44 protein-coding genes are annotated in these 53242 nt (G+C 45.8%); 31 read left to right on the forward strand and 13 right to left on the reverse strand.

Features of this window, described 5'->3' with window-relative positions:
• Nucleotides 1–93 precede the first annotated feature (93 nt).
• A complete protein-coding gene (locus PPO43_RS16000) occupies nt 94–1005 on the forward strand; it encodes a glycoside hydrolase family 73 protein (RefSeq protein ID WP_272621369.1) in 912 nt (303 codons plus the stop codon).
• Between the two features lie 141 nt (nt 1006–1146).
• Here the strand turns inward: PPO43_RS16000 and PPO43_RS16005 are convergent, their stop codons facing one another.
• The gene (locus tag PPO43_RS16005) at nt 1147–1812 is read right to left on the reverse strand and encodes a recombinase family protein (RefSeq protein ID WP_272621389.1); all 666 of its coding nucleotides are present in this window, start codon (nt 1810–1812) and stop codon (nt 1147–1149) included.
• Between the two features lie 681 nt (nt 1813–2493).
• On the opposite strand from PPO43_RS16005, the gene PPO43_RS16010 reads away from it, so the two are divergent.
• Entirely contained in the window at nt 2494–3552 is a 1059-nt protein-coding gene (locus tag PPO43_RS16010) for a hypothetical protein (protein ID WP_272621370.1), read from the forward strand.
• Nucleotides 3553–3559: 7 nt separating this feature from the next.
• On the opposite strand, the gene PPO43_RS16015 is transcribed toward PPO43_RS16010, so the two are convergent.
• The 3 genes from PPO43_RS16015 to PPO43_RS16025 form a co-directional block, all read right to left on the reverse strand.
• Nucleotides 3560–4453 (reverse strand): KilA-N domain-containing protein, encoded by an 894-nt coding sequence (locus PPO43_RS16015; RefSeq protein ID WP_272621372.1) that lies wholly within the window; start codon nt 4451–4453, stop codon nt 3560–3562.
• A gap of 32 nt (nt 4454–4485) precedes the next feature.
• On the reverse strand, nt 4486–5889 hold the full coding sequence (pyrF, locus tag PPO43_RS16020; protein ID WP_272621373.1) for an orotidine-5'-phosphate decarboxylase: 1404 nt from the start codon (nt 5887–5889) through the stop codon (nt 4486–4488).
• 598 nt (nt 5890–6487) lie between these two features.
• Nucleotides 6488–7423, reverse strand: a complete 936-nt coding sequence (locus tag PPO43_RS16025) for a dihydroorotate oxidase (protein ID WP_272621374.1) — start codon at nt 7421–7423, stop codon at nt 6488–6490.
• Between the two features lie 45 nt (nt 7424–7468).
• Here PPO43_RS16025 and PPO43_RS16030 point away from each other — a divergent pair, with 45 nt between their 5' ends.
• Nucleotides 7469–7972, forward strand: coding sequence for a hypothetical protein (locus PPO43_RS16030; RefSeq protein WP_272621375.1), 504 nt, complete (start codon nt 7469–7471; stop codon nt 7970–7972).
• Between the two features lie 42 nt (nt 7973–8014).
• Here PPO43_RS16030 and guaA read toward each other — a convergent pair whose 3' ends face one another.
• Together guaA and guaB are read right to left on the reverse strand one after the other, a co-directional pair.
• The gene (gene guaA, locus PPO43_RS16035; RefSeq protein WP_272621376.1) at nt 8015–9547 is read right to left on the reverse strand and encodes a glutamine-hydrolyzing GMP synthase; all 1533 of its coding nucleotides are present in this window, start codon (nt 9545–9547) and stop codon (nt 8015–8017) included.
• 10 nt (nt 9548–9557) lie between these two features.
• Nucleotides 9558–11024 (reverse strand): IMP dehydrogenase, encoded by a 1467-nt coding sequence (gene guaB, locus PPO43_RS16040; protein ID WP_272621378.1) that lies wholly within the window; start codon nt 11022–11024, stop codon nt 9558–9560.
• 757 nt (nt 11025–11781) lie between these two features.
• On the opposite strand from guaB, the gene PPO43_RS16045 reads away from it, so the two are divergent.
• The 9 genes from PPO43_RS16045 to purF all read left to right on the forward strand — a co-directional run bounded on the left by PPO43_RS16045 (nt 11782) and on the right by purF (nt 24875).
• Nucleotides 11782–12861, forward strand: a complete 1080-nt coding sequence (locus PPO43_RS16045) for an AIR synthase-related protein (RefSeq protein ID WP_272621379.1) — start codon at nt 11782–11784, stop codon at nt 12859–12861.
• A gap of 60 nt (nt 12862–12921) precedes the next feature.
• On the forward strand, nt 12922–15933 hold the full coding sequence (locus tag PPO43_RS16050; RefSeq protein WP_272621380.1) for a phosphoribosylformylglycinamidine synthase subunit PurL: 3012 nt from the start codon (nt 12922–12924) through the stop codon (nt 15931–15933).
• 32 nt (nt 15934–15965) lie between these two features.
• Nucleotides 15966–16781: a phosphoribosylformylglycinamidine synthase subunit PurQ gene (locus PPO43_RS16055; protein WP_272621381.1), complete on the forward strand. Its 816-nt coding sequence runs from the start codon at nt 15966–15968 to the stop codon at nt 16779–16781.
• Nucleotides 16782–16912: 131 nt separating this feature from the next.
• The gene (gene purH / locus PPO43_RS16060; protein ID WP_272621382.1) at nt 16913–18580 is read left to right on the forward strand and encodes a bifunctional phosphoribosylaminoimidazolecarboxamide formyltransferase/IMP cyclohydrolase; all 1668 of its coding nucleotides are present in this window, start codon (nt 16913–16915) and stop codon (nt 18578–18580) included.
• Between the two features lie 176 nt (nt 18581–18756).
• Nucleotides 18757–19692: a phosphoribosylaminoimidazolesuccinocarboxamide synthase gene (locus PPO43_RS16065; RefSeq protein ID WP_272621383.1), complete on the forward strand. Its 936-nt coding sequence runs from the start codon at nt 18757–18759 to the stop codon at nt 19690–19692.
• A gap of 3 nt (nt 19693–19695) precedes the next feature.
• Nucleotides 19696–21060, forward strand: coding sequence for an adenylosuccinate lyase (gene purB / locus PPO43_RS16070; RefSeq protein WP_272621384.1), 1365 nt, complete (start codon nt 19696–19698; stop codon nt 21058–21060).
• Between the two features lie 378 nt (nt 21061–21438).
• On the forward strand, nt 21439–22704 hold the full coding sequence (gene purD, locus PPO43_RS16075; protein ID WP_272621385.1) for a phosphoribosylamine--glycine ligase: 1266 nt from the start codon (nt 21439–21441) through the stop codon (nt 22702–22704).
• 150 nt (nt 22705–22854) lie between these two features.
• Nucleotides 22855–23439, forward strand: a complete 585-nt coding sequence (purN, locus tag PPO43_RS16080; protein WP_272621386.1) for a phosphoribosylglycinamide formyltransferase — start codon at nt 22855–22857, stop codon at nt 23437–23439.
• 2 nt (nt 23440–23441) lie between these two features.
• Nucleotides 23442–24875: an amidophosphoribosyltransferase gene (gene purF / locus PPO43_RS16085; protein WP_272621387.1), complete on the forward strand. Its 1434-nt coding sequence runs from the start codon at nt 23442–23444 to the stop codon at nt 24873–24875.
• A 430-nt stretch (nt 24876–25305) separates the two neighbouring features.
• Here the strand turns inward: purF and PPO43_RS16090 are convergent, their stop codons facing one another.
• The 3 genes from PPO43_RS16090 to PPO43_RS16100 all read right to left on the reverse strand — a co-directional run bounded on the left by PPO43_RS16090 (nt 25306) and on the right by PPO43_RS16100 (nt 27832).
• A complete protein-coding gene (locus PPO43_RS16090) occupies nt 25306–26298 on the reverse strand; it encodes a hypothetical protein (protein WP_272621388.1) in 993 nt (330 codons plus the stop codon).
• Between the two features lie 344 nt (nt 26299–26642).
• Nucleotides 26643–26774 (reverse strand): hypothetical protein, encoded by a 132-nt coding sequence (locus tag PPO43_RS16095; protein ID WP_015695515.1) that lies wholly within the window; start codon nt 26772–26774, stop codon nt 26643–26645.
• A 101-nt stretch (nt 26775–26875) separates the two neighbouring features.
• Nucleotides 26876–27832 carry a glycosyltransferase gene (locus tag PPO43_RS16100; RefSeq protein WP_272621345.1) on the reverse strand — a complete coding sequence of 319 codons (957 nt, stop codon included), beginning with the start codon at nt 27830–27832 and terminating at the stop codon, nt 26876–26878.
• A gap of 90 nt (nt 27833–27922) precedes the next feature.
• On the opposite strand from PPO43_RS16100, the gene PPO43_RS16105 reads away from it, so the two are divergent.
• Nucleotides 27923–28822 (forward strand): OmpA family protein, encoded by a 900-nt coding sequence (locus PPO43_RS16105; RefSeq protein ID WP_272621347.1) that lies wholly within the window; start codon nt 27923–27925, stop codon nt 28820–28822.
• A 65-nt stretch (nt 28823–28887) separates the two neighbouring features.
• Here PPO43_RS16105 and PPO43_RS16110 read toward each other — a convergent pair whose 3' ends face one another.
• Complete coding sequence (locus PPO43_RS16110) at nt 28888–29946, reverse strand: tryptophan 2,3-dioxygenase family protein (RefSeq protein WP_272621349.1); 1059 nt, start codon at nt 29944–29946, stop codon at nt 28888–28890.
• Nucleotides 29947–30413: 467 nt separating this feature from the next.
• On the opposite strand from PPO43_RS16110, the gene PPO43_RS16115 reads away from it, so the two are divergent.
• The 3 genes from PPO43_RS16115 (at nt 30414) to PPO43_RS16125 (ending at nt 33730) form a co-directional block, all read left to right on the forward strand.
• Entirely contained in the window at nt 30414–31052 is a 639-nt protein-coding gene (locus PPO43_RS16115; RefSeq protein ID WP_272621350.1) for a ParA family protein, read from the forward strand.
• Between the two features lie 277 nt (nt 31053–31329).
• A complete protein-coding gene (locus PPO43_RS16120; RefSeq protein ID WP_272621351.1) occupies nt 31330–31560 on the forward strand; it encodes a hypothetical protein in 231 nt (76 codons plus the stop codon).
• A gap of 799 nt (nt 31561–32359) precedes the next feature.
• Complete coding sequence (locus PPO43_RS16125; RefSeq protein ID WP_272621352.1) at nt 32360–33730, forward strand: replication initiation protein; 1371 nt, start codon at nt 32360–32362, stop codon at nt 33728–33730.
• Nucleotides 33731–34594: 864 nt separating this feature from the next.
• Here the strand turns inward: PPO43_RS16125 and PPO43_RS16130 are convergent.
• Together PPO43_RS16130 and PPO43_RS16135 are read right to left on the reverse strand one after the other, a co-directional pair.
• Nucleotides 34595–34942 (reverse strand): Hpt domain-containing protein, encoded by a 348-nt coding sequence (locus PPO43_RS16130; protein WP_272621353.1) that lies wholly within the window; start codon nt 34940–34942, stop codon nt 34595–34597.
• Nucleotides 34939–36231, reverse strand: a complete 1293-nt coding sequence (locus PPO43_RS16135; RefSeq protein WP_272621354.1) for a sigma 54-interacting transcriptional regulator — start codon at nt 36229–36231, stop codon at nt 34939–34941. Before PPO43_RS16135 ends, PPO43_RS16130 begins: the two co-directional genes overlap by 4 nt.
• Nucleotides 36232–36514: 283 nt before the next feature.
• Here PPO43_RS16135 and PPO43_RS16140 point away from each other — a divergent pair, with 283 nt between their 5' ends.
• The 14 genes from PPO43_RS16140 (at nt 36515) to PPO43_RS16205 (ending at nt 51170) form a co-directional block, all read left to right on the forward strand.
• Nucleotides 36515–37096, forward strand: coding sequence for a TetR/AcrR family transcriptional regulator (locus PPO43_RS16140; RefSeq protein ID WP_272621355.1), 582 nt, complete (start codon nt 36515–36517; stop codon nt 37094–37096).
• Nucleotides 37097–37195: 99 nt separating this feature from the next.
• A complete protein-coding gene (locus PPO43_RS16145) occupies nt 37196–39274 on the forward strand; it encodes an alpha-ketoacid dehydrogenase subunit alpha/beta (RefSeq protein ID WP_272621356.1) in 2079 nt (692 codons plus the stop codon).
• A gap of 203 nt (nt 39275–39477) precedes the next feature.
• A complete protein-coding gene (gene paaE, locus PPO43_RS16150; protein ID WP_272621357.1) occupies nt 39478–40548 on the forward strand; it encodes a 1,2-phenylacetyl-CoA epoxidase subunit PaaE in 1071 nt (356 codons plus the stop codon).
• 91 nt (nt 40549–40639) lie between these two features.
• Nucleotides 40640–41602 carry a 1,2-phenylacetyl-CoA epoxidase subunit PaaA gene (gene paaA / locus PPO43_RS16155; RefSeq protein ID WP_272621358.1) on the forward strand — a complete coding sequence of 321 codons (963 nt, stop codon included), beginning with the start codon at nt 40640–40642 and terminating at the stop codon, nt 41600–41602.
• A gap of 155 nt (nt 41603–41757) precedes the next feature.
• Nucleotides 41758–42042 carry a 1,2-phenylacetyl-CoA epoxidase subunit PaaB gene (gene paaB / locus PPO43_RS16160; RefSeq protein WP_002656138.1) on the forward strand — a complete coding sequence of 95 codons (285 nt, stop codon included), beginning with the start codon at nt 41758–41760 and terminating at the stop codon, nt 42040–42042.
• Nucleotides 42043–42075: 33 nt separating this feature from the next.
• Nucleotides 42076–42834 carry a 1,2-phenylacetyl-CoA epoxidase subunit PaaC gene (paaC, locus tag PPO43_RS16165; protein ID WP_272621359.1) on the forward strand — a complete coding sequence of 253 codons (759 nt, stop codon included), beginning with the start codon at nt 42076–42078 and terminating at the stop codon, nt 42832–42834.
• Between the two features lie 212 nt (nt 42835–43046).
• The gene (paaD, locus tag PPO43_RS16170; RefSeq protein ID WP_272621360.1) at nt 43047–43538 is read left to right on the forward strand and encodes a 1,2-phenylacetyl-CoA epoxidase subunit PaaD; all 492 of its coding nucleotides are present in this window, start codon (nt 43047–43049) and stop codon (nt 43536–43538) included.
• 9 nt (nt 43539–43547) lie between these two features.
• Nucleotides 43548–44333 carry an enoyl-CoA hydratase-related protein gene (locus PPO43_RS16175; RefSeq protein WP_272621361.1) on the forward strand — a complete coding sequence of 262 codons (786 nt, stop codon included), beginning with the start codon at nt 43548–43550 and terminating at the stop codon, nt 44331–44333.
• Nucleotides 44334–44343: 10 nt separating this feature from the next.
• Nucleotides 44344–45501, forward strand: a complete 1158-nt coding sequence (locus PPO43_RS16180) for a 3-hydroxyacyl-CoA dehydrogenase NAD-binding domain-containing protein (RefSeq protein WP_272621362.1) — start codon at nt 44344–44346, stop codon at nt 45499–45501.
• Nucleotides 45494–45928 (forward strand): PaaI family thioesterase, encoded by a 435-nt coding sequence (locus PPO43_RS16185; protein ID WP_015695535.1) that lies wholly within the window; start codon nt 45494–45496, stop codon nt 45926–45928. Before PPO43_RS16180 ends, PPO43_RS16185 begins: the two co-directional genes overlap by 8 nt.
• 186 nt (nt 45929–46114) lie before the next feature.
• Nucleotides 46115–47332 (forward strand): acetyl-CoA C-acyltransferase, encoded by a 1218-nt coding sequence (locus PPO43_RS16190; protein WP_272621363.1) that lies wholly within the window; start codon nt 46115–46117, stop codon nt 47330–47332.
• 257 nt (nt 47333–47589) lie between these two features.
• Nucleotides 47590–49656 (forward strand): phenylacetic acid degradation bifunctional protein PaaZ, encoded by a 2067-nt coding sequence (paaZ, locus tag PPO43_RS16195; RefSeq protein WP_272621364.1) that lies wholly within the window; start codon nt 47590–47592, stop codon nt 49654–49656.
• A 122-nt stretch (nt 49657–49778) separates the two neighbouring features.
• Nucleotides 49779–50552 (forward strand): enoyl-CoA hydratase/isomerase family protein, encoded by a 774-nt coding sequence (locus tag PPO43_RS16200; protein ID WP_272621365.1) that lies wholly within the window; start codon nt 49779–49781, stop codon nt 50550–50552.
• Nucleotides 50553–50567: 15 nt separating this feature from the next.
• The gene (locus PPO43_RS16205; RefSeq protein WP_272621366.1) at nt 50568–51170 is read left to right on the forward strand and encodes an acyltransferase; all 603 of its coding nucleotides are present in this window, start codon (nt 50568–50570) and stop codon (nt 51168–51170) included.
• 619 nt (nt 51171–51789) lie between these two features.
• On the opposite strand, the gene PPO43_RS16210 is transcribed toward PPO43_RS16205, so the two are convergent.
• Nucleotides 51790–52446, reverse strand: coding sequence for a MarC family protein (locus tag PPO43_RS16210; protein WP_272621367.1), 657 nt, complete (start codon nt 52444–52446; stop codon nt 51790–51792).
• Nucleotides 52447–52659: 213 nt separating this feature from the next.
• Here PPO43_RS16210 and PPO43_RS16215 point away from each other — a divergent pair, with 213 nt between their 5' ends.
• Nucleotides 52660–53121: an Lrp/AsnC family transcriptional regulator gene (locus tag PPO43_RS16215; protein WP_272621368.1), complete on the forward strand. Its 462-nt coding sequence runs from the start codon at nt 52660–52662 to the stop codon at nt 53119–53121.
• Nucleotides 53122–53242 lie beyond the last annotated feature (121 nt).

The raw sequence follows: 53242 nt of genomic DNA on the forward strand, positions 1-53242 counted from the left end.
AAAAGTTGGAATTTTTTGCAGAATTGAAACAAATTGTTTTAAATTTGTGTAGGAAATGGCAACTCATCTTGCTCACCAATCAAAACAATCGCTATGCTTGAAAAAAATCTCAGCCTTTTGCGCCACAATATTGCTGTGGTCTGGAGAAACCCCAGAAGCCTGCTTGTCTATCCACGACAAATGAGCAGAAAAGCCAAATTTCAATGGGTCGTTTTAGGAAGTTTGGCCTTTTTACTTTCTCAAAGAGAATTGTCTTTTCAGTTATCTTTGTCGGTACCCGAAGTATTGGAAACTGGTCAAGCCGAATTGGCCCCAAAAGCTCGCCCACAACTTGCTGCTGTTCATACGGTTGCGGGACCTTGGTGGGAACAGATTAAAGAAAAATCTAAGGACATTAGAGATAAACTCAATTTAGCTAATGCCGCAACTGCTGTAGGTGCCGCTTTGAGCACAGAACAGCAAGCCGAGGCCGCCAAATATTCTAATTTGGGCTTTGTGCTCAACCCAACCTTACCCAAACGCTTGGGCGTATCAGCTGAAGTCGTTGCTTTTAAGACAAAAAAGTGTACCGATTACGTAAAAAAATACGCCAAAATTGCTGTAGAAGAAATGGAGCTTTACGGTATACCTGCAAGTATTACTTTGGCTCAAGGTTTACTGGAAAGCAATGCTGGCGATAGCCGATTGGCCAAAAATGAAAACAATCATTTTGGGATAAAATGCAAGAAAAAATGTTTGGGCTGCCGCTGTGCTAACTATACCGATGACGATAAATATGATATGTTCCGAATTTTTGAATCGCCTTGGTACAGCTTTAGAGAACATAGCAAATTACTACAAGGTAAACGTTATAAGCACTTGTTAAAGCTAGAAGTTACAGATTATAAAAACTGGAGCCGTGGCTTGCAATCCGCAGGTTATGCAACGAATCCAAAGTATGGAGCTACGCTAATAGAAATTATAGAAAAACTGAACCTACAACGTTTTGACAAGGCTCCAAATTAGAGCTGCTGATTGTTAATTTTTCAAGCCCAAAGGCCCTAGACCTCGTCTAGGGCCTTTTTTAATTGCTGATTTTCAGCGTTTTAGAATTGATAAAGAAATCTTTAATTAAAGATTTAACGAAATAAAGAAATAACGGAATCTTTATTTATTTGGTCCATCTTTTTTTCGCCAACCTTTGTTTTTGAGCCAGCGATTGAGGTTGGAGGGCGTCGTTTTATAGCGATCGGCAATATAGCGTTGACTGCTGCCCTGGGCCAAAAGTGCTTGTATTTCGGGCCAAAAAGGATCGAGTTTAGAGCGGCCAGGGCCTTTGGGTCGGCCCAAAGGCAGGCCCTTGGCTTTGCGTGCGGCCAGGGCTTCTTTGGTCCGCTGGGCGATGAGGTCGCGCTCAATTTCGGCAGCCATAGAAAAGACCAGGGCCATAATTTTACTCTGCAAACTTTCGTCAAGTTGCCAGCCCCCTTTGACCGCATAAATTCGAATTCCTTTTTTGAGTGCCAATTGCAAGACCTCCATAATTTCCAACATCGAGCGGCCAATCCGAGAGAGCTCATTGACGATGATCGTATCGCCTTGGCCCAATTCTTCAATAATTTGGCCCAACCAGCGCTCCCGCCAATTTTTTCGGCCCGATACTTTTTCGGCAATAAAAAAGACCTTGCCCAAATTTTTATCATTGGCCAAAAAGAGAATCTCGGCCTTGTTTTTCTCTAAATTTTGTTCTTTTGTAGACACCCGCAGATAGGCCAAAGCCTTTGCCCCTTTTTGCTGCTTAAATTTTTGCCAAACGGCCTGATTTTCTGCCATAATGCTGCTTTTGTCCCAAAATTCGCTAAAAACCATTAAAGCCTTAGTTTTTAGACAACTTTTATTGTTAATTTATCCGTGAATTATTTTGCAATTTTTATTATAAAATAATGGAGGGTTTTTAATGAATTTTTTAGGGTTAGAGGCCCGCGGCCAGCTTTGCTGGCCGCCGCTATGCTGCCTGGCTCGCTGTTACTTGCTTCGCTGCGTCGGCTCCCGTTGGTCGGGTCGCTCGGCCCTGCAGCGCTTTCAGCGCTTTGGTCTGGCCTACGGCCACCAGTCCGCAGCGCTGGGCCGCTCATCTTTTGTACAAACTTTTGCCTTATTTGCTTCGGCCTAAAAACTAAATACCTGATTTATAGCGCCTAGTAGCAATAAAGAAATCTTTAATTAAAGATTTAACGAATTAAAGAAATAACGGAATCTTTATTGGCCCAATTTTGCAGCTAGCGGCTAGTTCATGAGGGGGGTAGCCCTCGTTTATAAATCATCGCGAAGCGATAGCATTTTGCTGTGGGTTTCAACCCACAGTATCGGCTGAGGGATGGTAGGGGGTGGCCGCAGGCCAGACCGAGCTTTTTGAGCAAAGCGAAAAAAGCGCAGGGCCGAGCAGACCTGCGAGCCCCGTAGCATAGAGCGACCCGACCAAAGGGAGGGGAAGCCCCAAAACATCTAAAAACTATGAAAACAAATCTTTTTGTCCTTAGTATATTGCTTTTTTTTGCTGCCTGTAGAGGGCCAAAACCCCAAAACCAAAAGGAAGCCACAGCTTTAGCCCTAGCGCAATTGGATTCCGGCCGCATAGATTGCTTTGCCCCTCATTTTGACTCGCTCAAGCAGCGCTGGACCTTTTGTGAGGGCTCGGCTTTGGCCTATTGGGCCGATCATTTTTATTTGGTTTCGGATAAGTCCTTGCCGCCTAATTTGGGTAGTCCTTTGTTCAAAATGGGGGCTCCATTAACTGGAAAAGCCCAGTATTTTCCCGCCAATTATTTGGCCGAAGTGGAAAAATTGGAAGCTCTGGCCGTTGGGCCAAAAGGACTTTGGGCCATGACCGCTTTTGATCGCTTGAAAGCTGATGATTGGGCAGGCTATAACCAACTTTGGTTTTGGAAAAATGGCGAAAAACAGCCCTTTTTGGTGGGCGCAGAAACACAAGAAAAGAGTGGGCAACAGGGCAGCTTGGCCCTGCAAAAGGCGATTAAAGACTATTTGGGACAGCCTTATTATAAACTAGAAGGCCTAGCGGAAGGGCCTGATCAACAGCTGTTTTTGGGCCTACGTGCGCTAGGCAAAAGCTATGAAGAATTTGATTATCAGCTGCGGATTTTATGTTTGGAATACGATTATAATGCAGCAGGCATGCCTGTTTTGGACCTCAATATGGAGGAGCTAGCACTTAACTTGCCTACTTGGGCAAAGGACTTGCCTTTGGGCCTTTCTTCCTTAGAGTATCGAGCAGAGGAACAAAGCTTTTATTTGGCAACAAGCATGGAAGTCGAGGGCGAAGCTTTGAGCAGCTATGTTTGGCGTTTTCCTTACCAAAAAGGACAAAAGAAGGCGGATTTAGCGGTTTTGCAAGGGACCGAAAAACAACCTTTTAAGGTTCCACATAAGGCAGAAGGCCTTTGTTTTGGGCCAAAAGGCGAGCTTTACCTCCTTTTTGATGATGATCGGGAGTTGCTCTGGGGGCGGCAGCCGCATCAGTTAGATTATTATCGCTTGCGCTTAGATAAATAGTTGGGAATTAGTTGCCTAAGCGTTTGGGATCCTCCATTTTGGGCAAGGATCTAGAGGTCAAAAGAGATTGCATTTGTTTGATAGCCGCTTGATTGAGAATATCGGCTCGTTCATCTTGGCTCAATTGCATCCGAATCAATTCCGCATTGACGGCTTCTAAGTTAGCGAGGACCAATAGTTGTTCGGTGCTTGCATAATCTCTAATATTGCCTTTTAAATCGGGGTTTTGTTGCCGCCAAAACTTAGCCGTTAGGCCAAAAACGGCCACATTTAGAATATCGGCTTCTCCAGCATAGATAAATCCTTGTCCACTCACTCTAGGTGGAATCAATTCTTCTTTGATGGCATCGGTATGCACCGTATAATTGACTTTGGTCAGCATACGCTTGAGGTTCCAGCCTAAGGCCTCTTGTTTTTGGGCCTCATCAAGCTGTTTAAGGCGCTGAAACTCCTTGAAAACATAGAGTTTAAAGGTAGGGCTGAGGTAAGAGAGAAACTCAAAAGCAATATCCTGATGCGCATAGGTCCCACCATAACGCCCTTTTTTAGAGCGAATGCCAAGAGCGCCCGTTTTCTCAATCCATTCGGTCAAGCTTAGCGTAAAGGTTGGATCGCCAGTCTGATTTTTAATGTTCTCAAATTCGAGTACATTAAAATTGGGGTTGTGTAGGCTTTCCCAGGCACCCAAAAAGCTAATACTGCTTCTATTACGCAACCAGTTGAGGATCAACTGCCCTGTTTTGGGGTTGAATTTGCGTGCAATATCGGTTAGTGAGATAAAATCTTCTTGTTGCTCACTATATAATCGAATTTCGGTGCCTTGTACTTGGAGGATTCCCTGTTTCTTTGCCATCTCTATAAAACTAAAAAGCAGCATGGGCAACTCCCATACTGCTTGCATAATAAGTATTTTCTTTCACTTTTTTGCTTGTTTTACAAGCGCTTCAAATAGGCTTCCCAACCTACTTTTCGGTATTCGGCGGCCTTTTGGGCGGGCTGTTCATCTTGGTAAATTCCTCGGCCCACAATCATCAAATCAATGCCTCTTTTTTCAAAGGCTTCTGTAGGATGATTGTATTGCTGGCCCAAGTTATCGCTGCCACCGCCTAGCTTAATGCCTGGAGTAAACATCAAAAGTCCTGCATCTCTTGGCCGTTTGTTTTGGCTGACCACGCCCACAACCACTTCTTGCTGATCTTGGGCAATGGCCAAGGCTTTTTTCATGTACTCTCTACTAGTTAAGGTATCTACAGTTGACATTTGAGCGACCACAATCAAGCCTACATTTTTCTGCAGCGCAATTTGTTTTAAGGCTTCTACACTAGAGGCGCCAGCCACCACATGCACGGTAATCAGATCAGCCCAATCGGCAATGCAGTAAGGGGCAGCCTTAAATTGTTGTTGAACAATATGCCCAATATCGGCAAATTTGCGGTCCTCAAACAAGAGAAAGTTATGGCGCTTGGCCAAAGCTTGTAATTCAACAACCAGCTCTTGGTCAAAGTCTTCAATGCTGTCCATATGCGTTTTCAAAACCGCAATATATGGTCCCACTTCTTGGGCCAATTGCAGCAATTTGGCTTTGGTCCCCACATCCGCAGAGCAACAAAGGTTGGTTTGTTTTTGCTCCATGATGTCGATGAGACGCTTGGTCACCCCATTTTGCGTATTCACTTTGATGGTCGAGTAGTTGAGGCGGGGAACGGCCTTGCGCTGTAAGCGCAATTGCTCATAACCAATCTGGTTATTTTGCACAAAGGCCAAGGTCAGATTATACATCTGCTCATCAATGCGATCATGTCGATACAAAATGTCCAAAATCTCGGCAATGGTATAGACCGACAAAGCCTGATAACCTTGTTTTTCCAAGGTCGATACGCCCCCTTGCATACGGTCCACAATCGAAATGACATAATCCACTTCTAAGCCTTCGGCCTCAATGACTTCCAAGGTCTCTATCATCGAGATGCCACTACTAATGACGTCATCAATAACAACGGCTTTTTGGCCCTCTTCAAAGACGCCTTCGACCATTTTTTTAGTCCCATGTTTTTTCACTTCCTTGCGCTTGACGATCATCGGTTTGTTGTGCATCATCGACAAGGCCGAGCTGAGCGAAAGGGCCGCATAAGGCACCCCACACAAATGGTCAAATTCCAAATCTTTGATCAATTCCCAAAGTTGCTCGCTAATTTCCTTAAGCAGTTTGGGGTAGGCCACCACCCGTCTAAAATCTAAATAAAAAGGCGAGGACAAGCCGCTCTTTAGCGTAAACTGCCCAAATTGCAATACGCCCAATTCTTCCAATTTCAGTAAAAGCGCTTCTTTCTTTTGCATAGTTTTATTAGTTGTGATGATGTTGTTTTAATGTTTTTTTGGGGCCTCCGCAGCAAAGCTGCGGCGCTACGTTTCAGGGCTCGCTATTCGCTCGGCCCTTCGGCGGCAAAGCCGCCTCGGTCTGGCCTGACGGCCACCCTTGCACATCGCTAGGCCGCTCATCTTTTGTACAAACTTTTGGCTTATATTGTTGGCCTAAAACCCTAATTCACTGATTTACAGCCATTAATCTCAATAAAGAAATCTTTATTTAAAGATTTAACGAAATGAAGATTCCGTTAAATAAAGAATTAAAGAAATAACGGAATCTTTATTCCTTGCATGCTCCAATTTTGCAGCTAGAGGCGAGTTCATGAGGGGGGGTAGCCCTCATTTTTAAATCATCGCGAAGCGATACCTTTTTGCTGTGGGTTTTAACCCACAGTATCGGCTGAGGGATGGTAGCGGGTGGCCGAAGGCCAGACCAAGCTTTTGAGCGTAGCGAAAAAGCGCAGGGCCGAGCAGACCTGCGAGCCCCCGCACAGCCCGACCCGCCCGCAGGGCGGGGCAGCCCCAAACCCTAAAAAAAAAGACCTTCCAGCCAACAGGCAGAACGTCTTTAAATAGGAGCGGCGGTCTTCAATTTCCCTCGAAAATCTTCTATCGATTGATAACCCTTGGCTTGCATAATGGCCGTTAGTTCGGCGCTGATTTGCGCAAAACAACGAGGACCAGTTTTCATCAGATGCGTGCCAATTTGTACGGCCTTGGCCCCACATAAAATATGCTCAAAGGCATCTTGGCCCGATTTGATGCCACCCACGGCCACCACCGAAATATCTGGCCGCAAGAGCAAATAAAACTGTCGGACATTGGCCAGGGCGGTGGCCTTGATATAATCGCCGCCCAAACCGCCAAAGCCATCTTTGGGGCGAATTAAGGTCTCTTCTTTTTCCCAATCAATGACCAAGCCATTGCCAATGCTATTGATGCAGCTCACAAAAGACAAGGGAAATTGATTGAGAATTTGGGCCATTTGCTCAAAATGCAGCAGGTCGAAATAGGGCGGTAATTTGACCCCCAAAGGCTTGTTGTTTTGGGCAAAAACAGCCGCTAATACTTTTTCGGTTTGCTCAAAATCGTAAGCCGTTTGGGGTTTGCCTGGCAAATTTGGACAAGACAAATTCAGCTCTATGGCCGCAATATTTTCCTCCTCTTGCATGGCCGCAATCATCTTGAGATTATCGGCCAAACTCATACCCGAAACCGAAACGATATAAGGCTTTTGAAAACTGGCCAATTCCTTAGCTGCCGCCAAATAATAAGCATGGCCCTTATTGGGCAAGCCCATAGAGTTGATGCTGCCCCAAGGCGTATCTACATAGCGAGGAGCGGGATTTCCCGATCTGGGCGCTAGGGTGGCGCTTTTGGACAAAATAGCTCCCGCCGCAGACTGTCCAAGGGCTTGCAACTCTTCTAAGCTGCTGCAGGCTGGACCAGAAGCATTGTATATACAGTTGGCTAATTTAATGTTCGCTATTTTTGTTTTCAGCATTTTTTTTAAATTAAAAAATTGAATAACTCAAATCAATATTTAATTATGAAGATTTTATTTTTATTTCTGGCTGTTTTGCTAGCAAATACTGCTTTTGCGCAAATTCAACCTTCTGAATCGAATGATCTAGATGGACCTAAATACAGAATTGTAACTGAGGCAGAACGAGAAGCTTTGGCCCAGAAAGGCTTGCATGTTGTCACCACCACAGATGAAGGATTACCCGATGATTGGGTTGAAGTATCTATCGAAGAACGAGAAGCTTTGGCTAGCAAAGGATTTCAAGTCATTACTACTACAGATGATGGACTACCCGACGACTGGGAGTTTGCCGATGAAGCCACTATCGCTAAACTAGTTGAAGCGGGTTATTGGAAAGAAAATGCGTCTACTAAAACAGGCGCTTGGGCAGATGGACAAGCGGGTTCTATGGAATCAGCAGGAGAGTATACGCTTATCCGCAGCAAAAGTGACCCTAAGCAATATGCCATTGTTTGTCAGAAAAATGATGGTATTTTAGAGATCTGCTGCATTAGAAAATTGTTCTAATCGATATTAAAATAAAGGGCTGTATATACAGCCCTTTTCTATTTATTCCCACTCAATTGTTGCTGGTGGTTTAGAGGTAATATCATAAACAATGCGGTTCACCTGCTCCACCTCATTGACAATGCGGTTAGAGATTTTGGCCAAAAGGGGAAGTGGTAATCTGGACCAATCGGCTGTCATGCCATCTACACTAGAGACCGCTCTTAGGCCTAAAGTATAATGATAGGTTCTTTCGTCGCCCATAACGCCTACGGTTCGGATGCCTGTGAGTACGGCAAAGTATTGCCAAACCTCTTCTTCTAAATCAGCGGCTTCAATTTCGCTTCGGAAGATATAATCGGCCTCTCTCAAAATGACCAATTTAGGTTCAGTTACTTCTCCAATTACTCGAATGGCTAAACCTGGTCCAGGAAAAGGTTGTCTATTGACCAAATAGCTGGGCAAGCCCAAAGCTGCCCCAACGGTCCGCACCTCATCCTTAAAAAGCAGGCGAAGTGGCTCAATCAGCTCTTTAAAATCGACGACATCAGGTAAGCCGCCCACATTATGGTGAGATTTAATCACGGCGGCATGTCCCGCCCCGCTTTCAATCACATCGGGATAAATCGTTCCTTGGACCAAAAAGTCTACTTCGCCGATTTTCTTGGCCTCATCTTCAAACACTCGGATAAAGGTCTCGCCAATGCGCTTGCGCTTTTCTTCTGGATCGCTAACCCCAGCTAATTGATTTAAAAAGCGCTCTTTAGCATCTACACAGATGAGCTGCAAATCGAGCTCTTGGCGAAACAGTTGCTCCACCTGCTCCGCCTCATTTTTACGCAGCAAGCCATTATCTACAAAAATGCAGGTCAACTGTTTGCCTACTGCTTTATGGACCAACATGGCCGCTACCGAAGAATCTACGCCTCCAGACAAAGCGCAAAGTACTTTCTTATCGCCAATCTTCGCTCGAATTTCGGCCAAACTGGCCTCAATAAAGTTATCCGTTTGCCAATCGCCTTTTAGGTCCGCCACTTCATAGAGGAAGTTATGGAGCATTTGCTGACCAAAAGCCGTATGCATGACCTCTGGATGATATTGGAAGCCATAAATTTGCTTTTCTTTTTGGGCAAAAGCCGCCACGGGACAATGATCGGTGCTCGCAATGGCTTCAAAGCCCGCTGGCAGTTCGCTGACTTGATAAGTGTGGCTCATCCAACAATCAGATTGAGCGGGAACCGATTTGAAAATAGCTGTTGGCTGCACTTGCAGCTCTTTTTTTCCATATTCTCTAGCCAAGGCTGGCGCTACTTTTCCTCCCGACAAATGGACCAAGAGCTGTGCCCCATAACAAATGCCTAAAATGGGTAAACCCAAATCTAAAATAGCGGGATCCATAGAGGGCGCTCCCTCTGCATAAACGACTGCGGGACCACCAGAAAGCACAATGGCTTTAGCGCCTTTGGCCTTGACCTCTTCGGCAGTAATTTGGCCCGAAACGACTTCGGAATACACTGAGGCCTCTCTTAATCTTCGGGCAATGAGTTGATTGTATTGGGCCCCAAAATCAAGGACCAGAACGACTTCTTTTTGCATAGTTTTATCTTTAAGCGTCTAGGCTATAATTTGGCGCCTCTTTCGTAATTTGAATATCATGTGGGTGGCTTTCTTTGAGGCCGGCATTGGTAATGCGGACAAATTGCGCTTTCTCGCTCAATTCGGCCACGGTTGCCGTGCCTGCATAGCCCATCCCTTGGCGAATCCCACCAACCAATTGGAAAATACTGTCTTCTACATAGCCTTTGTAAGCTACTCGACCTTCTACGCCTTCAGGGACCAGTTTTTTGCTATTTTTTTGCTCATCTTGGAAGTAGCGGTCTTTGCTGCCTTGTTCCATGGCTGCAATAGAGCCCATCCCTCGATATACTTTGAATTTTCGACCTTTGAAAAGTTCCATAGCGCCTGGACTCTCATCGCAGCCTGCAAAAATGCTCCCCATCATACAAGCGCTAGCACCCATACCTAAAGCCTTGACCAAATCGCCGGAGTATTTGATTCCCCCATCAGCAATAATGGGAATGTTATGGGCCTTGGCTGCCTGCGCACAATCGTAAATAGCGGTAATTTGAGGAACACCCACACCCGCTACAATCCGAGTGGTACAGATAGAACCAGGGCCAATGCCCACTTTAACGGCATCGGCCCCAGCTTGAATCAGGGCCAAAGTTCCCTGAGCAGTCGCTACATTTCCCGCAATGATTTGTAAATCAGGATAAGCTTGTTTTAGCGCTTTGATGGTGGCCAAGACCTTGGCTGAATGTCCATGCGCCGTATCTACAGTAACCACATCTACATGCGCTTGGACCAAAGCTGCGGCCCTTTCCATGGTATCTGCCGAGGTGCCCAAAGCGGCCCCCACTAACAAACGGCCTTGCTCATCTTTGGCGGCTTGGGGGTAGCGTTCGGCCTTTTCAATGTCTTTAATCGTAATGAGCCCTCCCAAACGGCCTTGCTCATCGACCAAAGGCAATTTCTCTACTCGATGTTGGCGCAAAATGGCCTTGGAGCCTTCTAAAGTAGTGCCGATAGGAGCCGTAACTAGGCCTTCTTTGGTCATCACTTCGCCAATTTTTTGGTCAAAATTGGTCTCAAAACGCAAATCTCTATTGGTTAAAATCCCCAAGAGTTTTTTGTTCTCATCACAAATCGGCACGCCCGAAATGCGATATTTTGACATCAAAGCTTCGGCTTCATGCACAAAATGATCGGGGCTGAGGTAAAATGGATTAGAGATGATGAAGTTCTGCGAGCGCTTCACGCGGTCCACCTCCTCGGCTTGTTGGGCAATGGACATATTTTTATGAATGATTCCCAAACCGCCTTGGCGGGCCATAGCAATAGCCATTCTAGACTCCGTAACAGTGTCCATAGCGGCACTAAGCAAAGGAATATTCAATTGGATTTTGGCGGTAAGTTGAGTTGATAAACTGACTTCTTGCGGAAGGACCTCAGAATAGGCAGGGACGAGCAGAATGTCGTCAAAGGTGAGGCCTGTTTTCAGCAATTTTTCCATAGAGAAGAGATTGATAGGGAGGCATGCACTGCCGCTTGTGAAAAAATTGCAAGCAAAAGTAAGCATCTTCTGCTAGAAAAAGGGGGGCTTTTCGGCCCTAAGCGTTTAACTAATTGTTAATTCAATTTGAGCCCTTAGGCTAGTCTAGTGAATTATCCCTAGTTTTGCAGCTCATTAAGGACTGAATTCAAAATCAACCCTTGATTATCAGTTTTTTATGTTTTTGGGGCTGCCCCGCCCTGTGGGCGGGTCGGGCTGTTTCAGGGCTCGCAGGTCTGCTCGGCCCTTCGCAAAAAATGCTGCGCATTTTTGCTCGGTCTGGCCCTGCGGGCCACCCTTGTCCATCCCTCAGCCGATACTGTGGGTTAACACCCACAGCAATCTGGTATCGCTTTGCGATGCCTTATAAATGAGGGTTAAAACCCTCATAAATTGATCTCTTTGGGCGGATGGAAATGAGGACTGTTGGACCCATTGACGGAATAAAGATTCCGTTAAATAAAGAATTAAAGATTTAAAGAAATAACGGAATCTTTAATGCTTGGAGGCCGAAGCAGAATGCCCAAAGTAAACCCAAAAGAGGAGCAGCCTAGCGATGTGCAGCAGTGGCCGTCAGGCCAGACCCAGGCGGCGCAGCCGCCGCAGGGCCGAGCGAACAGCGAGCTGCGGAACGTAGCGCCTGCCGCAGGCAGGAGGCCCCAAAAAAGACAAAAAGTTCTTCCAAAGCCAGATTTTTGAATCATTAAGAAAAAGCAACATGCAAAAGAAAGCGGCTAGCGGAATGGATATCAATTTGGGCAATTCCTGTTCTCAGGATGCCTATGCTTGGGCCAAAAAGACCTTTGTGCAAAGAGCAGGAAAGGCGGGGGCTTTGGCGCCCAATTTAGAAGGTGGATTTTCGAATTTGCTCTTATTTGGCCAAGAGCGAATTGGTATTGCTTCGGATGGCATCGGGACCAAAATTGAGTTGGCCGAAAGAAGCAAAAAATACGATACTCTGGGTTTTGATTTATTAGCCATGGTGGCCGATGATTTGGCCACAGCGGGCTTTGAACCCACCAACTTATCCAATATTATTGATGTAGATCATTTGGACCAAGCAATCATCAACGAGTTGATGAAAGGCTTGTCGGAGGCCTGTGCATTTACGGGCGTGAGCATCACGGGAGGCGAAATTGCCGAATTGGGCAATCGCATTTCGGGTTATGGCGAGGGGATGCACTTCAATTGGTGTTCTACGGCCATTGGGCATTTGCCCACGCAATTGGCACAGCCCATCGATGGCAGTCAGATAGAAGAGGGACAAGTTGTTGTGGCGGTGAAGAGCCAGGGCTTTAGAAGCAATGGCTTTTCGCTCATTAGGCGAATCATGGAAAAAAACTTTGGCCCAGATTGGCAGGATGCGCCCTATGATGATACTTGCAGTTGGGGCGAAAAACTCTTAACGCCCTCGCTGATTTGCGCGCCACTCATCAACAAATGGTTAAGCCATGATATTTTGCCCAGCGGCTTGGTCCATATTACGGGCGGCGGCATAGCCGACAACTTCAGGCGCTTGCTTAAGCGAAAAAATAAGGGAGCTCGTCTAGAAAACCTCTTTGCGCCCTTGCCAATGATGAAAAAAGTCATGAGTTTAGGGGAAATTACCTTAGAAGACGCCTACTTATACTGGAACATGGGAAATGCCTTTTTAGCCGTTTTGCCAGCCGAGCAGTTAGATGCTGCTTTAGCTTTGGCCCAAGATACTCCTTATCAGCTAGTTCGAGCGGGAGAAATTACGGCTACACCCAATATTCAGATTGTCTTGGAGGAAAAAACATTGAACTACAATTTCTAAGCATAGAAAAGACTGCCCAAATTGGGCAGTCTTTTTTTGTTGGACCACATATCTAATTTAATGACCAACTATCCACATATATTCCGTTATCTACGTCCCAATTTAGCCGATTGGCAGGGCCAGAAGATTGTGCAAGCTGCAGAGCTACATTTGGGCCTCAAAACGGGTGAAATTCGTTTAACTCAGCTCTTTTCTTTGGCCGAAGAGGCCCAAGAAGAGCAGCTCTTGGCCTTTGCAGAGGCTTGTATTCAAGATCCTTTGACGGACCAAATTGAAATCAATCAATTAAATTGGCCCAAAGGTTTTGCCTCGGCGGTAGCTATTGCCCAATTACCTGGAGTTACAGATGATGAGGGCCGCTCGGCCCAAATGGCTTGGGCCGATTTCTTCAATTTGCCTTTTGAGCCAGAAGAACAGCGCATTTTTAGCCAAACCATCTACCTCATAGAAAAGGATTTGACGGCTGAAGAGCTCAAGGCCTTGGCCCAGCGCCTTTTGGGCAACCCACTAATTCATCATTTTAGCTATTTCAAGGCCCAAGAAGGCGGTTTTGACCGCCCTTTTTATGTTCCCAAAGTGCAAATACAAGCCAATAAAGAGCGCCAACTGATTGATTTGGACCCTTTGAGCGACGAAGAACTGCTGCGGCTATCTAAAGAAATGGTTTTGGCCCTCAATTTAGCCGAAATGCAAGCCATTAGAGACTATTATGGCAGCGAGGCGGTCCAAGCATTTAGAGCGACCAAAGGCTTGCCCGCTCAACCAACCGACTGCGAGCTAGAAGTGCTGGCCCAAACTTGGTCCGAGCACTGCAAACACAAGGAATTTAATGCCTTGATTCACTATAAAAACCTAGAAACAGGCGAAGAAAAAGAGATTCATTCGCTCTTTAAGACCTTTATCAAAGGTGCTACCGATAATGTGGCTGCTTCTTTGGCCGAAAAAGGCAATGATTGGCTGGTCAAGGTGTTTTCTGATAATGCTGGAGTGGTTAAAGCTACGGATAAACATCTCTTTGTCTGGAAAGTAGAAACGCATAACTCGCCTTCTGCACTTGATCCTTATGGTGGAGCAATTACAGGCATTTTAGGGAACAATCGCGACCCACTAGGAACGGGAGTGGGTGGCGCTCAACTGCTGTTTAATACTAATGTCCTTTGTTTTGGCCCACCCAACTACAACAAAGCACTACTCAAGGGCCAATTGCATCCCCGCCAAATTATGGAAGGGGTCGTTTCAGGTATCGAAGATGGTGGAAATAAGTCTGGCGTGCCTACAGTCAACGGCTCAATTGTCTTTGATGAGCGCTATAGCGGCAAACCTTTGGTCTACTGTGGTACTGCGGGCATTATGCCTTACGATTATTTGGGCAAAAATAGCTGGGAAAAACCAATTGATGCTAATGATCGCATCATTATGGCCGGCGGTAGAGTGGGCAAAGATGGCATTCATGGCGCTACTTTCTCTTCTATTGAAATTGATGAGCATTCACCTATGTCAGCAGTCCAAATTGGTAGCCCTATCACCCAAAAAATGCTTTACGATTTTATGCGAGTGGCCACCGCTCAAGGACTCATTAAATGTAGTACGGATAATGGCGCAGGGGGACTCTCTTCTTCGGTGGGCGAACTGGCCGAAATTAGCGGCGGGGCTTTGGTCCAATTGGAAAAGGTGCCACTAAAATATGCAGGTCTTCGCCCTTGGGAAATCTTTGTCTCTGAGTCGCAAGAACGCATGACTTTAGTCGTGGAAACAGAAAAATGGCCTTCCCTAAAAGCGCTCGCGCTACAATATGAAGTGGAGCTCTCCGATATTGGCTATTTCACCAATGATGGCTATTTAGATATTCGCTACGAAGAGGAACAAATTGCCTTATTGAGTATGCAGTTTTTGCATGAAGGCGTTCCCCAAAAAGAAATGTGGGCCGAATGGGAAAAACCAGAACTTCAAGAGCCAGCGCTTCCCGAAAACTTAGATTATAATCAACTGCTCTTAGACCTGATGAGCAGCCTAAATATCTGCTCTAGAGAAAGTATTATCCGCCAATACGACCATGAGGTCAAAGGAAAAACTATTCTCAAGCCACTAATGGGCGCCAAAGGTAAAGCCCCTCAAGATGCAGCCGTTCTTCGCTTTGATTTCTCTGATTATCAAGGGGTAGCCGTATCTAATGGTATTATTCCCCGCTATGGCGATATTGATGCCTACCAAATGTCGGCCAGCGCCTTTGATGAGGCGATCCGCCAAATTATTTCGGTGGGTGGCCGCCTACCCAATATGACAGAAAACGATGATATTTTCTGGTCCATTAACGATAATTTTTGTGTGCCCGATTCGGAGTTTCATCCCGAACATAATCCAGATGGCAAACTCAAACTCGCCAAATTGGTGCAGATGTGCCAAGCCCTTTATGATATGGCCAGCTTTTTCGATATCCCCCTCACTTCAGGTAAGGACAGTATGAAAAACGACTTTAAGGCAGAGGGCCAAAAGATTTCGGTCCCGCCCACTATTCTCTACTCTTTTACGGCCAAAATGAAGGATGTTCGCCAAACCATTAGTGCAGAATTTAAAATGCCTGGCGACTTGATTTATCAATTGGGCACTACTTATAATGAATTGGGCGCCTCTGAGTTTTATCAGCTATTTGGCGAGTTAGGCGCTAATGTTCCTAAGGTCCGAAAAGAAGCCGCCAAAGCCCTTTATATCAAGGTTATGCAGGCTAATGAAGCTGGTTTGATCGCCTCTAGCCACGATTTATCCGATGGCGGCTTAGCCGTTGCCTTGGCCGAGTCTTGTTTCGGTGGCGATTTGGGCGCCAATATCCAACTGGAGCAATTAGGCGATTTGACGGCTGCACAATTGCTGTTTTCTGAGTCAAATTCTCGCTTTTTAGTCTCTATCGCCCCCGAAAATCAAGCTGCTTTTGAAGAAATTATGGGCGATTCTGCCTTTTTCTTGGGCCAAGTAAGCGACGACCAACAGTTGAGTATCCAACTCGGCCAAGAGGAGCTGATCCAATTGAACATCGAGCAATTGGAAACCGCTTGGTCGCAAACGCTTTCTCTCTAATTTCTGGACCTTCCTTTACTAAATAACTTACCATGGTACAAGTTCTTGTGCTTACTGGCTTTGGGATTAACTGCGAAGAAGAAACCGCCGCCGCCTACCAAATGGCAGGCGCCCAAGCCCATATCCACCACTTTAATGAGGTCCTTTTAGAGGGCCACGATATTCACCAATATCAATTGATTCACTTCCCTGGCGGCTTTTCTTTCGGAGATGATCTGGCCTCTGGCAAAGTGATGGCCAATAAAATCCGATATAAGAAGCTCCCCAATGGCAATAGCCTGCTCGATGAGCTCAAAATTTTCCTCAATAATGGCCATTTTATTATGGGCATTTGCAATGGCTTCCAAATGTTGGTGCGCCTGGGCCTTTTGCCCAATACCCGCCTCAGTTTTGTCCAACAATCTAGCCTTTTGCCCAATCTTTCTAGCCAATATGAGGACCGCTGGGTTTACTGTAAGGTGAATCCCGACTCCGAAAGCCCCTTCCTAAAAGGCATCGATATTATCCCGCTGCCGGTCCGCCACGGAGAAGGCCGCCTCCTTTTTGGCGATGACACACTCAAGCAGATTGTCCGCACAAAATCACTCAATTGCCTCAGCTATTGCCTAGAAAATGGCGACTTAGCCACTGAATATCCCGCTAATCCCAACGGCTCAGAGCTTTCTTGCGCCGGACTTTGCGATCCCACCGGCCAGGTTTTCGGCCTGATGCCCCATCCAGAAGCTTTTTTAAGCCTCTATAATCACCCGAATTGGCCCAAAATGAAACGCCAAAATCCTCAACTTTCTGAGGAGGGCTGGGGCCTGAAATTTTTCAAAAATATTGTGCAACATATTCAAGCGAATTAAGATTTGGGGCCTCCGCAGCAAAGCTGCGGCGCTACGTTTCAGGGCTCGCTATTCGCTCGGCCCTTCGCCAGCTTTGCTGGCTCGGTCTGGCCTGACGGCCACCCTTGCACATCGCTAGGCCTGCGGGCGCTTTGCGCCCTGCTATACTCAATAATGGACCACTAATTATTCTCTCACTTTTCTCTCAATTGCTTCTTATGCAGCTTCGCAAAATTAAAAGAGCTCTTCTTTCTGTTTCCGATAAATCGAATTTGATTCCCTTGGCTCAAGGCCTTCACGATTTAGGCGTTGAACTGATTTCTACGGGCGGCACAGGCCGAGCCCTGCAAGAGGCCAAAATTCCCTATACCGATATTCAAGCTGTTACGGGAAATCCAGAAGCTTTTGGTGGCCGAATGAAAACGATTTCTTTCCAAATTGGATCGGCCCTTTTGTTCGATCGAGAACGCGATGCCCAAGAGGCCCAAAACCTAAATATTGAGGGAATTGATTTGGTGGTTTGCAATCTCTACCCCTTCCAAAAGGTCCAAGAAGCTGGCGCCGATTTCCCCACCCTAATTGAAAATATTGACATTGGTGGTCCCACCATGATTAGAGCCGCCGCCAAAAACTTTAAGGATGTGGCCGTTTTGGTCCAATCTAGCGATTATGAAGGCTTTTTGGCCGAACTCCAAAGCCAAAATGGCCAAACAAGCCTAGCCCTCCGCCAACAATTGATGGCCAAAGCTTTCAATCATACGGCCGATTATGATGCCCGCATTGCTATGCGCATGGATGAAGAATTGGGCAAAAAGAGCCTCCGCCTAAGCTTTAAACAAGGCCGCTCTTTGCGCTATGGCGAAAATAGCCACCAAGCCGCCGAGTTTTACCGAGAAAATAGTTCAGCCCTCAGTTTGGCCGATATCCGCATTTTGCATGGCAAAGCCCTTTCTTATAATAATCTTTTGGATGTACAAGGCGCAGTAGATGCCGTTCAGGGATTAGGTGGACAAGCGGTGGCTGTGGTCAAACATAGCAATCCTTGCGGCCTGGCCAAAAGTATGGACCAAAGAACAGCCCTAGAAGCTGCTTGGTCTGGCGATCCCATTTCTGCTTTTGGCTCTATCATCGCTTTTAATCAAGCTTTGGAGCTCAAAACTGCCGAGTTTTTTCAATTAGATGCCGAGGACCGCAGCCAACGCAAATTTGTAGAGGTAGTTATCGCCCCAAAAATTACGGCTGAAGCGCTAGAATACTTACAGCAACACAAAAACCTAAGGGTTTTAGAGCTTGATATTGCTCGCCTTGAAAAGGCCATAGATTATCGTTATCTCTCAGGCAGTTTATTGGTCCAAGAAGCGGACCTTGCCCTATACAACCAACAAGAATCGGTCACGGCCCGCCCATTCCCCAGTGATGAAGCGGCCAAAGGCTTAGTTGAATTTGGTTTGCAGGCCATTAAGAGCATAAAATCTAATGCGATTGTGCTGGTCCAAGCGGTCAATCAGCAGCAATACCGAATTTTGGGCATGGGAGCAGGACAACCCAACCGCCTCGTCGCCACTAAACTAGCCATTGAAAAGGCCAAAGAAAACTTACAAAGAGAAGGCGTTCAAGATGTAGCCAGCGTTTTGGGCCAATGCTACCTAGTTTCCGATGCCTTTTTCCCTTTTGCCGATAATGTAGAACTAGCCGCCCAAGCAGGCATCCGCTATATTTTGCAGCCTGGCGGCTCTATTCGAGATAAATCGGTAATTGCCGCCTGCGATCAGGCCGATATCGCCATGTTATTTACTGGATTGCGTCATTTTAAGCATTAAATGGTCCATTTGCGTTTGGAAGCGGGCGCAGCCCGCTGGCCTAGCGATGTGAAGGGGTGGCCCCTAGGGCCAGACCGAGGCGGCTTTGCCGCCGAAGGGCCGAGCGAATAGCGAGCCCCACAACGTAGCGCCGCAGCTTCGCTGCGGAGGCCCCAAAAAACAAAACAGTCATCAATATGCAGCAAATAAAAAAACTGAGCATCAGCGGATTGCCGCTTTTGCATTCGGGAAAAGTTCGGGATAGTTTTGGGGTGGATGAGCAGCGGCGTTTGATTGCTTTGAGTGATCGAATTTCTGCTTTTAATCTAAAAATCAAAACGCCAATTCCAGAAAAAGGAGCCATACTGAATAGTCTTGCCAACTTTTGGATGCAAAAAACGCAGCAGATTATTCCCAATCATTTTTTGGCCCAAATTGACCCCAATTTGACCTTGGTCAAAGAGGCCAAAAGCTTCAAAATTGAGTTGGTCGTCCGCGCCTATTTGACGGGCTCCATTTGGCGGGCTTATGCGGAGGGCAAACGCCTATTTTCGGGCCTAGAATTGCCCGATGGATTGCGCAAAAACCAGGCTTTTGAGCAGCCGATTTTGACCCCCACCGCCAAAACGGAAGATGATGAGGAAATGAGTCCAACCGAAATTATTGCGGCAGGTTTGGCTACTGCTGAGGAATGGGATTATTTGGCCGAAAAAGCCTTAGCGCTTTTTGCTTTTGGGCAACAATATTTGGCTCCCAAAGGCATTTTGTTGGTCGATACCAAATATGAATTTGGCAAAATTGGCGATCAAATCATTTTGATTGATGAAATCCACACCCCAGATTCTTCTCGATTTTGGCGACAGGCCGATTATGAAAAAGATCCCCTGATAGTGGAGCAGCTCGATAAGGAATTTTTGCGGCAATGGATGTTAGCCAATAAAATTGAGGGCCAATTGCCTCAAGAACTGCCCGAATCGGTCGCCCAAGAAACTAGTCGCCGCTATCGTGAAATTTACGAGCGTATTCTAGGCGAAAAATGGTTGACCTCAAGCGAAGAACCGGCCCAAAGAATGGCCAAAAACCTATTAAAAGCTGGCTTAGTTGAGCAGCTTCCCACCGTAGAATTAAAATAAGCTATGAATCATAAAGCGATCTCTCCTTTAGATGGGCGCTATGCCCGAAAATTGCCTCTACATGGCGAATATTTTTCTGAATTTGCCCTGATGTATAATCGCTGCAAACTAGAATTACGCTATGCTTTGGCCCTAGATAAATTGGGCATTTTTCCTGCCCTTTCTGCCGAGGAACGGCAACGACTAGAAGCACTAATCGAGCATTTTTCAGAAGAAGATTATCAGGCCATCAAAACCATTGAGCAAAAAACAATGCATGATGTCAAGGCTTGCGAAATCTTCTTGCGAGAGAAAACCCAGATCAGTCAGGACCAACTTTTTCATTTTGCCCTGACTTCTGAGGATGCCAATAATATGGCCTATAATTATATGCTTAAAGGCTATTTGGAAGAGGTTCAATTGCCTCAAATTGAGCAACTTTTGCACAAGCTCATGCAATTGGCCGAAGATTGGAAAAGCATCCCTTTTCCCACAAAAACCCATGGACAAAAAGCTTCGCCTTCTACGGTGGGCAAAGAGTTGGCGGTTTATATCAATCGCATCGCTCGGGTTTATGAAAAGCTGAAAAATCATCGCTTTTATGCCAAATTGAGCGGGGCAGTGGGCAATTATTCGGCCATGTTGGCCGCTTTTCCAGAGGTAGATTGGCTAGATTTTGCCCAAAATTTCTTGGCCCAAGAAGGCTTTGAATTGAACTTGGCCACCACTCAAATTGAGGATCATGATAGCTGGGCCGAGTACTTCGATCTCAGTCGCCGCCTCAACAATATCGTCATGGACTTAGATGTCGATTGCTGGCTCTATATTTCTTATGAGCTTTTTTATGAGCGCAGCAAGGCCGGCGAGGTCGGCTCTTCGACCATGCCACATAAGGTTAACCCCATCAATTTCGAAAATAGCGAGGGTAATATGATGCTCTCTAATGGTCTATTGACGGTGCTTTCCGATAAACTTTGCCGCTCCAGAATGCAGCGCGATCTTTCCGATTCGACCGTGGAGCGCAATATGGGCGTGGCCTTGGCCCATGCCTATATGGCCATCGGCGAGACCTTGAGAGGACTGAATAAATTGGCCGTAAATGAGGCCCAATGCGCAGCCGTTTTGGACCAAAGTCCGGAGCTTTTGGCCGAGCCCATCCAAACCATTCTCAAAATTGCTGGTGTAGAAGATCCTTATAACCTCCTCAAAGCGGCTTCTCGAGGTAAAAAACCCACCCTAGACAGCCTTTTTGCCTTGGTGGACGGACTCGATATTTCCGAAGAAATCAAAAACCGCTGCAAGGCGCTGCGTCCAGATACTTATGTAGGCGATGCCATTCGCATTTGTGAGCTCGTTTTGGAACAAACGCAGGCGCTTTTGAAGCAGTAGGATTTGGGGCTGCCCCTCGCTTCGCTCGGGTCGGGCCATTCCGCAGCTCGCTGTTCGCTCGGCCCTTCAGGCTTTTTCGCTTCGCTACAAAAGCCTTTGGTCTGCCGCCTTCGGCGGCCCTGCTACAGCCCCTCAGCCAGATTTAATCGCGCTGCTTTGGCCATAGTTTGCTATGAATTTTCTGCTAGGCTAGCTATTTTTTAAGGGCATAGCCTTCGCTATAGCCGAGAAAAATAGGGCCGACTAGCGGGAAATTGCTGCAAACTATAAAAGTGAGTGCGTTTAAATCTGGCTATTGCCTGCGGGCGCTTCGCGCCCTGAGCGCCCAAAATTAGCCAATTTCATTCTCCAAAAGACGTTGATAAATACTCTTAATCTATGCGTATTGCCATTTTAGGAAGTGGGGGCAGAGAACATGCCCTAAGCTGGAAATTTGCTCAGGAATTGGGCGAAGAAAATGTTTTTTGCTGGCCCGGAAATGCGGGCATTCCCAATTCAGCAGCTATTGATATTCAAGATTTTGAAGCTTTAGCCCAATATAGCCAAGCTCAGCAAATCGATTATATTTTTGTGGGGCCAGAACAGCCCCTAACCGATGGCATTGTCGATTATTTTCGAGCAAATACCAATATTCAAATTATTGGGCCAACTCAGGCGGCGGCCCAGCTGGAAGCCTCAAAGATTTTTGCCAAAAACTTCATGCAAAAGTATGGGGTCAGCACCGCCAAGTTTAAGGCTTTTTCGGGCCAAGAATTGGCTGAGGCCAAAGCATTTTCCGCCCAATATTCGGGCAATTTGGTCCTAAAATTTGATGGTCTAGCAGGCGGCAAAGGCGTTTTTGTCTGCAGCAATATGGCCGAACTGGAAAATGCCTTAGAAGAGCTCATTAAAAAATATGGTCCCAGCGCTCGCTTTTTATTAGAAGAAAAAATCATTGGCGACGAGATTTCCATTTTGGGCTTTACCGATGGCAAAAACTGCAAGTTGTTTCCCCCAGCACAGGACCACAAACAGCTATTGGATGGCGATTTGGGGCCAAATACGGGAGGAATGGGCGTAATTTCTCCTGTTCCCGCTTGTCATGAGGATATTTTGGCCCAAATTCAAGAAGAAATTATTGCCCCCACCATAGCTGGCCTCGCTGCTGAAAACCTAGACTACAAAGGCATTATTTATTTTGGCGTCATGCTTTCAGAAGAGGGGCCCAAGCTCTTAGAATACAATGTTCGTTTTGGGGATCCAGAAACAGAGGTGCTTTTGCCACAGCTCAAAACGCCACTTTTGCCCTTAGTTCAAGCTTGTTTATCGGGTGAATTGGCTCAGGCGGAGATGGAATTTTGGCCAGGCTACTTTGTAGATGTGGTCCAAGTTGCGCCAGGTTACCCTGGCGCTTATCCCAAAGGGATGCCCCTGCTTTGTCAGGGCCAAATGCCTGAAGATGTCCTTGTTTTTTATGCTGGCGTAAGTCGAGTAGATGGACAACTTTGCAGCAGTGGTGGAAGAGTATTAAACATGTTGGCCCAAGCGCCTACTTTGGCCGAGGCCCAAGAAAAAGCCTATGCGGCTTGTCAGCAACTGAGCTTTGAGGGGGCTTTTTACCGTAAAGATATTGGCCAGAGAGTCTATAAAGTATTAAAAGCCTAAAACACAGCCAAGCCCTCATGGCCCAGCGCTGCGCAGCAGTGGCCGTCAGGCCAGACCGAGCCAGCGAAGCTGGCGAAGGGCCGAGCGAACAGCGAGCTGCGAAGCATAGCGCCGCAGCTTTGCTGCGGAGGCCCCAAAACATCAAAAAAAATGAAAAAAATAGCCCTATTTGCCTCTGGACGGGGGTCCAATTTGATGAACATTTTGGAGAGCATGCAAAATGGATGCTTAGCGAATCTGGCCGAGGCCGTTTTGGTCTTTTCCAACCAGTCTCAGGCGCCTGTTTTGGCCAAAGCGGAGGCTTTGGGTTTGGCGGTACATTGCATTCCAAGTCGAGGCAAAAAGCGCCTTGACTTTGATGCTGAAGTCTTGGATTTATTAGAAAAATATCGGCCCGACTACATTGTTTTAGCGGGTTATATGCGGGTATTGTCGGCTCCTTTTGTAGCAGCCTATGCGGGAAGAATCGTTAATATTCATCCTGCTGACACCCAAGTTCATCAGGGATTAGGGGCCTATCAATGGGCTTTTGAGCAGGGATTGAAAGAAACAAAAATCACCGTGCATTTGGTCGATCAGGGCTTAGATACAGGTCCAATAATCGCTCAGGCTCCAGTAAATTTGGCGGGTGTCAAAGATTTGGCGGAGGTAGAGCGGAGAGGTTTGGCGGTAGAGCATCAGCTTTATCCTCAGGCCTTGTATCAACTTTTTAGCAGCAGCAAAAACAAGCAATAAATATGTGTGGAATTGTCGGTTTTTATGGAAAGCCCAACATTGTCTATGACTTGATGTTGGGTTTGAGTGCTTTGCAGCATCGGGGACAAGATGCGGCGGGCATTATTACCTTTGAAAAAAGCTTTCATATAAAAAAGGGACTGGGTTTAGTCAATGATGTTTTTGCGCAGCGGCATGCCGATCGTTTGCGGGGAAATATTGGTTTGGGGCATGTGCGTTACACCACCCATGGCAGCAATGAACTCATTAACGCCCAGCCCATTGCGGCCAACTATCCTTTTGGGATTGCGATGGTGCACAACGGCAATGTGAGCAACTTTGAAGAAGTGCATAATCGCTTGTATAAGGAGTATCATATTTTGCCAGCGACCAGCAATGATCTAGAGCTTTTGCTCTATACTTTTAGCTCGGAATTGAATAAAAAAGACTTGGCCCAAATTGGTCCAGCTGATATATTTGATGCGGTTAGTGAAACCCAAAAAAAGGTACATGGGGCTTATTCGGTCATTGCGGCCATTGCCAATCATGGACTTTTGGCCTTTTGCGACCCCAATGGGATTCGGCCCTTGGTTTTGGGCCAAAAAGAAGGGCCTGATGGGCAGCCTGTTTATGGTTTTGCTTCGGAAAGCGTTTGTTTTGATCATTTGGGCTATACCCCCATTCGAGAATTGAAAGCGGGAGAAATCGTTTTTATTGATGAGAATCGCCAATTGCATAGCAGTTTGGGCCATAAAACGGCCGATAAATTCTGTGTATTTGAGTTTATCTACTTTGCCCGAGAAGATAGCGAGTTACAAGGCAAATTAGTAGCAGGTCAAAGAGTAAAAATGGGTAGAATGTTGGCCCAAAAAGTTCGAGAAATGGGCCTAGAAGCCGATATGGTTATAGATGTACCTAGTTCGGGCTATTTTGCCGCTTCGGGCCTTGCAGAAGCCTTAGACATCCCCTACAAAAGGGGGCTAGTTAAAAGCAATTATATTGGCCGCAGTTTTATTTCGCCTTCACAGGTAGAGCGGGAAGCCTTGGTCAAACGCAAACTTAATCCCATTGCACGGACAATCAAGGGCAAAAAGCTATTGGTGGTCGATGATTCTATTGTTCGAGGAACCACCTCAAAACGGATTGTCCAAATTTTGCGAGAAGCTGGGGCCGAAAAAGTCTATTTTGTTTCAGCGGCGCCGGCTATCAAGCACCCTTGTATTTATGGCATTGATATGTCGGTTAGTACAGAGCTTTTGGCAGTGGGCCGCAGCGATCAAGAAATCTGTGATTACATTGGAGCTGATGCCTTGATTTATCAAAAATTAGAGGACCTAAAAGCTATTTTTGAGCATAACGGTTTTTGCATGGCTTGCCTCGATGGAGCCTATCCCACTCCGGCCGCAAAAGAGGCTTTGGCCCAAATTGAGGCCGAGCGCTTGGCGATAAAGAAATAAAGATTCCGTTATTTCTTTATTTCGTTAAATCTTTAATTAAAGACTTCTTTATTAAGCTAAGCACTTACCTATCAATCAGTTAGCATAAAAGTCTATTTTATTATTTGGATTTGGGGCCCGCGGCCAGCTAGCCAAAGGCTAGCTCGGCCGCCGCTATGCTCCGCAGCTCGCTGTTCGCTCGGCCCTTCGGCGGCAAAGCCGCCTCGGTCTGGCCTTCGGCCACTGCTGCGCAGCGCTGGGCCAAATGGACGTCTAAGAGGGTGGCAAAAAATCTAATAGAAAAGGGGAGCGCCTAAAAAATTAGGGCTCCCCTTTTGCTCTATTTTCTGGCTTTTTTTTCCTCTTTTCCTGAGGCTAAAAAGCGACCCAATAATTCCTTTTTCCTGCCTTAAAATTTAAAGGGAAAAAGTTGAGGGACTAATAAAGTCCTTTACCAATTTAATTTAAAATTTTGGGCAATTGGATAATTTTGCAAAAACTCCTCTTTGGCCTCTGGGCCTTTAGCGGCCTTATAGACTTGCCAGAAACTTTGCCAGAAGCTTTCTTTTTGGGCCACATAATCTTTGTGGGTTCGGGCAAAGGCATCAAGGCTAAAGATATCGGCTTTTTGCATGCTTAAGCGATAAATGTAAAGATAAGCCAAATCGGACCAATAGCCTTTGGGATAACCTAAGCGATAAGTTTCAAAATCGCGAATATTACTACTATTGGCAATCTTGATAAAATCCTCGGCGGCCTGTTCATTTTCGATGGCCTTATTTTTAGGGAAACGTTCTTCAAAATTGCCATAACTGCTCCAGCCATAGAGTTGAGTATAGCTATCGAGTAGAGCCATTTGGAAAAGGCTATCTTCTTTGGGAGAAACAGTATCTAGGCTAGCTTGATGTTTTCTAAAATAGCGCTCATAAGTTCTAAAATCATTACTCATTTGGGCCAAAATCCAAGCCCGTTGATTTCGGGCCTGTTCAATATGTTCTCGATGAGATTGAGAAGGAAATTTAAAGTTTTCGAGTAATTGTTGATAAGCCGCATAACTATTTTCTTTTTCTGCTTGGGCTTGGGCTTTTTGGAGCAACTGAAGTTGGAGACCTTCGATTTGCAAATGGCTCAACTTATTTTTTTGCAGCTTTCTGATGCTTTTATCATCTAAAGTATTGTATCGCCTTTCGGCAGATTTGGCATATTGAAATGCTTGGCCAAGATCAAAAAACTCAGCGTATTTTGGATTGGCAAAAATGCGGGCCAATTGGTACTCTGCTTCTACGCCAATATAAGCTTTGGGATCGAGAATGCGGGCTTCAAAAAGGGTAATGGCTTCTTCTACTTCTCCTTTTTTGAGGGCTTTATAGGCTGCTTTGAATTGGGCAAAAAGAGGGCTGGCACTCAGGAAAAGGGCCAAGCCAATAGCTAATCTAATTTTCATAAATTTATAATTATCAGCAATTAAAATTTGTATATAATATAGTTTCAAAGATTACGTTATTTCTTTAATTCGTTAATTAACGGAATCTTTATTTCTTTATTCAAGGCGAGTGGGCGGCTTTGCCGCCTTGGCCCTTTGGGCCAAAATGGCCTAGCGATGTGGAAGGGTGGCCAAAGGCCAGACCGAGGCGGCTTTGCCGCCGAAGGGCCGAGCGAATAGCGAGCCCTGTAACGTAGCGCCGCAGCGAAGCTGCGGAGGCCCCCAAAAAATAGTTTTTTAGTAGATAAAAGAAATGCCCTAGTCCAGTAAAAGGATTAGGGCATTGCTAAAAAGGGGCCTAAAAATTAGTTAGGCATTGGGAGAGAGTCGCCGTTCATGCTATAAACATAAGCCCATAGCGAGATGAAAAGGATAAGAAAAAGGGCGAGTCCGAGGAGGAACTTCTCTGTTCCCCATACTTTTTGATGGTTGCTCATTGTGGTTATATTTTCAATAGTCAAAAATCTATAGATTGAAGTGAGGGGCAAATTAAAGAAATAAGTCTAAAGAAGGCTTATAGAATGGGGCAAAATTTACATTATTGCATGGCTTTTATTTTCTGGAAAATGCTTTTGAAGGCGCCTTTTCGGATAAGTTGGCCGAGTTCTTTCCAGCGTAAGCGTTTAAAATAAAGCTTCATTTTTTCGGCTATGGCTTGATGTTGTTTTGGGGCCTTTTGGAGTTCTACTTTAGTTAGGCTGAGGGGAGTTTTAAGCATATTTTGGCCTAAGCGGATGGCATCGCAATGGGCGCCGCTGCCATCTAGTCCAATATTTTTGACCAATGCTCGGTATGGGTGGAGAGCCAAGCCATTTTGGAGAAAAATGCTGGCGTGCCAATGGCAGGCCCAGGTATTGAGTTCGCCAGATAGGTTTTGTTGCAATTGTTTATAAAAGCTCTCTTTTTGGCCTCCATTAAAGCTAAAAGGGTCGTAATTTTTATTGATTTGAGCGAGTATATTGGCGGTATCATCTCGATAATGTTTCCAGGCGCGTTGCCAGCTAGCCCAGCCCCAGCAGCTATTGACATTATAAAAAAAGCTAGGGCCTAAATCTTCTTCTTGTAGTTTGAGTGGGTAGATAAATCCACTAATGTGCATGACTTCCTCTACATCTTGATACAAATCAAGTGCTTGATTCATATAGCGCAGAAAATATGGGCTAGCCACAATATCATTTTCTAGGATAATGGCTCTTCCGTGTTTTTCCATTACTTCGGTTACCCCAGCTACAATATTTTTGCGCAGTCCCCAATTTTCTTCTCGCTCAATAATTTCTAGTTGTTTGGCCCAAGTTTGTTCTCGGATCAGCTGCCGAACAGCGGCAATGTCGGCCAAATCGTTGGGACTAGCATCAGCCTTTGGCCCATCCGAATAAATATAAATAGGGCTTTGGCTTGCCTCCTCATTTTCGGCTAAGGCGGCTAATGTTTGCGCCAAATGATCGGGTCTTTGGTAGACAAAAAGGACAACTGGGGCAAAAGTCGATAAAGACATAAGTTTATGATTGTTTATAAAGGCAAATATATGTAGAAGCGCTGTATCTTAAAGGCCCCTATATCAGAACATACATAATTTATTATCCTAATGAAAAGAATAAGCTTTTTGGCCTTTTTGGTCTTGCAACTATATAGTACTATAAGTTGGAGCCAAAAAACAGCTTTTGCCGTAGAATTAGCCGCCTTTGAGAAACAAGTGGATCTTAGTTATTTTAGCCCCATTCAAGCCGTTTATGAGCTCTATGATGTAAACGACTTTTACCGCTATCAGATTCCAGCCAAAAGTAAAGCAGAAGCCGAAACCTTATTAGCCGAAGTACGCGCAGGCAAATTTCCCTATGCTAGAATCATTGACTTTAAGGCTAGAGAAGAAGCTTGCAAAAACTCTTGTGGATTTTGGGCCCCAAAATATACTGGGCGAAATAATGATAATGACGAGCAAGAAGAAGCTTGGGCCAACACTCCAAATAACAACCCTCCCAATCAACTTTTGGCCTCCAAAAAGACCAATAAAACAGCCTTAGCTCCACCTCAAAACCGCAGTTTAGGTGGACTAGCCGCCCCAGAAGAGAGCTTGAGCTCTGCCATCTTTTTTGATTTTAATAGCAGCGAAATTCCCAGTCGAGAAAGTTATAAGATCAATTACCTAAGCGAATTGATGAAGTCAAACCCAGAGTATACTTTGGTCCTAAATGGCCATTCTGATGCCATTGGTGAGGAAGACAAAAACCTCAATCTCTCTAAAGAACGACTCGAAAAAGTAATGCTCAGCCTATTTATGAAAGGCGTAGAAGGCGAGCGCATGCGCATTCGTCCCCAAGGCGAACTAGAACCCATTGCCATCAATGAATACCCCAACGGAAGCGATAGCCCAGAAGGCCGCCGCTATAATCGACGTGTTCAACTCCAATTACTAAATGATAAAGGCGAAGAATTACCCCTTTTAGCCCCAATTGAAATCCCTGAACAGCTCCAAATTGGAGAATAATGGACAAAAAATATTAAAAAAAAGGGCCTTTCGATTGATCGAAAGGCCCTTGCTATTTACGCTAATTAAAGTCTAAACGATAAATCTTTAATCAGTTTTTGATCCAATTCAGGTAACAAATGTCTTGGAATTAAATAGGTGGCTAAGCCCGCCAAATCACCAAAAATATGGTGTTTGTTCAAGGCGCCCTCCAAATATCCAGCTCCTGAAGATCCCCCAGTTCCCGCTCGCATACCAATCATACGACGCACCATAATCATGTGGCGATAACGGAAAGTTGACATCAATTCATCCAATTCTAGCAATTTATTTAAGAGCTGAAATGGCTGCTGCAACAAAGGATATTCACGGTACAAATAGATAAATAAGGCCGAGCGACAGGCTTTTTCACTCAATCGAACTGGGCGATTTTCTGAAGCAAAGAAGAGCTCATCAAAGGCTTTCATGCTAATTTCTGAACGCTCAGAGCCCTTCAAACCAGCCAAATATACCCCTCTATAATGCGCCCAAAATGGATGCAGTTCTGAATTCCCCCCCTCTTTTTCCTCAAAATTTTGCCAATAATCCAATTGCCAAAAAGGCATCCGAGCCAACCAATTATCCAATAATTCAAACAAAGACAAACTATTTTCTGCCGCTTTTATGGCCTCAATATGCTCTTCTCTTAACTGCTTTTCATAGTATTTTTTGGCATGTCGATGATCCATTTTTAAGCCCAAACGAGTCTCAATTAAACGAAATTGAAAGCTCTGAAAACCCGAAGCAGGAGTCAATAAATCTCTAAAATCTAAGAAATCCATAGGCGTCATGGTCTCCATAACCCGAACCTGAGCCACCAATAATTTCCAAATTTCTACCACCCGATTCAACCGATGTGTAACCACCTGCAACCCCTTAGAATTGTCATTGATGTACTGCTCATCAAAAATTTTTAAGATAGACCCTAACTCATGCTGAACCTGCTTAAACCAAAGCTCATAAGCCTGATGAACAATGATAAATAACATCTCATCATGCGCATCTACCCCCTGCGCCTCACTTTCCAATTGCTGAGCCGACAAAATTTTATCTAAGCCCAAATAGTCGTTGTAATACTGCTCTTTTCCAGTATAAGAGTTTTTCATAGTAGCTGTTTTTATGCGACTTTTCACCGCGTTTCTTGCAACTTTAGGCAATTTTAAGCAGCTCTCCAATTCCAAATCAAAATTCTAACTCAAGAATAATATTTCGGCTTTTGATCATACGTTTCTCTAATTTTTAGCCTTTTTATTATACGTTTTTTTAGGGGCCTCCGCAGCACAGCTGCGGCGCTACGTTTCAGGGCTCGCAAGACGCTCGGCCCTTCGGCGGACTAGCCGCCTCGGTCTGGCGCTCCGCGCCACCCCTGCACATCGCTAGGCCAAAACCCAAGCTCGGCCAAAAACAAAATCCCCATTTTATAGGCTTTTGCGCCATAAAGATTTAAAGAAATAAAGAATTCTTTATTTCTTTAAATCTTTATTTCTTTATTGGAATTTCAAGCCCAAATCCTTAGCTTTAAGCCTAGATCACTGCCCTTTTTGGGCCATTTTTTTGCCTCAAAATCTATCGTATGCCCGTCAAAATAGGGGTCGTCTCTCAAAAAGGAGGCGTCGGAAAAAGTACGCTCTGCCGCCTGCTCGCCAGAGAATATGCCGCCAACGATTGGGAAGTTAAAATCGCCGATATGGATGTTTCCCAATCCACGTCCTTTAACTGGAATAGCCGCCGATTACAACAAAATATACTGCCCGCTATCTCTGTAGAACAGTTTGCAGAGGTCAAAAGAGCCATCAAAATTAGCCAAAATCACGACCTCATTATCTTTGATGGCGCCCCCAGCTCTAACCGCCTTACCCTAGAAATTGCCCAAACTTCTGACCTTATTTTGCTCCCCACTGGTACCGCTCTAGACGATCTAGAACCGACCATCAAACTGGCCCACGAACTCAAAAAACGCAAGATCCCACGCCAAAAAATTGCCCTGGTCCTCTCCAGAATCGGTACCTCTAAAGCCGAAATCGAAGAGGCCAAAGACTATATTTCAATCACTGGATACCCACTTATCGAAGGCTATTTAGAAGAAAAAACCGCCTACCGAAGAGCTAGCGATTTGGGCCAAGCCCTAACCGAAACCCCCTACCCTAGCCTCAATGAAAAGGCCGATATTTTGGTCCAAAATATTATCAATTACCTAGCTAAAATCAGCTAGTTCCCCCCCCAAAAACAGCCCCTTTTCTTGGGCATTTTTAGCCTAAAACGACCTAAATTCAATCCCAAAAACGACTCATTGACGTCTTTTTGTTTAAAAAATAACGCTCTACTCCCCCTTTTATTCTCGACGTTTTTTAACAAGTCTCCTAAACTTTTATCTATTTTTTTAATGTCTAAAAAGGTTGATAACTGTTTATTTACATTAAAAACCCATAGAGTTACTTACCTTTCGTAAATAATTTTACATCCATTTTTTTAGATATAATTATGTGATTATGGCCAAAATACCCGCTCCCAAAAAGCTAAAAAGTAGCAAAGGACAGCCTCCAAAAGAAGAAAATAGTAGCAAAAATCTCGAAAAAAGACCAAAAATTGAACGAGTTGCCCTCAATTTTTCAGTCGATGCCGACTTCAGAAAAGCGCTAAAATCTGCCGCCCTAGAAGAGGAAATTTCTATGGTAGAGTTATTAAAAAAAATGTTCGATTTTTATCAAAATCGAGACTAATAAAATAGCCGCTTTTTTGCCTTTTTTTAAGCCGTCGTTTTCTTAAAAACGACGGCTTTTTTGTCTTTTTTCTAAAAAATTTGTCGTCGTTTTTAAAAATTGTCGCCCTAAATTAGACTATACACGACTACGAAAAAAGCTTTTTTATGGCCTATAAATCCTATTTAGACTAGGTTTTATTTGTAATTCAGACACCTACTAAACATCTATACGAAAAAAATGCTTTTTATAAATTAGTTTAGTCACTTTTTTGTTCTTAATGGTCAAAAAATCGACTAAAAAGCCTTTCAAAAATTTATTTTTCGTGTATAAGTTTTAAGTGACTAGAAATTGCGTCAGAATGGCAAAAAAAATTTTAATTTTTTAAACCAACAACAACAATTTTCAAACAACAACAAAATCCACGACAGTTTAGCGCCAGCCCCGCTCTCGGGCGTACGCGCGCGAGGCCAAGAGTTAAGCTATACCCTTTTGTTGTTGTTTATTTTAACAACAATACTTTTCTATATTTTCCGACCCCGTAACTAATTGATTGTCATTTGATTACAAAGGTTAACAACGACGGATTTGGGGTGTTAGAACGACGGATTTGGGGTGTTTTTGGTTTTTAACGACGACGGATTTGGGGTGTCGAACGACAATTTTGGGGTGAAAAACGACGGATTTGGGGTGTTTTTATTCCTTCAAATTGCAGTTTTTTTTCGCCGCTGCGTTGATAATGCCGTTTTTTGTGGATAAATTAGCCCAAAATTGTGGAAAACTGCCTCAAACGCCCATTTTATGCCAATAACTTAAAAGTATGGAACAAAAAAACAAAAGACAGGTTGCTTCAACAGTTAGAGAAGCAAACGAATTGATCGAAGCTAGCTACCGGTTTTCTGTCTGGGAGGATCGGATTTTTTTGCTCACCCTTTCGCAAATCCAAGCAGAGGATGACGACTTCAAAATTTACAAAATCTACGTCAAGGATTTGGCCCGAGAATATGGCTTGGCGACTAAAAGTGTTTACGAAAATATCCGAGAGGCTGTTTCTTCCTTGCAGCGCAAAACCATCAGCATCCCTTTTCGCTTCGATGAGGGGCCTGGAAAATTGACGACCAGCTTTTTCACCTCCTTCGGCGAATTGGACCAATCTGACTTTAGCCACATCCTGGTGGAGCTGCACCCCAAGCTCAAGCCCTACCTGCTGCAGCTCAAAGAGCGCTTCACTCAGTACAACATTTCCTTCCTAGTCCGCATGCAGAGCCACTACTCCAAGCGGATCTACAAACTTCTCAAACAGTACCACCCCTTGAGTCGACGAAGAATTAGCGTTCAGCAACTCAAGCAAATTTTGCAAATCGAGCCAGAGGAGTACAAGCGCTACTTCGACTTCAAGCGCCGAGTGATTCTCAAAGCTCAAGAAGATTTGGCCGAGTACACCGACCTGAAGTTTGAGTTTGAGGAGGAGCGCAAGGGCCGAAAGGTTCAAGCTATTTTGTTCACTATTTTTACCAACGAAAAAAACGAAATTGAAAGCGCGCCAGCACCCAAGAGCAAAACCCCAAAAAAACTCCAAGCGGCTCCAAGCCAAAACAAGCTTTCGCCAGCGGCCCAAAAACTTTTTGATCAGGTGGAGCACTGGGGACTCTCTCGGCAGGATTTTGAAAAATACCTAGAGCAGAAAACCCAAGAGGAATTCCAAACCTGCATCGACCTGACCCTGCAAAACGAAAAAGTCAAAAACCGAGTGGCTTACTTGGTGAGTTTACTTAAAAAAGAAAATTTAAAGGCCGTCAAAAAGTTAGAAGAAAATGGACAGCCTCCAGTGCTCAAAAATTCTTTCCATCAGGAATTCAAAAAGTTGGAAAAGGAGCATCAGCTGGAAGTGAGTCAATGCCGAGCCCATTACCACCAACTGGCCCAAGAGGAGATTTTGCGGCAGTTGCAAGATGGCCCCAGCATCGAGCGCTTCATCAGCCAGTTTCGGGCGCAAAACTCTTGGATGCCGCTCAACCTGCAGGCTTTTCGGCGAGAGTTTGAGGAAAGTCGAATGTTTCAGGGCCGAGTTTACAACCTCTTCCGCCAAGTTTTGCCCCAATTGCCCGAATTGGAGCAAAAGCGGGATTTGCAGATCAAAAAGCTGGAAAAAGATTTCTGGGCATTAGTCAAGAAGCTGAGGAACGCCTAAGAGGCCCCTAGCTGCCCGTCTAAGCGCTTTAAATCTCGTTTTGATGTATTGGGTTGTTAGGGGTGGAGATCGTCGATTAGGAGCTAAATGAGCGCCTTTTAGCAAAATGGGGACTGTGCGAGGCGGATTGCTGAAGTTCAGGCTTGGAGCTCCGCATGGAAGCATTTTGCTTCTGCAAGTTTGGATGATAAAGCTAGTTTGCCGTTTAAGGCCCTTTTTGGGCGATTTGAGCGCTTTAAATCTCGTTTTGGTGCATTGGGTTGTCAGGGGTGGAGATCGTCGCTTAGAAGCCAAATGAGCGCCTTTTAGCAAAATGGGGACTGTGCGAGGCGGATTGCTGAAGTTCAGGCTTGGAGCTCCGCATGGAAGCATTTTGCTTCTGCAAGTTTGGATGATAAAGCTAGTTTGTCGTTTAAGGCCCTTTTTGGGCGATTTGAGCGCTTTAAATCTCGTTTTGGTGTATTGGGTTGTCAGGGGTGGAGATCGTCGCTTAGAAGGCAAATGAGCGCCTTTTAGTAAAATCTTGGTCCAGACTTCTGCGTTTGGAGGCGAGCGCAGCGAGCCGGCTTAGGGATGGGCAGCAGTGGCCGCAGGCCAGACCGAGCCAGCAGAGCTGGCGAAGGGCCGAGCGAATAGCGAGCTGCGAGACAGCCCGACCCGAGGCCCAAGGGGCCGAAGGGGAAGCTCCTAAATAGTGTTAGATTTGTTCCTGTAAATTAATTAGGGATCTAAAATTTGGATCGACTTTTTAGCGCTTTAAAAAGCTTAATTAACTGATTATCAGTATAAAGATTTCTTTATTTAACGGAATCTTTATTTCGTTAAATCTTTAATTAAAGATTTTGTTGTATATACGAAAATGGCTTATTTAGGCCAATTTAGCGCTTCTTTTTCTATGGCTTTAAGCTCCTTTAAAAAGCTATGAAAACTATCTTGGAAAAGGCTCATTTTGGGTTGTTCGAGTTGGGTAAATGCTTCTAAATCTTGGGCCGTTTGGTAGCTATCTTGGCAGCCAAACAGATGCAAATTGCTTTTGAGTTGATGGAGTAGGCGGGTTAATTTTGGCCAATTATTGTTGGTTTGGGCTGTTGCAAGTTGAGTTTGCATCTGGGTTAACTCTTGGGCAAAATCTTGGAGAAAGGGGCGCCATTGTTCTTCTTGGGGGCCGACTAATTGTTGGAGGCGTTGGAGTTTTATTTTTGGGGAATTCATTTTTTTGGAGACAGTTCTTCTTGTTCTAAAATGCGGTAAATTGTTGATTTTCCGATGCCTAGGGCTTGGGCGGCTTTAACAACATGATTTTTTTGGACATAGAGCTGATGCATAATAATTTGTCGTTGGTATTCCTGCATGCTGCTTCCTTCTTTAATCCATTGTTGGACCTCTTGTTTAAAATCGTCTTCTTGCCAAAGGTCTTTGCCTTTGAGCAGGCGATCTGTGCAAAGTAGGGCCGAGCGTTCGATCAGTTGTTTCAGTTCGCGTAGGTTTTCGCTAAAGTACCAATTTTTCAAGCGGTTTTGTGCTGATTTGTGTAGGCCCTTGACTTGCAGGCCTTGTTCTTCGCAAAATTGTTTGAGGAGTTGTTGGCTGAGGTTAATCAATTCGCCTTTTCCGCGTTCGGCCAAAGAGGGAACCTTGAGGCGGCGTTCTTTGAGTTGTTGGAGTAAACTACTTGAAAACTGTTTATTTTCTTGCCAATAATCAAGATCTTTGCTGCTGCTCAAATACAACTTTTGGTTGAGAAAGACGGGGCTATCACCTTGAGGCAAAATATATTTCCCCTCTCGTAAAAACTTGGCCAGCTGTTCTTGTAAATCAAAGGGCAGCAACTCGATATGCTGAATGAGCAAAGCGCCAAAACTGCGATTAGAAAGCACCCCAAAATGTCGTTCTTGGCCCTTTTTTTTGCCTTGGCCAAAAAGCAGTCGTTCCAAATCTTCAGTTTTATGATCTAGCAAATTGAAGCGTTGAAAAGGCATTTGGGCAAAGGGCGAAAGGCCGTGCATGGCTCCCGCCAACCAGCTTTTTCCACTACCTGCGGCACCTTGTAAAAAGATAAAATCTTTATTTTGGGCCAATAATTTGGCCCGTTTAAAAAGGCGAATCATCAGTTTACTTTGCCCCAAAAGGCCCAATTCTGCAAATTCTGCAATCAATTGTTCTTCCTCCAAATCAAGTTGTTGATATTGCTTTTGCCAACCCTTCAAAAGTGGGACTAATTGCTTCAAAAAGAAGGGGAAAGGGGCATTGAGCAAGACAATTTGCCGAGCTTGCAAATCTTGATAATCGGCCCAGCTGATCTCTGGAGCCCAACAAAAAAGCTGTCCAAGTTGCCGAACCTGGCTAGCTGTTAAATCGGCCAAAGCGGAAAAGGGAAGAATGGAAGCCGCTAATTTTTCTTCGCCCAATTCCCAGTCCTCCAAAGACGCCAAAGCGGCCAATAGTTCTTGCTTTTGCTGTTTGGGCCAGGCCCATAATCCCAATCGTAAAGGCGCTTTCATCTGATAAAATTGAAGAATAAGAGGATGTTTGTTTTTTGGGGCCGCCCGCCTTTGGCGGGCGGTTACTCCCTTTGGTCGTCGAACTGCAGCCTAAAGGCCTTGTTGTCGTTCCGCAGCTCGCTATTCGCTCGGCCCTTCGGCCTGCGGCCTCGGTCTGGCCTAAGGGCCACTGCTGCACATCGCTAGGCCGAGGGCCGTTTCCAAGCTTTCGACAAAAGTTGGGGCTTTTTTGTAATTTTGGAGGACGCTCGATCTCCTTTGGGCCAAAATGAAAATAAAACCTATGCCTAGTTTAGAAAAAGAAAGCAAAAAATCTCAAATCTATCGAGCCGCCGCTCAACTCTTTAAAGAAAAAGGTTACCAAGCTGCTTCCATGCGCGATTTAGCCGAGCGGGTAGAGCTGCGAGCCTCTAGTCTTTACAATCACATTGGGTCCAAAGAAGAGATTTTGCAGCAAATTTGTTTTGAACATGCCCAAGATTTTCTCAAAGCTATGCAAGAGGTGGAAGAACTTCCCATCAGTCAGGGCCAAAAAATTGAGCGTTTACTGCGCTTACATATTCGCAAGGCGCTCAAGGATGTGAGTAGCCTAACGGTCTTCAATGATGAATGGAAACACCTTAGCAGCCCCCATCTCGAAAAGTTTAGACGGCTGCGCAAAGATTATGAAAATCGCTTTAGGGCCATTATTGAGCAAGCCGTAGCCGCTGGAGAATTACCCCAGCTAGACACAGAACTTTTGCTTTATGCTTTGCTCAATGCGATTCATTGGCTGCCAAATTGGAATCATCGCAATAGTACACTTACTGCCAGCGAATTAGAAGAACAAGTATTACGCATCCTACTCAAAGGAATCCAAAAATAAATGCCCTACGGCCTTTTTTTTTGAAGCCAAATTTATAGAAACGAACATTTGTTCGTATTATTTAGCTCGCCCAATTCAATCAAGAGAAACAAACTACTTATGGAAAGCAATATCAGCACTCAAATCGATAAGGCAACTTTGCGCCAATCTTTCTTTTTGGCTAGCCAGGCTAGAGCAATGGCCACCCTTTACGAAGAGAATTTTAAGTTGGTCGCTAAGTATGTGCATGCTACTTCTAGAGGGCATGAAGTTTTGCAAGTGGCCTTAGGTAGCCAATTGCTTCCTCAAGATTTTGTGGCCCCTTATTATCGAGATGATGCACTTTTGCTAGCTATCGGTATGCAGCCCTATGATTTAATGTTGCAACTGCTCGCCAAGCGAAATGATCCCTTTTCTGGCGGCCGAACTTATTATTCGCATCCCAGCTTAAGGGATGAAGATAAACCCAAAATCCCTCATCAATCTTCTGCTACAGGTATGCAGGCTATTCCCACTACTGGGGTGGCTATGGGAATCCAGTACAAAGAAAAAATGGGCCTTTATACCGAAGATTTTCAGGGCCAATTGCCGATTGCAGTTTGTTCTTTGGGCGATGCCTCGGTAACAGAAGGCGAGGTGGCGGAGGCTTTCCAAATGGCCGCCCTTAAGCAGTTTCCCATTTTGTATGTGGTTCAAGATAATGGCTGGGATATTTCTGCCAATGCAGAAGAAACCCGTGCCCAAAATGCCTTTGAATATATTCAAGGTTTCCACGGCATCGAGGCCCGCCAAATTCAAGGCAATAACTTTCTAGAGAGCTATCTTGAGATTCAAGATATTCTGCGCATTATGCGCAAAGAACGTCGCCCCTTTTTGTTGCACGCTTCGGTGCCTTTGCTCAATCACCACACTTCTGGGGTGCGCATGGAGTGGTACCGAGATGATCTCGAAGAACAGCGCAAATTAGATCCTACCCCCATTTTTATCCGCCAAATGCTGGCCGAAGGCTTTAGCCAAAGCGATATTGAGGATATTGAACAGGCCGCCAAAGAAAAGGTGCAAGCCGATTTCGAGCGCGCTTTAGCCCAAGAGGATCCTCAAGCAGAAGATATTTTTAAGCATGTTTATGCCCCCACACCTGTTACCAGCGAACAAGGCGAACGCCGACCCGCTAATGGAGAGGAAAAAGTGATGGTCGATTCAGCACTTTTTGCCGTTCAAGAACTGATGGAGGATCATCCTGAATGTTTGCTTTATGGCCAAGATGTGGGCGGCCGCTTAGGCGGGGTGTTCCGCGAAGCGGCTACTCTAGCCCAAAAGTTTGGCGATGACCGAGTTTTTAATACGCCCATCCAAGAGGCCTTTATTATTGGAAGCACGGTGGGGATGGCCGCTACTGGCCTTCGCCCCATCGTAGAGGTCCAATTTGCCGATTATATCTGGCCAGGCCTCAATCAATTGTTTACCGAATTAAGCCGATCGTATTATCTCTCTAACGGAAAATGGCCCGCAAGCATGATTCTCCGCGTGCCTATCGGCGCTTATGGAAGTGGTGGCCCTTATCACTCTTCTAGCGTAGAATCGGTCTTGACCAATATCAAGGGAATTAAAATCGCTTATCCTAGCAATGGCGCCGATCTAAAAGGCTTGATGAAGTCAGCTTATCTAGATCCCAACCCCGTCGTTATTTTTGAACATAAAGGGCTGTATTGGTCTAAGGTGCCTGGCACCGCCGCCGCCCGAACCATTATGCCCGATCGCGATTATGCTTTGCCTTTTGGCCAAGCCAATATGGTCCTAGAAGCCACCGAAGAGAAAAAGGCGGAAGGCCCTGTAGCTTTGGTCGTTTCTTACGGTATGGGCGTGCATTGGGCCCTTAACGCAGCCAAAGCTTTCCCTGGCCAAGTTTCCATTCTGGATCTCCGCACTTTGGCCCCTCTAGATACCGAAATGATTTATGCCCAGCTCAAAAAACATCACCGCTGTCTAGTCCTCACCGAGGAGCCTGTAAATTGCACTTTTGCCCAAAGTATCGCCGCCCGAATCCAAGAAAATTGCTTTGAGTCGCTCGATGCTCCAGTCCAAACTTTAGGCGCAGAAGATTTACCCGCTATTCCTTTGCACGAAAATCTAGAAAAAGCCATGCTCCCTTCTAGCCAGAAGGTCCAAACTGCTTTAGAAAAGTTGCTGAAGTACTAGTAGGGGCCTCCGCAGCAAGCTGCGGCGCTACGTTACAGGGCTCGCAGGTCTGCTCGGCCCTGCAGCCGCCAAAGGCGGCTTTGGGCTGGCGCTTTGCGCCACCCTTTCACATCGCTAGGCCGCTCCACCAAATAGCTAAAGGTTTGGCCTTTTTCTTCGGCTGCCTAACCACTGAGATTGAATTTAAAAAACACTGACTATATATGACCGAATTATATCCACTCCAATTGTCGGATGTTCGCCAAGAAACAGAGGATTGCCGCTCTTTGGCCTTTGCCATCCCCCAAAACCTCCAAGAGAAGTTTAAGTTTGTTCAGGGCCAATACCTGACCCTGCAAACCAAAATCAATGGAGAAGATGTTCGCCGTAGTTACTCGATTTGTTCTAGCCCCTTGGACCAAGAGCTTCGGGTGGCCGTCAAATTATTGCCCGGCGGTAAGTTCTCTACTTTTGCCAATGAGGTGCTAAAGGTGGGCGATGAACTCTTGGCTATGCCGCCTATGGGAAATTTCTATACGGATTTAGATCCCCAACAAAGTAAACACTATTTCTGTGTGGCTGCAGGTAGCGGCATCACGCCTATGATGTCGATTATCAAAACGACCCTAGAAACAGAGCCGAATAGCCAGATTACCTTGCTTTATGGCAATAAAAATACCCGCAATATTATTTTTCATGAGCAACTAGAAGGGCTGAAAAATAAGTACTTAGAGCGCTTTACGATCATTTATATTCTCAGCCGTGAAAAACTAGATGAGGATATCCTTTTTGGCCGCATCGATGCCCAAAAGTTTGAGGCGATTAGCCAAACTTTAGTCGATCTCAACACAGTTGACGAATGTTTCCTTTGTGGACCAGAAGCAATGATTCTCGCTCTTAAAGAGGGCTTGGCCCAAAAAGGACTAAACAAGAAAAATATTCATTTCGAACTCTTTGGAACCAACCAAAAAGGACAGAAAAAACCAGAAATCAAAGAAGAAAATCAAGGCAAGGCCGCTAAAGTAGAGGTCCGCGTAGATGGCCGCAGCTTTGTTTTTGATTTGCCCTTTGGCCAAGATAATTTATTAGATGCCTCGATGAAAGAAGGTGCTGACCTCCCCTTTGCTTGTAAAGGCGGCGTTTGCTGTACTTGTAAGGCCCGACTCAAAAAAGGGGAAGTGGAGATGATGGTCAATTATGCTCTAGAACCCGAAGAGGTAGCCGATGGACTGATTCTCAGCTGCCAAGCTTACCCCAAATCAGAAGAAATCATGCTCGATTTTGACGATATTTAAGTAAGCGTACGAACAAGCGTTCGTATTTTTCCTTATATTAAAGAATCAAGCCTTAAGTCTATTTTGACTAAGATGATAAAATAGAATACTTATGACTAAGTCTATCAATATTGCAAAATTAGAAGAGCGTTTTCAAGCTAAGGTAGATGCCGAGCAGAAAATCGAGCCTAAAGATTGGATGCCAGAGGCTTACCGCAAAACGCTAATTCGCCAGATTTCTCAGCATGCACACTCTGAAGTAGTGGGGATGCTTCCAGAAGGAAACTGGATTTTGAGAGCACCCAGCCTTCGCCGCAAAGTGGCCCTTTTGGCCAAAGTACAAGATGAGGCCGGCCACGGTCTTTACCTTTATAGCGCTGCCGAAACCTTGGGCATCGACAGAGATGAGCTCTATGCGCAGTTGCTTTCGGGCAAAGCCAAATATTCCAGCATCTTTAATTATCCCACTCAAACTTGGGCCGATATCGGAACAGTGGGCTGGTTGGTCGATGGCGCAGCCATTATGAACCAAGTGATGCTAACCCGCACCTCTTATGGTCCTTATGCCCGCGCTATGGTGCGCATTTGTAAGGAAGAGAGTTTTCATCAGCGCCAAGGCTATGAAATTCTTTTGGCCCTTAGTCAAGGTACCGAAGAGCAGCGCCAAATGCTACAAGATGCAGTAAATCGCTGGTGGTGGCCCTCTTTGATGATGTTTGGACCAAGTGATGCCGCTTCTACGCATTCGGCCCAATCTATGGCCTGGAAAATCAAGCGAAAATCAAATGACCAACTCCGCCAAGAGTTTGTCGATGCAACGGTCCGCCAAGCCGAATACTTGGGCGTGACTTTGCCCGATCCAGACCTCAAATGGAATGAAGAAAGAGGACATTACGATTTTGGCGAAATCAATTGGGATGAATTCTGGGCCGTGGTTAAAGGCCGAGGACGTTGCAATAAAAACCGCCTGAAAACAAGACGCAAAGCGCATGAAAATGGCGCTTGGGTTAGAGAAGCCGCTATGGCTCATGCCGAGAAGCGAGCCGCCCGCCAAAAGGAAGAGGGCATCGCCTAAAACGGAATTGGCCTAGCGATGTGAAAGGGTGGCGCAAAGCGCCAGCCCAAAGCCGCCTTTGGCGGCTGCAGGGCCGAGCAGACCTGCGAGCCCTGTAACGTAGCGCCGACGACCGGAGGGAGACGGAGGCCCCAAAACATTAAAAATAACAAGCAATGGATAAGAAATCATGGCCTCTATGGGAGGTGTTTATCAGAAGTAAATCGGGTTTGCAGCACAAACATGTGGGCAGCCTGCATGCCGTAGATGCGCAAATGGCCCTAGAAAATGCTAGAGATGTATATACGCGCAGAAATGAAGGTTTGAGCATTTGGGTGATCCCTTCTAGCCAAATTGTGGCCTCTGAACCCGAAGACGAGTATATCTTCGAGGCGGCCAAATCTAAGGTGTATCGCCACCCCACTTTCTATGATATTCCCGATGAAGTGGGCCATATGTAGCCCTATTTGCTCAGACCAAAAAAACTGAATCTTATGGATCAAGCTGCCGCCTTACTGGACTATGTCCTCCGATTGGCAGATACCAATCTCGTTTTGGGCCAACGCCTAGCAGAATGTTGCGGACATGCCCCAGAACTAGAGTTAGATATTGCATTAACCAATATTTCTTTGGACCTAATGGGCCAAGCCAGATCACTTTATCAATATGCCGCAGAGCTGAAGGGCGAGGGCTGCACTGAAGATGATTTAGCTTATTTGCGGACCGAAAGAGAGTTTCGCAATCCCCTCTTGGTGGAGTACCCCAATGAGGATTTTGCCTATACCATTTTGCGCCAATTTCTCTTCGATGCCTATAATCAACTCTTTTATCAGGCCCTACAAAATAGCAGCGATGCCCGCCTAGCAGAAATCGCCCGCAAGTCGATTAAAGAAATTCGCTATCACCTTCGCTTTAGCGCCGAATGGTGCATCCGCCTAGGCGATGGCACCGAATTGAGCCGCCAAAAAATGCAAACGGCCCTAGATGACCTTTGGGATTATACCGCCGAGCTTTGCACGCCCAATGCTACCGATCAGACGCTTTTGTCTAGCGGCATTGCCGTAGATCTCGAACAGCTTAAAGCGCCTTATTTTGAGCGAGTAGAAGAAATTTTGACCAAAGCTACCCTCGAAAAACCCGATTATGAACCCTTCCAACAAGGGGGCAAAGAGGGCAGCCATACCGAATTTTTAGGCCACCTTTTGGCCGAATTGCAGGTACTTCAAAGAACCTATCCAGGAGCAGAATGGTAATGTTTTGGGGCTTCCCCGCCTGCAGGCGGGTCGGGCTGTGCCGCAGCTCGCTGTTCGCTCGGCCCTTCGCCGCTTTCAGCGGCTCGGTCTGGCCCTACGGGCCACTGCTATCCATCCCTAAGCCAGGCCCGTGCTTAGCCTATTAAAGAAATAACGGAATCTTTATTTCTTTAATCCGTTAATTCTTTATTTAAAGAAATCTTTATCCAATTATGGCGGTACAAATCGCAGCAGTAGAAGGCTATTTGGCCCAGGTCAAAGATCCCGAAATTCCGGTCCTATCGGTTTTGGATATGGGGGTGGTTCGGGCCATTCGTCCCTTTGAAGAAGAGGGGGTAGAAATCGACTTGACGCCGACTTATTCGGGCTGTCCCGCTATGAGTACCATTTCATTTGATATTATAGCGGAACTAGAGGCCCAAGGCATTCATCCCGTAAAAATCAATATGGTGCTTAGTCCAGCTTGGACCACCGACTGGCTCACGGAAGAGGGCCGGAAAAAACTGCGGGCTTATGGCATTGCTCCTCCCGAGGGGCAGGCGGGCCGGATTGATGCACTTTTTGGGGAAGCTCCACAACCCGCTTGCCCCCGTTGCGATTCTAGAAATACGAAGCAGTTGAGCCAATTTGGTTCTACGGCTTGCAAGGCCTTGTATCAATGCCAAGATTGCAAAGAGCCTTTTGACTACTTTAAATGTCATTAAAAAGTAAATATGTCTGACTTACTACTAAAAAAACAAGAAGGGGCCATTTTAGAGCTGTCGCTCAATCGTCCCAAACAATATAATAGTTTCAATCGCCCGATGGCTTTGGCCCTTATTGCCGCTTTAGAAGAAGCTGCTGCGGACCAAAGTATTCGGGTGATTGTGTTAACGGCCCAGGGCAAAGGCTTTTGCGCTGGCCAAGATCTCAATGAAGTTACCGACCCCAATAATGGGATTAACTTTGAGGCCATTTTAGAAGAGCACTACAATCCCATTATTCGTCTAATTCGCCGTACCGAAAAGCCTGTGATTGCCGCTTTGCAAGGAGTGGCTGCTGGCGCTGGGGCCAATATTGCTTTGGCTTGTGATTTTGTAGTTTGTAGCGAAAAGGCCAGCTTTACCCAAGCCTTTAGCAAAATTGGTTTGGTACCCGATAGCGGCGGAAGCTACATTTTACCTCGTTTGGTGGGCTGGCAAAGAGCCAATGCTATGCTTATGCTCAGCGAGAAGTTTACTGCTCAAGAAGCTTTGGAACTAGGGATGATTTATAAAGTAGTGGCCGCAGAAGAATTAACAACAGCTACTCAACAATTGGCGGAGCGCTTGGCCAATATGCCCGGCCAAGCTTTGGGTTGGACCAAACGTCTGCTGAATGCTTCTATTACAAATACTTTAGAAGAACAACTCGAACTAGAATCAGACCTACAAATTAAAGCAGGCTATTCGGCTGACTTTAAGGAAGGGGTGGCCGCTTTTTTAGAAAAACGTGCCCCAAAATTTAATCAAGACAAATAAAGTGATTTCCATGAAAGTTGCTGTTATCGGAGCAGGAGCTATGGGCAGCGGCATTGCTCAAATTGCCGCCACCCAAGGCCATTCCGTATACTTATATGACAAGTTTCCGCAGGCGCTAGAAAAGGCCCTCGGAAAGCTAAAGAAAATTCTCAATCGCTTAGTTGAAAAAGGGCGTTTGGGCCAAGAAGAGGCCGAAGCCATTTATGGCCGAATTGAGCCCATCTCTGAACTTGAAAAATTGGCCGATTCGGGCCTAGTGATTGAGGCCATTGTTGAAAATCTGGAGATTAAAAAGGCCGTTTTTCAAGAGCTAGAAAGTCTAGTGGCCAAGGATTGTATTTTGGCCTCTAATACCTCATCACTCTCTATTGCTTCTATTGCGGCAGCTTGCCAGCAATCGGAGCGCGTATTGGGCATCCACTTTTTCAATCCAGCTCCCTTGATGAAGCTGGTCGAAATTATTCCAGCGGTCCAAACCGCTGATGTAGTGACCCAAAAAGCCAAAGCAATCATTGATGGCTGGGGCAAATTGACCGTATTGGCCAAGGATACTCCCGGCTTTATTGTCAATCGTGTGGCCCGCCCATTTTATGGCGAAGCCCTTCGCATTTTAGAAGAAGGCATTGCTGATGTAGCGACTATTGATTGGGCCATGAAGGAGTTGGGAGGCTTTAGAATGGGGCCTTTTACTCTTATGGATTATATCGGGAATGATATCAATTATACCGTGACCGAAACCGTTTTCAAAGCTTTTTATTACGATCCTCGCTATAAGCCCGCTTTTACACAAAAGCGCTTGGCTGAGGCTGGATTCTTGGGCCGAAAAACGGGCCGTGGCTATTATAGTTATGCAGAAGGCGCAACAGCCCCTGCTCCACAAAAAGAGGAGCTTTTGGGCCAACAGATTTTGCATCGCATTCTGGTCATGTTAATCAATGAAGCAGCTGATGCCCTCTTTTGGCAGGTAGCTAGCGCTAAGGATATTGATTTGGCCATGACTAAGGGGGTTAATTATCCCAAAGGATTATTGGCTTGGGCCAATGAATTGGGCGCAGCTCATTGTGTAGAGCAACTCGATGCCCTTTATGATACTTACCGAGAAGATCGTTATCGCTGTTCGCCTTTATTGAGAAGAATGGCTCAAGAAAATACCTCTTTCGATGTCTAAAGAAAAAGCAGAATGGATCGTGGGCGAACAGATGTTGGCCAAAGATGCCTTTAGCCAATGGCTAGGCATTCAGGTGGATGAAATTCGCCCGGGCTTTGCCGAGCTAAGCATGCGGGTTCGTCCCGAAATGACAAATGGTTTTGGCATTGCGCATGGTGGCATTTGCTATTCTTTGGCCGATACAGCCTTGGCTTTTGCGGCCAATGCACATGGTCCAAAAAGCCGCTCGATCAATACCTCTATTGTGCATACTTTGGCGGTAGCTGAGGGCGAAAAATTATTAGCGAGGGCCGAAGAAGAATATTTGCACCCCAAATTGGCCCATTATAAGGTCCATATTTATAACGGAAAAGGCGAACAAGTGGCCATTTTCCAAGGCTCGGTTTATCGCTCTTCTAAAAGCTGGACCCCAGAGGAGCTGGCCTAGCCGAGACAGGCGGCGAAGCCGCCGCAGGCTTAGGGATGGATAGCAGTGGCCGTTAGGCCAGACCCAGCAGGCGAAGCCTGCGCAGGGCCGAGCGAGCAGCGAGCTGCGGCACAGCCCGACCCGCCTGAAAGGCGGGGAAGCCCCCTATTTTAAATGCGTTCTAAGAGAACAACAAGCAACAACAATATGTCTAAAGCAAGTTTTTTGGTGGATGGTGTACGCACGGCCATCGGTAATTTTGGCGGGACTTTATCGCCTGTTCGGACCGATGATTTGGCGGCCCATGTGATTAAGGAATTGGTGGCCCGCCATCCCAATATTCCGCAAGATAGTTATGATGATGTGATTTTGGGCTGTGCCAATCAGGCCGGAGAAGACAACCGAAATGTGGCCCGTATGGCGCTTTTGTTGGCGGGTTTGCCTTATTCGGTGCCTGGCGAAACGGTGAATCGACTTTGTGCTTCGGGCATGTCGGCTGCTATTCATGCGCATCGGGCCATTATGGCGGGCGATGGGGAGCTGTTTTTGGCTGGAGGCGTGGAGCATATGACCCGCGGTCCTTGGGTCATTTCTAAGGTCTCTAAACCTTTTGGCCGAGATGCGCAGATGCATGATTCTAGCTTCGGTTGGCGCTTTGTCAATCCCAAAATGAAGGAAATTTATGGAGTGGATGGCATGGGCGTAACTGCCGAGAACTTGGTGGATTTGCACCAAATTTCAAGAGCTGATCAAGATCTTTTTGCCTATCGCTCTCAAATGAAGGCGGCTGCGGCTCAAGAAAAAGGCATTTTGGCCGAAGAAATTGTGCCGATTGCCATCAAACGACGCAAACAAGAGGACCTTATTTTTGATCAAGATGAGTTCATCAAACCCAATTCTAGTCTAGAAGTTTTGGGCAAGTTGCGGGCTGCTTTTCGCAAGGAAGGCGGTAGCGTGACGGCGGGCAATTCTTCTGGCCTCAATGATGGCGCAGCGGTTAATCTTATCGCTTCGGCAGCAGCGGTGGAGCGCTACCAATTGCAGCCTTTGGCCCAAATTATTAGCTCGGCTGTGGTGGGCGTAGAGCCTCGAATTATGGGAATCGGTCCCGTAGAAGCTAGCCGAAAAGCCTTGGCCAAAGCTGGACTCAGCCTCGATCAAATGGATGTGATTGAGCTCAATGAGGCCTTTGCTGCCCAAAGTTTGGCTTGCACCCGCAGCCTCGGTCTAGCCGATGACGATCCTCGCATCAATCCCAATGGCGGTGCGATTGCCATTGGCCACCCCTTGGGGGTAACGGGCGCCCGCATTTTGTTGGCGGCCGCTCGAGAGTTGCAGCGCAAAGGTGGAAAATACGCTTTGGTAACGATGTGTATTGGCGTGGGCCAAGGCTATGCAACCATCATCAAAAATGTAAATGTCTAAACAGTTTTGGGGCCTCCGCTGCGGCTTCGCCTTGCGGCGCTACGTTTCGCAGCTCGCTATTCGCTCGGCCCTTCGCCAGCTTCGCTGGCTTGGTCTGGCCTTCGGCCACTGCTGCACATCGCTAGGCCAAATAACAGTCTTGCGTTTTGGTCCTAAAATTTACAACTGGCTGATAAGTAGCTATTTGGACCAATAAAGATTTCTTTAATTAAAGAAATAAAGAATTAACGGATTAAAGATTTAAAGAAATAAAGAAGATGTCAACAACTCCCAATATTCCCAACTTTGCTTTGGGGCAGTGGCAGCCGCATGAAGGCGATGGCATTGCACAATACAATGCCATTACGGGCCAATTGATCAGCACCGTAGGCAGCCAAGGTTTAGATTATGCGGCTATGGCCCAATACGCCAGAGAAGTCGGTAACCGCAATTTGCGCAAAATGACTTTTCACCAAAGAGGTAGAATGCTCAAGAAATTGGCTTTACACCTTTACGGAATGCGCAAAAAATATTATCCACTGAGTTACCAAACTGGGGCCACCAAAGTCGATAGCTGGATTGATATTGATGGGGGAATTGGGACGCTCTTCGCTTATGCTTCTTTGCGTAAAAAATTTCAAGACCAACCCTATTTTGTAGATGGCGAAACGGCTCCTTTGTCTAAAGAAGGGACCTTTGTGGGCCAACATATTATGGTCCCTCGTCGCGGGGTGGCCATTCATATCAATGCCTTTAATTTTCCCATTTGGGGAATGCTAGAAAAATTGGCGGTCAATCTTTTGGCGGGTATGCCGGCTATTGTCAAACCTGCTGAACAAACTTCTTATTTGACCCAAGCCATGGTGCAAGATATTGTGGCTTCAGGCATTTTGCCCGAGGGCGCTTTGCAGTTGGTTTGTGGTTCTGGTGTTGGCATTTTGGATTCGGTGACTTCTCAAGATGTAGTGACCTTTACGGGCTCGGCTAGTACGGGCCGTATGCTCAAAAGCTTGCCCCAGATTGTAGAGCAGGCCGTTCCCTTTAATATGGAAGCCGACTCTTTGAATTGCTCTGTTTTGGGCCTAAATGCCTTGCCTGGCACGCCCGAATTTGATCTATTTATCAAAGAGGTGCGCAAAGAGATGACCGTAAAAGCAGGGCAAAAATGTACGGCTATTCGCCGCATTTTGGTCCCTCGCCAGCAAATGGATGCGGTCCAAGAGGCTTTGAGCCAACAATTGGCCAAAACTGTAGTGGGCGACCCTCAGCTAGAGGGAGTGCGTATGGGCGCCTTGGCTAGCAAAGAACAGGTTGCTGAAGTGCGCAAGCAAGTTGGCCTTTTGTCAGAAGAAAACGAATTAGTTTTTGGTCAAATGACCGATTTTGAAGTCATGGGCGCTTCTGCCGAAACAGGGGCATTTTTGGCGCCTATGCTCATGCGTTGTGCAGATGGTTTCAAAGCAACTCGAGTACATGAACTAGAAGCTTTTGGTCCAGCCAGCACTTTGATTCCTTATGATAATACAGAAGAAGCTGCGGCCTTGGCTCGAATGGGAAAAGGTTCTTTAGTAGCCTCTATTGTTACTGCAGACGACCAAGAAGCCAGAGAATTTGTCATGGAGGCGGCTAGCCATCATGGTCGAATTTTGATCCTCAACCGCGATTCGGCTAAAGAAAGTACTGGACATGGTTCGCCCATGCCTTTATTGAGCCATGGTGGTCCTGGACGAGCAGGAGGTGGAGAAGAAATGGGGGGAATGCGTGGTGTTAAGCATTATTTACAGCGGACCGCCTTGCAGGGGAGTCCAACCACTCTTTCTAATGTCACGCAGACCTATCAATATGGCGGTCGCTATATTGAGGACCAAGTTCATCCTTTCCGCAAGCATTTTGAAGAATTGCAGGTTGGCGAAACTTGGATCACGCATAAACATACCGTTAGCGAGACCGATATTACCAATTTTGCCAATGTGAGCGGCGACAACTTTTATGCGCATATGGATGCCACCTCTTTGGAGGGGACCATTTTTGAGCAGCGAGTGGCACATGGTTATTTTGTCTTGGCCAAGGCCGCTGGTTTATTTGTCGAGCCCAGAAAAGGGCCCGTTTTGCTCAACTATGGCTTAGAAGAATGCCGCTTTGTCAAGCCTGTTTATCCAGGAATGACGATTGGCGTGCGCTTGACGGTTAAGGAAAAAGTGGCCCAAGAAAAGCGGGAGCCAGAAGATATTGCCAAGGGAATCGTCAAGTTTTTGGTAGATGTCTATGATGAAACTGGCGAAAGTGTGGCCATTGCCACCATTTTGACTATGGTGAAGATGTTGGACCAAAACGGAATTGACTAAATTTGGGCGTAGAGGCGGGCCGAAGGCCCGCCTGGCCACAACAAGCTCTTTAGGGCGCAGTTCGACGACCGAAGGGAGTAACGCCCCAAAAACATTAAAATATAGTATAAAAACGAGATAGCATGGAAGATAAGACGCAGTTAGGAAAAGTAGAATTGACGGTAGAGAAAGGCGTGGCAAAAATTAGTTTTTACCATCCGGCGCATAACTCTTTGCCTGGGAAATTGCTGGCCAAATTGGCCAATACGATCACGGAAGTATCGGCTATGGAGGCTGTAAAAGTGATTGTTTTGCAGAGTGAGGGCAATCGCACATTTTGTGCGGGAGCTAGTTTTGACGAATTGATTTCAATTAAGGATTTGGAGACGGGAAAGGCCTTTTTTATGGGTTTTGCCAATGTCATCAATGCTTGCCGCAAATCTTCAAAATTGATTATTGGCCGAGTGCAGGGTAAAGCTGTAGGCGGTGGAGTTGGTTTGGCTTCTGCCTGTGATTATTGTTTTGCCACCCAATACGCCTCCGTAAAATTGAGCGAATTGGCCATTGGTATTGGTCCTTTTGTAGTGGGGCCAGCGGTAGAGCGCAAAGTGGGTCTATCGGCCTTTTCGCAAATGGCCATCAATGCCACACAATGGTATTCAGCAGAATGGGCCAGAGAAAAAGGACTTTTTACCGAAGTATTTGAGAGCGCGGAATTGATGGATGAGGCTATCTTGAAATTGAGCTTCAACTTGTCAAATTCTAGTCCTGAGGCCATGCAAGAGCTCAAAGGAATTTGCTGGAAAGGCACCGAAAACTGGGATGAGCTTTTGGCAGAACGAGCGGCCATTAGTGGGCGTTTGGTCCTTTCTGATTTTACTGTAAATGCCATCAATGACTTTAAGGCCAAGGCCTAAGCAAAAGCGAAAAAAATGTTTTACGAGTTTAGAGGATACCGCCCTGTGGTGCATGAAACGGCTTTTGTGCATCCTCAGGCTAATGTAACGGGCAATGTGTTCATCGGAGCGCATTGTTATATTGGGCCAGGGGCTGTTTTGCGGGGAGATTGGGGCGAAATTCGCTTAGAAGAAGGCTGCAATATTCAGGAAAACTGTGTGGTCCATATGTTCCCAGGCCGCTCAGCTTACTTTGGAGCTGGGGCGCATGTGGGACATGGAGCCATTATTCATGGGGCGCATTTGGAAGAAAATACCATGGTCGGTATGAATGCGGTTTTGATGGATGATGTTCGCCTAGGGGCCCATAGTATTGTGGGTGCTTTGAGTTTCTTAAAAGGCGAAATGAAGATTCCGCCTCGTTCTTTGGTGGTCGGAAATCCCGCCAGAATTGTCAAAGAGCTAAGTGATGAAATGATTGCTTGGAAGCGAAAAGGAACGGGACTTTACCAGCAATTGCCTAAAGATTGCCATGAGAGTTTAAAAGTTTGCGAGCCTTTAAGGCAAGCAGAAGAAGGGCGGCTGGGTCGTCAAGCTTTTGCCGAATTTGAAAGCCTGAAGCGAACAAAGCGAAAATAAATGAAAAGCCCCTGCAATTATAGGGGCTTTTTTATGGCTAATATTTATTGGTCCCTCAACTTTTTCCTTTTAATAAAAAGGAGTGGAGAAGTCATTAAAGTTGCTTTTGAAGAAAAGACTAAGGATAATAATTTGGGGCCCGCGGCCAGCTTTGCTGGCCGCCGCTATGCTACGGGGCTCGCAGGTCTGCTCGGCCCTGCGCCGCCTTTGGCGGCTGGGTCTGGCCTTCGGCCACCCCTCCGCAGCGCTGGGCCGCTCATCTTTACTAGCAGCTTTTGGTCCAATCGCTTCGGCACTAAAATCAATTGTTTGATTAACAGGAATTAGTGCCTATAAAGAAATCTTTAATTAAATAATTAACGAAATAAAGATTTAAAGAAATAACGGAATCTTTATTGCCTACATGGACCAATTTTGCATCTAGAGGCGGTGAAGCCGCCTAGCTGAGGGATGGACAGCAGTGGCCGAAGGCCAGACCAAGCCAGCGAAGCTGGCGAAGGGCCGAGCGAATAGCGAGCTGCGAAACAGCCCGACCCGCCCGAAGGGCGGGGCAGCCCCAAAAAAAAAAAGCCCTTCCCGAAAAGGAAGAGCTTTAGAAAATTAAAATTGTTATTTTATCTTAATTAGGGACAGCCACTGCCAAAGAGGGGAAAATGCTGGCCAAAATGGGGCGTAACCCGCTGAGGAAAAATTCTACGGCGATCACCATCACGATTAGGCCCATTAGGCGGAGCATAATTTTATTCCCCGTTTCGCCTAGCCATTTTGAGATCGTAGAAGAAGTATATAAAATAGCGTAAGTAATGCCCAGAATGAGGGCCATACTGCCAATAAGAATAAATTTTTGGACCAGATTATCGGCATCTTGCATCAAGATAATCGAGTTAGTGATCGCGCCAGGTCCGCAAATGAGTGGAATTGCCAAGGGCGTAATTGAAATATCAGTAACATAAGATTTTACCTCTTCTTCACGGACCTTAATGCGGCCCAAGCGGGCTTGCAGCATATCAGAGCCCATTTGGAAAAAGATGATACCGCCCACAATGCGGAAAGCATTGGCTGAAATGCCAAAGAAAGAAAACAAAAGCTGCCCAGAAAGCGCAAAGGCCAACATGGTAAAAAAGGCGGCTATAACGGCTTTTTTTGCGGTGGCTCGTTGTTGTTGTTTTGTCAACTCGCTCGTCATGGTCATAAAGACGGGCATAGTGCTTAGGGGGTTGACAATAGAAAAGTAAGAAGTAAACGCCAAGAGGCCAAAAGCCAAGTTTTCGCTCATTGTAGTTGTTTTTTATTGCGAAGGAGTTGGATTTGTTTTGCAGGGCAAATCTAGAGCAGTGGACTAGATTTTTAGCGTTTTTTTCTGAAAAAAATCTATTTTTAGAAAATAGAACTATAAAAGATGCTTTTGGCAGTAAATATTTTCTTTTTGACCTTTAAAAAGGCCCTGCCAAAGTAATTTTCCCCTTATTTAAACAAAAGATTAAGCCGCATGAAATTGGACCCCACTGATTTGAAGATTTTGCAACTTTTGCAAGCGGATGCCAAGTTAAGCATCAAAGAAATTTCGGCCGATTTGGGCCTGAGCAGCACGCCTGTCTACGAGCGCATTAAGCGCTTAGAAAAGCGAGGATACATTAAAGGTTATGTAGCCTTGGTGAATCGAAAAAAAGTAGAAATGGGCCTGATGGCCTTTTTATCCGTTTCGCTTAAAGAGCATTCACAAACGGCCCTCTTAAAATTTGAGCAAGAGATTATCAAATTCCCTAAAGTGATGGAATGCTATCATATTGCGGGACAATATGACTTTATCCTCAAGATTGTCGTTCGCGATATGCAAGATTATCACGACTTCACTTTTAATCGTTTGGCTGCTATGGATAATATTGGGCATGTGCAGACCGATTTTGTGATGAATGACATCAAATACTCTACTGAAATTCCTTTAGATTAAAACAATATGTTTTAAAAAGGGCTGGTAAATTTTTTCAAGCAGCAATAACTTGCTAAAAACTAGCGCTATAAATCGCTTTTAGCTCCTTTTTGGGGCAGCAAACAGCAGAGCAGTGGCGGCA

This window comes from Saprospira sp. CCB-QB6 (genome assembly GCF_028464065.1).
Lineage (GTDB): Bacteria > Bacteroidota > Bacteroidia > Chitinophagales > Saprospiraceae > Saprospira.

What these genes read in the sequence shown, in the direction of transcription:
- PPO43_RS16005 (WP_272621389.1), bottom strand. Translation starts at nt 1,812, where the DNA reads ATGGCAGAAAATCAGGCCGTTTGGCAAAAATTTAAGCAGCAAAAAGGG.
- PPO43_RS16045 (WP_272621379.1), top strand. Translation starts at nt 11,782, where the DNA reads ATGCAAAAGAAAGCGGCTAGCGGAATGGATATCAATTTGGGCAATTCC.
- PPO43_RS16120 (WP_272621351.1), top strand. Translation starts at nt 31,330, where the DNA reads ATGGCCAAAATACCCGCTCCCAAAAAGCTAAAAAGTAGCAAAGGACAG.
- PPO43_RS16065 (WP_272621383.1), top strand. Translation starts at nt 18,757, where the DNA reads ATGCAGCAAATAAAAAAACTGAGCATCAGCGGATTGCCGCTTTTGCAT.
- PPO43_RS16140 (WP_272621355.1), top strand. Translation starts at nt 36,515, where the DNA reads ATGCCTAGTTTAGAAAAAGAAAGCAAAAAATCTCAAATCTATCGAGCC.
- PPO43_RS16050 (WP_272621380.1), top strand. Translation starts at nt 12,922, where the DNA reads ATGACCAACTATCCACATATATTCCGTTATCTACGTCCCAATTTAGCC.
- paaZ (WP_272621364.1), top strand. Translation starts at nt 47,590, where the DNA reads ATGTCAACAACTCCCAATATTCCCAACTTTGCTTTGGGGCAGTGGCAG.
- PPO43_RS16215 (WP_272621368.1), top strand. Translation starts at nt 52,660, where the DNA reads ATGAAATTGGACCCCACTGATTTGAAGATTTTGCAACTTTTGCAAGCG.
- PPO43_RS16135 (WP_272621354.1), bottom strand. Translation starts at nt 36,231, where the DNA reads ATGAAAGCGCCTTTACGATTGGGATTATGGGCCTGGCCCAAACAGCAA.
- PPO43_RS16055 (WP_272621381.1), top strand. Translation starts at nt 15,966, where the DNA reads ATGGTACAAGTTCTTGTGCTTACTGGCTTTGGGATTAACTGCGAAGAA.
- PPO43_RS16180 (WP_272621362.1), top strand. Translation starts at nt 44,344, where the DNA reads ATGAAAGTTGCTGTTATCGGAGCAGGAGCTATGGGCAGCGGCATTGCT.
- paaA (WP_272621358.1), top strand. Translation starts at nt 40,640, where the DNA reads ATGACTAAGTCTATCAATATTGCAAAATTAGAAGAGCGTTTTCAAGCT.
- PPO43_RS16145 (WP_272621356.1), top strand. Translation starts at nt 37,196, where the DNA reads ATGGAAAGCAATATCAGCACTCAAATCGATAAGGCAACTTTGCGCCAA.
- PPO43_RS16210 (WP_272621367.1), bottom strand. Translation starts at nt 52,446, where the DNA reads ATGAGCGAAAACTTGGCTTTTGGCCTCTTGGCGTTTACTTCTTACTTT.
- purD (WP_272621385.1), top strand. Translation starts at nt 21,439, where the DNA reads ATGCGTATTGCCATTTTAGGAAGTGGGGGCAGAGAACATGCCCTAAGC.
- guaA (WP_272621376.1), bottom strand. Translation starts at nt 9,547, where the DNA reads ATGCAAAAAGAAGTCGTTCTGGTCCTTGATTTTGGGGCCCAATACAAT.
- PPO43_RS16190 (WP_272621363.1), top strand. Translation starts at nt 46,115, where the DNA reads ATGTCTAAAGCAAGTTTTTTGGTGGATGGTGTACGCACGGCCATCGGT.
- PPO43_RS16095 (WP_015695515.1), bottom strand. Translation starts at nt 26,774, where the DNA reads ATGAGCAACCATCAAAAAGTATGGGGAACAGAGAAGTTCCTCCTCGGA.
- PPO43_RS16025 (WP_272621374.1), bottom strand. Translation starts at nt 7,423, where the DNA reads ATGCTGAAAACAAAAATAGCGAACATTAAATTAGCCAACTGTATATAC.
- purN (WP_272621386.1), top strand. Translation starts at nt 22,855, where the DNA reads ATGAAAAAAATAGCCCTATTTGCCTCTGGACGGGGGTCCAATTTGATG.
- PPO43_RS16010 (WP_272621370.1), top strand. Translation starts at nt 2,494, where the DNA reads ATGAAAACAAATCTTTTTGTCCTTAGTATATTGCTTTTTTTTGCTGCC.
- PPO43_RS16105 (WP_272621347.1), top strand. Translation starts at nt 27,923, where the DNA reads ATGAAAAGAATAAGCTTTTTGGCCTTTTTGGTCTTGCAACTATATAGT.
- guaB (WP_272621378.1), bottom strand. Translation starts at nt 11,024, where the DNA reads ATGGAAAAATTGCTGAAAACAGGCCTCACCTTTGACGACATTCTGCTC.
- purB (WP_272621384.1), top strand. Translation starts at nt 19,696, where the DNA reads ATGAATCATAAAGCGATCTCTCCTTTAGATGGGCGCTATGCCCGAAAA.
- PPO43_RS16130 (WP_272621353.1), bottom strand. Translation starts at nt 34,942, where the DNA reads ATGAATTCCCCAAAAATAAAACTCCAACGCCTCCAACAATTAGTCGGC.
- paaC (WP_272621359.1), top strand. Translation starts at nt 42,076, where the DNA reads ATGGATCAAGCTGCCGCCTTACTGGACTATGTCCTCCGATTGGCAGAT.
- PPO43_RS16100 (WP_272621345.1), bottom strand. Translation starts at nt 27,832, where the DNA reads ATGTCTTTATCGACTTTTGCCCCAGTTGTCCTTTTTGTCTACCAAAGA.
- paaB (WP_002656138.1), top strand. Translation starts at nt 41,758, where the DNA reads ATGGATAAGAAATCATGGCCTCTATGGGAGGTGTTTATCAGAAGTAAA.
- PPO43_RS16175 (WP_272621361.1), top strand. Translation starts at nt 43,548, where the DNA reads ATGTCTGACTTACTACTAAAAAAACAAGAAGGGGCCATTTTAGAGCTG.
- purF (WP_272621387.1), top strand. Translation starts at nt 23,442, where the DNA reads ATGTGTGGAATTGTCGGTTTTTATGGAAAGCCCAACATTGTCTATGAC.
- PPO43_RS16030 (WP_272621375.1), top strand. Translation starts at nt 7,469, where the DNA reads ATGAAGATTTTATTTTTATTTCTGGCTGTTTTGCTAGCAAATACTGCT.
- PPO43_RS16110 (WP_272621349.1), bottom strand. Translation starts at nt 29,946, where the DNA reads ATGAAAAACTCTTATACTGGAAAAGAGCAGTATTACAACGACTATTTG.
- PPO43_RS16200 (WP_272621365.1), top strand. Translation starts at nt 49,779, where the DNA reads ATGGAAGATAAGACGCAGTTAGGAAAAGTAGAATTGACGGTAGAGAAA.
- pyrF (WP_272621373.1), bottom strand. Translation starts at nt 5,889, where the DNA reads ATGCAAAAGAAAGAAGCGCTTTTACTGAAATTGGAAGAATTGGGCGTA.
- paaD (WP_272621360.1), top strand. Translation starts at nt 43,047, where the DNA reads ATGGCGGTACAAATCGCAGCAGTAGAAGGCTATTTGGCCCAGGTCAAA.
- PPO43_RS16205 (WP_272621366.1), top strand. Translation starts at nt 50,568, where the DNA reads ATGTTTTACGAGTTTAGAGGATACCGCCCTGTGGTGCATGAAACGGCT.
- PPO43_RS16015 (WP_272621372.1), bottom strand. Translation starts at nt 4,453, where the DNA reads ATGCAAGCAGTATGGGAGTTGCCCATGCTGCTTTTTAGTTTTATAGAG.
- PPO43_RS16185 (WP_015695535.1), top strand. Translation starts at nt 45,494, where the DNA reads ATGTCTAAAGAAAAAGCAGAATGGATCGTGGGCGAACAGATGTTGGCC.
- PPO43_RS16090 (WP_272621388.1), bottom strand. Translation starts at nt 26,298, where the DNA reads ATGAAAATTAGATTAGCTATTGGCTTGGCCCTTTTCCTGAGTGCCAGC.
- PPO43_RS16125 (WP_272621352.1), top strand. Translation starts at nt 32,360, where the DNA reads ATGGAACAAAAAAACAAAAGACAGGTTGCTTCAACAGTTAGAGAAGCA.
- PPO43_RS16000 (WP_272621369.1), top strand. Translation starts at nt 94, where the DNA reads ATGCTTGAAAAAAATCTCAGCCTTTTGCGCCACAATATTGCTGTGGTC.
- paaE (WP_272621357.1), top strand. Translation starts at nt 39,478, where the DNA reads ATGACCGAATTATATCCACTCCAATTGTCGGATGTTCGCCAAGAAACA.
- PPO43_RS16115 (WP_272621350.1), top strand. Translation starts at nt 30,414, where the DNA reads ATGCCCGTCAAAATAGGGGTCGTCTCTCAAAAAGGAGGCGTCGGAAAA.